General features: G+C 71.1%; 53 protein-coding genes and 1 tRNA gene (2 of these 54 only partly in view). 27 read left to right on the forward strand and 27 right to left on the reverse strand.

What is annotated here, in order from left to right; genetic code table 11:
• Positions 1-935, reverse strand: partial view of a helix-turn-helix domain-containing protein gene (locus tag OG753_RS12890; protein WP_405788503.1) — the 5' portion only. Its footprint begins 400 nt before the window's first position; only the first 935 of its 1335 coding nucleotides appear in the window; it begins with the start codon at positions 933-935; its stop codon lies beyond the left edge, outside the window.
• A gap of 216 nt (positions 936-1151) precedes the next feature.
• Between OG753_RS12890 and OG753_RS12895 the strand changes: the two genes are divergently transcribed.
• Both OG753_RS12895 and OG753_RS12900 read left to right on the forward strand, forming a co-directional pair.
• Positions 1152-1769: a hypothetical protein gene (locus tag OG753_RS12895; RefSeq protein ID WP_405788504.1), complete on the forward strand. Its 618-nt coding sequence runs from the start codon at positions 1152-1154 to the stop codon at positions 1767-1769.
• A 42-nt stretch (positions 1770-1811) separates the two neighbouring features.
• On the forward strand, positions 1812-2072 hold the full coding sequence (locus OG753_RS12900; protein WP_327261941.1) for a DUF6343 family protein: 261 nt from the start codon (positions 1812-1814) through the stop codon (positions 2070-2072).
• A 1-nt stretch (position 2073) separates the two neighbouring features.
• Here the strand turns inward: OG753_RS12900 and OG753_RS12905 are convergent, their stop codons facing one another.
• From OG753_RS12905 to rpsA, 4 genes are all read right to left on the reverse strand, one after another.
• Positions 2074-2529 (reverse strand): tetratricopeptide repeat protein, encoded by a 456-nt coding sequence (locus tag OG753_RS12905; RefSeq protein WP_327261942.1) that lies wholly within the window; start codon positions 2527-2529, stop codon positions 2074-2076.
• A gap of 83 nt (positions 2530-2612) precedes the next feature.
• Positions 2613-3221 (reverse strand): dephospho-CoA kinase, encoded by a 609-nt coding sequence (coaE, locus tag OG753_RS12910; RefSeq protein ID WP_327261943.1) that lies wholly within the window; start codon positions 3219-3221, stop codon positions 2613-2615.
• 31 nt (positions 3222-3252) lie between these two features.
• On the reverse strand, positions 3253-4191 hold the full coding sequence (locus OG753_RS12915; RefSeq protein ID WP_327261944.1) for a PAC2 family protein: 939 nt from the start codon (positions 4189-4191) through the stop codon (positions 3253-3255).
• A gap of 209 nt (positions 4192-4400) precedes the next feature.
• The gene (rpsA, locus tag OG753_RS12920) at positions 4401-5912 is read right to left on the reverse strand and encodes a 30S ribosomal protein S1 (protein WP_030720534.1); all 1512 of its coding nucleotides are present in this window, start codon (positions 5910-5912) and stop codon (positions 4401-4403) included.
• A 350-nt stretch (positions 5913-6262) separates the two neighbouring features.
• Here rpsA and OG753_RS12925 point away from each other — a divergent pair, with 350 nt between their 5' ends.
• Together OG753_RS12925 and hrpB are read left to right on the forward strand one after the other, a co-directional pair.
• Positions 6263-7111, forward strand: a complete 849-nt coding sequence (locus OG753_RS12925; RefSeq protein ID WP_327261946.1) for a class I SAM-dependent methyltransferase — start codon at positions 6263-6265, stop codon at positions 7109-7111.
• Between the two features lies 1 nt (position 7112).
• Entirely contained in the window at positions 7113-9719 is a 2607-nt protein-coding gene (hrpB, locus tag OG753_RS12930) for an ATP-dependent helicase HrpB (protein ID WP_405788505.1), read from the forward strand.
• Here hrpB and OG753_RS12935 read toward each other — a convergent pair.
• The 3 genes from OG753_RS12935 to OG753_RS12945 form a co-directional block, all read right to left on the reverse strand.
• The gene (locus tag OG753_RS12935; RefSeq protein ID WP_327261948.1) at positions 9709-10701 is read right to left on the reverse strand and encodes a DUF3068 domain-containing protein; all 993 of its coding nucleotides are present in this window, start codon (positions 10699-10701) and stop codon (positions 9709-9711) included. The genes hrpB and OG753_RS12935 overlap by 11 nt on opposite strands.
• Before the next feature lie 14 nt (positions 10702-10715).
• A complete protein-coding gene (locus OG753_RS12940) occupies positions 10716-10856 on the reverse strand; it encodes an SPW_0924 family protein (protein WP_150256957.1) in 141 nt (46 codons plus the stop codon).
• 266 nt (positions 10857-11122) lie between these two features.
• On the reverse strand, positions 11123-12406 hold the full coding sequence (locus OG753_RS12945) for a lytic transglycosylase domain-containing protein (protein WP_405788507.1): 1284 nt from the start codon (positions 12404-12406) through the stop codon (positions 11123-11125).
• Between the two features lie 183 nt (positions 12407-12589).
• Between OG753_RS12945 and OG753_RS12950 the strand changes: the two genes are divergently transcribed.
• A complete protein-coding gene (locus OG753_RS12950; RefSeq protein ID WP_327261950.1) occupies positions 12590-13456 on the forward strand; it encodes a DUF4184 family protein in 867 nt (288 codons plus the stop codon).
• A gap of 33 nt (positions 13457-13489) precedes the next feature.
• Here the strand turns inward: OG753_RS12950 and polA are convergent, their stop codons facing one another.
• Positions 13490-16144, reverse strand: coding sequence for a DNA polymerase I (polA, locus tag OG753_RS12955; RefSeq protein WP_405792635.1), 2655 nt, complete (start codon positions 16142-16144; stop codon positions 13490-13492).
• A gap of 266 nt (positions 16145-16410) precedes the next feature.
• Here polA and OG753_RS12960 point away from each other — a divergent pair, with 266 nt between their 5' ends.
• The 8 genes from OG753_RS12960 to OG753_RS12995 all read left to right on the forward strand — a co-directional run bounded on the left by OG753_RS12960 (position 16411) and on the right by OG753_RS12995 (position 26251).
• Positions 16411-18681 carry an FdhF/YdeP family oxidoreductase gene (locus tag OG753_RS12960; protein ID WP_405788509.1) on the forward strand — a complete coding sequence of 757 codons (2271 nt, stop codon included), beginning with the start codon at positions 16411-16413 and terminating at the stop codon, positions 18679-18681.
• A 54-nt stretch (positions 18682-18735) separates the two neighbouring features.
• A complete protein-coding gene (locus OG753_RS12965; RefSeq protein WP_327261953.1) occupies positions 18736-19242 on the forward strand; it encodes a hotdog fold thioesterase in 507 nt (168 codons plus the stop codon).
• A 270-nt stretch (positions 19243-19512) separates the two neighbouring features.
• Positions 19513-19914 (forward strand): hypothetical protein, encoded by a 402-nt coding sequence (locus OG753_RS12970; RefSeq protein WP_405788511.1) that lies wholly within the window; start codon positions 19513-19515, stop codon positions 19912-19914.
• Positions 19915-20457: 543 nt separating this feature from the next.
• Positions 20458-21690 (forward strand): branched-chain amino acid ABC transporter substrate-binding protein, encoded by a 1233-nt coding sequence (locus OG753_RS12975; RefSeq protein ID WP_327261955.1) that lies wholly within the window; start codon positions 20458-20460, stop codon positions 21688-21690.
• 109 nt (positions 21691-21799) lie between these two features.
• Positions 21800-22732: a branched-chain amino acid ABC transporter permease gene (locus OG753_RS12980; RefSeq protein WP_327261956.1), complete on the forward strand. Its 933-nt coding sequence runs from the start codon at positions 21800-21802 to the stop codon at positions 22730-22732.
• A gap of 5 nt (positions 22733-22737) precedes the next feature.
• On the forward strand, positions 22738-24459 hold the full coding sequence (locus OG753_RS12985; protein ID WP_405792637.1) for a branched-chain amino acid ABC transporter permease: 1722 nt from the start codon (positions 22738-22740) through the stop codon (positions 24457-24459).
• A gap of 5 nt (positions 24460-24464) precedes the next feature.
• A complete protein-coding gene (locus tag OG753_RS12990) occupies positions 24465-25538 on the forward strand; it encodes an ABC transporter ATP-binding protein (protein WP_405792639.1) in 1074 nt (357 codons plus the stop codon).
• A complete protein-coding gene (locus OG753_RS12995) occupies positions 25535-26251 on the forward strand; it encodes an ABC transporter ATP-binding protein (protein WP_383205205.1) in 717 nt (238 codons plus the stop codon). The genes OG753_RS12990 and OG753_RS12995 overlap by 4 nt, the downstream gene beginning before the upstream one ends.
• 69 nt (positions 26252-26320) lie before the next feature.
• Here the strand turns inward: OG753_RS12995 and OG753_RS13000 are convergent, their stop codons facing one another.
• Positions 26321-26974 carry an ANTAR domain-containing response regulator gene (locus OG753_RS13000; protein ID WP_030762326.1) on the reverse strand — a complete coding sequence of 218 codons (654 nt, stop codon included), beginning with the start codon at positions 26972-26974 and terminating at the stop codon, positions 26321-26323.
• A 99-nt stretch (positions 26975-27073) separates the two neighbouring features.
• On the opposite strand from OG753_RS13000, the gene OG753_RS13005 reads away from it, so the two are divergent.
• The 3 genes from OG753_RS13005 (at position 27074) to OG753_RS13015 (ending at position 28483) form a co-directional block, all read left to right on the forward strand.
• Positions 27074-27146, forward strand: a tRNA-Leu gene (locus OG753_RS13005).
• Positions 27147-27300: 154 nt separating this feature from the next.
• On the forward strand, positions 27301-28023 hold the full coding sequence (locus tag OG753_RS13010; protein WP_405792641.1) for a helix-turn-helix domain-containing protein: 723 nt from the start codon (positions 27301-27303) through the stop codon (positions 28021-28023).
• Between the two features lie 40 nt (positions 28024-28063).
• Positions 28064-28483 (forward strand): hypothetical protein, encoded by a 420-nt coding sequence (locus tag OG753_RS13015; RefSeq protein WP_405788514.1) that lies wholly within the window; start codon positions 28064-28066, stop codon positions 28481-28483.
• An 11-nt stretch (positions 28484-28494) separates the two neighbouring features.
• On the opposite strand, the gene OG753_RS13020 is transcribed toward OG753_RS13015, so the two are convergent.
• The 4 genes from OG753_RS13020 to OG753_RS13035 form a co-directional block, all read right to left on the reverse strand.
• A complete protein-coding gene (locus OG753_RS13020) occupies positions 28495-29370 on the reverse strand; it encodes an IS5 family transposase (protein ID WP_405788516.1) in 876 nt (291 codons plus the stop codon).
• Positions 29371-29469: 99 nt separating this feature from the next.
• Positions 29470-30018, reverse strand: a complete 549-nt coding sequence (locus OG753_RS13025) for a DUF1062 domain-containing protein (RefSeq protein ID WP_405788517.1) — start codon at positions 30016-30018, stop codon at positions 29470-29472.
• 354 nt (positions 30019-30372) lie between these two features.
• A complete protein-coding gene (locus tag OG753_RS13030; protein WP_405788519.1) occupies positions 30373-30912 on the reverse strand; it encodes a hypothetical protein in 540 nt (179 codons plus the stop codon).
• 46 nt (positions 30913-30958) lie between these two features.
• Positions 30959-31414, reverse strand: a complete 456-nt coding sequence (locus tag OG753_RS13035) for a MarR family transcriptional regulator (RefSeq protein WP_327261963.1) — start codon at positions 31412-31414, stop codon at positions 30959-30961.
• A gap of 63 nt (positions 31415-31477) precedes the next feature.
• On the opposite strand from OG753_RS13035, the gene OG753_RS13040 reads away from it, so the two are divergent.
• Both OG753_RS13040 and cpt read left to right on the forward strand, forming a co-directional pair.
• A complete protein-coding gene (locus OG753_RS13040) occupies positions 31478-31729 on the forward strand; it encodes an EF-hand domain-containing protein (RefSeq protein ID WP_383203789.1) in 252 nt (83 codons plus the stop codon).
• Positions 31730-31796: 67 nt separating this feature from the next.
• Positions 31797-32318, forward strand: a complete 522-nt coding sequence (gene cpt / locus OG753_RS13045) for a chloramphenicol phosphotransferase CPT (RefSeq protein WP_327266730.1) — start codon at positions 31797-31799, stop codon at positions 32316-32318.
• A 158-nt stretch (positions 32319-32476) separates the two neighbouring features.
• On the opposite strand, the gene pyk is transcribed toward cpt, so the two are convergent.
• Together pyk and OG753_RS13055 are read right to left on the reverse strand one after the other, a co-directional pair.
• Positions 32477-33904 carry a pyruvate kinase gene (gene pyk, locus OG753_RS13050; protein ID WP_405788521.1) on the reverse strand — a complete coding sequence of 476 codons (1428 nt, stop codon included), beginning with the start codon at positions 33902-33904 and terminating at the stop codon, positions 32477-32479.
• 145 nt (positions 33905-34049) lie between these two features.
• Positions 34050-34769 (reverse strand): SIMPL domain-containing protein, encoded by a 720-nt coding sequence (locus OG753_RS13055; protein WP_327261966.1) that lies wholly within the window; start codon positions 34767-34769, stop codon positions 34050-34052.
• Positions 34770-34898: 129 nt separating this feature from the next.
• Between OG753_RS13055 and OG753_RS13060 the strand changes: the two genes are divergently transcribed.
• The gene (locus OG753_RS13060) at positions 34899-36701 is read left to right on the forward strand and encodes a bifunctional metallophosphatase/5'-nucleotidase (RefSeq protein WP_405792644.1); all 1803 of its coding nucleotides are present in this window, start codon (positions 34899-34901) and stop codon (positions 36699-36701) included.
• A gap of 236 nt (positions 36702-36937) precedes the next feature.
• Here the strand turns inward: OG753_RS13060 and OG753_RS13065 are convergent, their stop codons facing one another.
• The 5 genes from OG753_RS13065 to OG753_RS13085 form a co-directional block, all read right to left on the reverse strand.
• Positions 36938-38095 carry an ALF repeat-containing protein gene (locus tag OG753_RS13065; RefSeq protein ID WP_405788523.1) on the reverse strand — a complete coding sequence of 386 codons (1158 nt, stop codon included), beginning with the start codon at positions 38093-38095 and terminating at the stop codon, positions 36938-36940.
• Positions 38096-38247: 152 nt separating this feature from the next.
• Positions 38248-39657 (reverse strand): lysine N(6)-hydroxylase/L-ornithine N(5)-oxygenase family protein, encoded by a 1410-nt coding sequence (locus OG753_RS13070; protein WP_405788524.1) that lies wholly within the window; start codon positions 39655-39657, stop codon positions 38248-38250.
• Positions 39654-41054: a pyridoxal phosphate-dependent decarboxylase family protein gene (locus OG753_RS13075; RefSeq protein WP_405788526.1), complete on the reverse strand. Its 1401-nt coding sequence runs from the start codon at positions 41052-41054 to the stop codon at positions 39654-39656. The genes OG753_RS13070 and OG753_RS13075 overlap by 4 nt, the downstream gene beginning before the upstream one ends.
• Before the next feature lie 512 nt (positions 41055-41566).
• Positions 41567-44107 (reverse strand): aminopeptidase N, encoded by a 2541-nt coding sequence (pepN, locus tag OG753_RS13080; protein WP_405788528.1) that lies wholly within the window; start codon positions 44105-44107, stop codon positions 41567-41569.
• A 32-nt stretch (positions 44108-44139) separates the two neighbouring features.
• A complete protein-coding gene (locus tag OG753_RS13085; protein ID WP_327261971.1) occupies positions 44140-44514 on the reverse strand; it encodes a chorismate mutase in 375 nt (124 codons plus the stop codon).
• A gap of 133 nt (positions 44515-44647) precedes the next feature.
• Between OG753_RS13085 and OG753_RS13090 the strand changes: the two genes are divergently transcribed.
• Positions 44648-45079: a hypothetical protein gene (locus OG753_RS13090; RefSeq protein WP_327261972.1), complete on the forward strand. Its 432-nt coding sequence runs from the start codon at positions 44648-44650 to the stop codon at positions 45077-45079.
• Positions 45076-45465, forward strand: coding sequence for a transcriptional regulator (locus tag OG753_RS13095; RefSeq protein ID WP_327261973.1), 390 nt, complete (start codon positions 45076-45078; stop codon positions 45463-45465). Before OG753_RS13090 ends, OG753_RS13095 begins: the two co-directional genes overlap by 4 nt.
• A gap of 256 nt (positions 45466-45721) precedes the next feature.
• Here the strand turns inward: OG753_RS13095 and OG753_RS13100 are convergent, their stop codons facing one another.
• From OG753_RS13100 to OG753_RS13110, 3 genes are all read right to left on the reverse strand, one after another.
• Positions 45722-46870 (reverse strand): sensor histidine kinase, encoded by a 1149-nt coding sequence (locus OG753_RS13100; RefSeq protein ID WP_405788531.1) that lies wholly within the window; start codon positions 46868-46870, stop codon positions 45722-45724.
• A 250-nt stretch (positions 46871-47120) separates the two neighbouring features.
• The gene (locus OG753_RS13105; RefSeq protein ID WP_327261975.1) at positions 47121-47777 is read right to left on the reverse strand and encodes a response regulator transcription factor; all 657 of its coding nucleotides are present in this window, start codon (positions 47775-47777) and stop codon (positions 47121-47123) included.
• 142 nt (positions 47778-47919) lie between these two features.
• Complete coding sequence (locus tag OG753_RS13110) at positions 47920-48672, reverse strand: serine protease (RefSeq protein ID WP_405792646.1); 753 nt, start codon at positions 48670-48672, stop codon at positions 47920-47922.
• 172 nt (positions 48673-48844) lie between these two features.
• Between OG753_RS13110 and OG753_RS13115 the strand changes: the two genes are divergently transcribed.
• Positions 48845-49768: a hypothetical protein gene (locus OG753_RS13115; RefSeq protein WP_327261977.1), complete on the forward strand. Its 924-nt coding sequence runs from the start codon at positions 48845-48847 to the stop codon at positions 49766-49768.
• Positions 49769-49880: 112 nt separating this feature from the next.
• A complete protein-coding gene (locus OG753_RS13120) occupies positions 49881-50555 on the forward strand; it encodes an HAD family acid phosphatase (RefSeq protein WP_327261978.1) in 675 nt (224 codons plus the stop codon).
• Positions 50556-51024: 469 nt separating this feature from the next.
• On the opposite strand, the gene OG753_RS13125 is transcribed toward OG753_RS13120, so the two are convergent.
• The 3 genes from OG753_RS13125 to OG753_RS13135 all read right to left on the reverse strand — a co-directional run bounded on the left by OG753_RS13125 (position 51025) and on the right by OG753_RS13135 (position 53294).
• A complete protein-coding gene (locus OG753_RS13125) occupies positions 51025-51468 on the reverse strand; it encodes a VOC family protein (RefSeq protein WP_327261979.1) in 444 nt (147 codons plus the stop codon).
• A gap of 148 nt (positions 51469-51616) precedes the next feature.
• Complete coding sequence (locus tag OG753_RS13130; protein WP_327261980.1) at positions 51617-52528, reverse strand: SDR family oxidoreductase; 912 nt, start codon at positions 52526-52528, stop codon at positions 51617-51619.
• 1 nt (position 52529) lies between these two features.
• Positions 52530-53294, reverse strand: coding sequence for an SDR family oxidoreductase (locus tag OG753_RS13135; protein WP_327261981.1), 765 nt, complete (start codon positions 53292-53294; stop codon positions 52530-52532).
• 56 nt (positions 53295-53350) lie between these two features.
• Between OG753_RS13135 and OG753_RS13140 the strand changes: the two genes are divergently transcribed.
• The 4 genes in view from OG753_RS13140 to OG753_RS13155 are tightly spaced (at most 16 nt apart) and all read left to right on the forward strand, a layout consistent with a single transcriptional unit that may run on beyond the window.
• The gene (locus OG753_RS13140; RefSeq protein ID WP_327261982.1) at positions 53351-54100 is read left to right on the forward strand and encodes an enoyl-CoA hydratase family protein; all 750 of its coding nucleotides are present in this window, start codon (positions 53351-53353) and stop codon (positions 54098-54100) included.
• Positions 54097-55002 (forward strand): CoA-transferase, encoded by a 906-nt coding sequence (locus tag OG753_RS13145; RefSeq protein WP_327261983.1) that lies wholly within the window; start codon positions 54097-54099, stop codon positions 55000-55002. The genes OG753_RS13140 and OG753_RS13145 overlap by 4 nt, the downstream gene beginning before the upstream one ends.
• Positions 54999-55754, forward strand: coding sequence for a CoA-transferase (locus OG753_RS13150; RefSeq protein ID WP_327261984.1), 756 nt, complete (start codon positions 54999-55001; stop codon positions 55752-55754). Before OG753_RS13145 ends, OG753_RS13150 begins: the two co-directional genes overlap by 4 nt.
• Positions 55755-55770: 16 nt before the next feature.
• A protein-coding gene (locus tag OG753_RS13155; RefSeq protein WP_327266732.1) for a nitronate monooxygenase crosses the window boundary here: on the forward strand, positions 55771-56080 show its 5' end (the start). 782 nt of this gene lie beyond the right edge of the window; 310 of the gene's 1092 nt are visible here — the first part of the coding sequence; it begins with the start codon at positions 55771-55773; its stop codon lies beyond the right edge, outside the window.

The raw sequence follows: 56080 nt of genomic DNA on the forward strand, positions 1-56080 counted from the left end.
TCCAGGACCACGGCGCCCGCGCCCGTGCCGTGCAGGGTGACCTCCACGATCTGCGACCCGGCGTGCACGGCGCGCTGCGCCGACGCCCAGGCGGGCGCGTCCGCCTCCACGGGCGGCGGGGCCACCGATCCGGGACCGCGCTCGGTCAGGTAGGCATGGTCGCATCCGGCGCTCCACACGTGCGTCCGCACGGCGGCCTTGAGGGGCGCGACCGGTGCCCGGCCCGGCGCCGACGCCGGCGGTGGGGCGGAGGACGGGCCGGGCGCCGGGGCCGGTCCGCCGGCCGGTGCCGTCGGTTCCGGTGCGCCGCTCGTCGCCGGGGCCGGGGCCGGGGCGGACGCCGATCCCGGGGGCGTCGTCGGGCCCGCGGTCGCGCTCGCCCCCGCGCCCGGCACCGTTCCGTCACCCGCGTGCGGCGTGCGCGTGCCGGGTCCGGCCGCCGCCAGCAGCGCCACGGCCACCGCCCCGGCCGTCACCCCTGCGGCGGCGACCACGGCGGCCCTCCGCCGGTACCAGGCCCTGCGGACCGCGGGCCCCGGCGCCACCATCACGACGGCCTGCTCCGGCCCGGCCTCCGCGATCGGCTCCGGCTCCGGTGCGGGCTCCGGCTCGGGCTCGGGCTCCGGTGCAGGATCCGGCTCTGCCACCGAACCCGCGCCCGCACCCTCGCGTGCGCCCGCACCCGCGCCCGACCGGCGCCGCGCGTCCGCCAGCAGCCACGCCCGGTGCAGGTCCACCGCCTGCGCCTGCGATGCCCCGCAGGCCCGGGCGAAGCGGTCCACGACCGCGAACTCCGCCGGCAGCGCCTCCCCGCTGCAGTACCGGTGCAGCGTCGACGTACTCGTGTGCAGCCTGCGCGCCAGGGCCCCGTAACTGAGCCCGGCGCGCTCCTTCAGCTCCCGCAGCAGCCGCGCGAAGTTCTCGGCCTCGCTCACGCTCTCCCCCGTTCCGCGTCCCGCGACAGCGTTCCATGCATGAGGTGTTCCCCCAGGTGGCAGCCCCTACGGCCGTTCCAGCGTCCCGGATTCGCCCCAATCCGTGGCCCGCCGCGCCGTCCGGGGAACAGTCTCGTCAGGCACGGACAGCGCTCACCGCGCCGATCTCACTCATCACACTCACAGTCCGCACAGCATTCACGGGGAGAACCGACCATGTTCCGACGGACCGACACCGCCGCCACGCTCGCCACCGCGCTCGTCGCGGCGGCCGCCGCCCTCGTCCTGACCGCCTCCACCTCCGCCGCGGCCGCCACCGCCCCCGGATTCCTGACCGGCGCCGACCTTCCGCCGCACGCCACCTCACCCTGGTACGCGGGCGCGGTCACCAAGGGCCTGCCCGAGTCCGCGCCGTTCTGCCTGGACGGGGTGCTGCCGGCCGCGGGCAGCTGGCACCGCGCCTTCGGCACCGAGTACGACACGGGCGCCGTGCAGGTCTCCGTACGGTCGTCCTCGCCCTCCGCGGCGGCCGGGCTCGTGGCCACCCTGGAGCGCAAGGTCGCCGCGTGCGCGTCCGACTGGCTGCGGACCACCCCGGGCGGCACCGCCTCCTGGCAGGACTACGGCACGCTCCCCGTCGAGGAGGGCGCGCACGTCTACGGGGTCCACACCTCGATGCCCGAGTCCGAGCCCGGGGTGCACCTGTTCGGGATCGGGCGCGACGGCTCCACCGTGACCGTCGTGCAGTGGGGCGAGATGGGCGACCTGTCCCGCGCGCCGGTCGCCGGCTTCAAGAAGACGACCACCCGGGCCGTGAACAAGCTCAATCCGTAGCCGCCGAGCGCGGTGGGACCATGGACGGGAGAGGCGATGTCCATGCGTTCCGGAAATGAGCCGGTGACCGCGCGCAGTCCGCTGCGGCTGCGGTTCTGGCTGGGTGTCTGGGGGCTGGTCTGGGCCGCCGCCGGCACGGCCGTCTTCTCGCTGGTGGGCCGCCCGGGATGGGCGGCCGCCTGCGGGGTGCTCGCGGTGGTCGTGGCCGTGGACCTGTTCATGATCGTGCGCCACCTGCACCAGGGGCCGCACTACCAGCCCGGCCCGGACATCCCTCCGTACGAACCGCCCCGCGGCCGGTGAGTCAGGCGGAGTCGCTGGAGCCGGCCGAGTCGGTAGGGTCGGTAGGGTCGGCAGAGCCGGTGGGGTCGCCCGCGGCCGGACCCTCGAAACGGGCCGCCGCCAGGTACTCGGGCTGCGGGTCGAGGGCCGCGGCCAGCCGGAAGTGCCTGCGCGCCTGCTCCGGCCGGCCCGCGCGCTCGAACGTACGGGCCAGCGCGAAGTGGGCGAAGGCGTTGTCCGGCTCCCGCTCCAGCACCAGCTCGAACTCCAGCTCCGCCGGACGCAGTTGCGCCGCGGCGAAGAAGGCCCGGGCGCGCAGCAGCCGCGCCGCGGTGTTCTCCGGGTGCGCGGCTATGACCGAGTCGAGCAGCTTGACCGCGCCGCGCGGGTCGCGGGCGGCGAGCAGGTGCTCGGCGGCCCGGTAGTCGATGACGTGGGTCTCCGGGCTGGACGGCGTGGGGCGCGTGGTCTCGGACACGGTCGGATCCTTCCCTCTACGGGCGCGTTCAACGCCCCCGCCCCACCCGCTATTCCATGCACACGTCAGGCGCGTGAGGCGTGTCAGGCCGCGCCGGCCGCCGCACGCCCGGCGAGTTCTTCCCACACCTTGCGGACCTGCGGTTCCAGCGCCTCCAGCGGCCCGTCGTTGTCGATCACGAGGGTCGCCACCGCGAGCCGCTGCTCCCGCGTGGCCTGCGCGGCCATCCGCGCCCGCGCCTCGTCCTCGGCCATGCCGCGCAGCGCCGTCAGCCGCGCCAGCTGCGTCTGCGGCGTCGCGTCCACCACGACGACCAGGTCGTAGAGCGGCGCCAGGCCGTTCTCCGCGAGCAGCGGTACGTCGTGCACCACGATCGCGTCGGCCCCCGCGGCGGCCTCCAGCTCCGCCGACCGGGCCCCCACCAGGGGGTGCACGATCGAGTTCAGCGTCTGGAGCTTCGCCGGGTCCGCGAACACGATGGACCCCAGCTTCGGCCGGTCCAGCGTCCCCTCCGCGGTCAGCACCGACTCCCCGAACGCCGCCACGACGGCCGCGAGCCCCGGCGTACCGGGCTCCACGACCTCTCGCGCGATCCGATCGGCGTCGACGACGATCGCCCCGTACCCCGCCAGCAGTCGCGAGACCTCGCTCTTGCCGGCACCGATTCCGCCCGTCAGGCCTACTTTCAGCATGCCCCGCAGCATAGGCGGCCCCGCCCGTACGTCAGTTCTCGCCCTCGCGCTCGGCCAGGAACCTCTCGAACTCGCGGCCGAGCTCGTCCGCCGACGGCAGCTCCGCCGGCTCGGCGATCATGTTGCCCCGGGTCTCGGCCCCGGCGGCCGCGTCGTACTGGTGCTCCAGCCCCTGCACCAGGCTGACCAGCTCCTCGTCGCCCTCCCGGATCTGCCGGTCGATCTCCGTCTGCGTGCGGTGGGCCTCGGTGCGCAGCGCGTGCGCGACGGCCGGCAGCACCAGCCCGGTCGCTGCCGTGATCGCTTCCAGCACCGTCAGCGCGGCGTCCGGGTACGGGGAGCGGGCGACGTAGTGCGGTACGTGGGCGGCGACGCCGAGCACGTCGTGCCCGGCCTGGGCCAGCCGGAACTCCACCAGGGACTCCGCGCTGCCCGGCACCTGGGCCTCGTCGAAGGGGCTGCGGTGACCCGGCATGAGGTCGGTCCGGTTGCCGTGCGGGGTGATGCCCACGGGGCGGGTGTGCGGGACGCCCATCGGGATGCCGTGGAAGTTGACCGAGAGCCGGACGCCGAGGCGCTCGACGATCTGCCGGACGGCGACGGAGAAGCGCTCCCACTCCACGTCCGGCTCCGGGCCGGACAGCAGCAGGAAGGGGGCTCCGGTGGCGTCCTGGACGAGCCGGACCTCCAGCCTGGGCTCCTCGAACTCCGTCCAGTGGTCGCGCTGGAAGGTCAGCAGCGGGCGCCGGGCCCGGTAGTCCACCAGCCGGTCCGCGTCGAACCGGGCGACCACCTGGTGGGGCAGGGTGTCGAGCAGCCGCTCGACGATCTGCTCACCGGCCTCACCCGCGTCGATGTACCCCTCGAAGTGGTACAGCATGACCAGCCCGGCCGAGTCCTGGGCGACCGCCAGGTCGGCCACCGCCAGGCCCTTGGCATCCCATTCGTACAAGCCCTGTGGATCAAGCACCGTCACCACTCCTCCTCGCCTCGTTCCCTGCCAAGAACGTCCAAGGCAGTGCCGCCATTCCCCAGTTGGCCGCATTCACAGGAACGCAACGGAACACGGGGGAACACCGGCCCGGCGAAACGCGGTGAGGCCCGCCCCCCGAAGGGGACGGGCCTCACCGTTCACAGCAGTTCAGCTCTGCTCACACCGGAGTGTGATGCGCGCTGCGATCAGCTCTGGCCGCCGGCCAGCTTCTCGCGGAGCGCGGCCAGGGCCTCGTCCGACGCCAGGGCGCCGGAGGTCTCGTCCGACTCCGAGGAGTACGAACCACCCGAGATGCCCGCACCGGCGTTGCCGCCACCGGCGGCCGGGGCGGCAGCACCCTCGGCAGCAGCGGCCTCGTCGGCCTCGCGGCTCTTGATGACCTGAGCCTGGTGCTGCTCGAAGCGCTGCTGCGCCTCGGCGTACTGGGTCTCCCAGGCCTCGCGCTGCTTGTCGAAGCCCTCGAGCCAGTCGTTGGTCTCGGGGTCGAAGCCCTCGGGGTAGATGTAGTTGCCCTGGTCGTCGTAAGACGCGGCCATGCCGTACAGGGTCGGGTCGAACTCGACCGACGCCGGGTCGGCACCGAAGGACTCGTTGGCCTGCTTCAGCGACAGCGAGATCCGGCGACGCTCAAGGTCGATGTCGATGACCTTGACGAAGATCTCGTCGTTGACCTGGACGACCTGCTCCGGGATCTCCACGTGGCGCTCGGCCAGCTCGGAGATGTGGACCAGACCCTCGATGCCCTCGTCCACGCGGACGAACGCACCGAACGGAACCAGCTTGGTGACCTTACCCGGGACGACCTGGCCGATCTGGTGGGTCCGGGCGAACTGCTGCCACGGGTCCTCCTGCGTCGCCTTCAGCGACAGGGAGACACGCTCGCGGTCCATGTCGACGTCGAGGACCTCGACGGTGACTTCCTGGCCGACCTCGACAACCTCGGACGGGTGGTCGATGTGCTTCCAGGACAGCTCGGAGACGTGCACGAGACCGTCGACGCCGCCCAGGTCCACGAAGGCACCGAAGTTGACGATCGAGGAAACGACGCCGGAGCGGACCTGACCCTTCTGCAGGGTGGTGAGGAACGTCTGGCGAACCTCGGACTGGGTCTGCTCGAGCCAGGCGCGGCGGGACAGGACCACGTTGTTGCGGTTCTTGTCCAGCTCGATGATCTTCGCCTCGAGCTCCTTGCCCACGTAGGGCTGGAGGTCGCGGACGCGACGCATCTCGACGAGAGAGGCCGGCAGGAAGCCGCGGAGGCCGATGTCGAGGATGAGACCACCCTTGACGACCTCGATGACGGTACCGGTGACGATGCCGTCTTCTTCCTTGATCTTCTCGATGGTGCCCCAGGCACGCTCGTACTGAGCGCGCTTCTTCGAGAGGATCAGGCGGCCTTCCTTGTCCTCCTTCTGGAGAACCAGGGCCTCGATCTCGTCGCCGACCTTGACGACCTCGTTCGGGTCGACATCGTGCTTGATCGAGAGCTCGCGGCTCGGGATGACACCTTCGGTCTTGTAACCGATGTCGAGGAGAACCTCGTCCCGGTCAACCTTGACGATGACGCCGTCGACGATGTCGCCATCGTTGAAGTACTTGATCGTCTCGTCGATCGCCGCGAGGAACGCGTCCGCGTCGCCGATGTCGTTGACCGCAACCTGCGGAGTGGTGGCGGTGGTCTCGGTGCTGCTCGTCATGTGGGAAAGGGCTCCGGTTACGGACAGAAAGTCGTAGGTACTGCTACGCCGGGAGCCCTTATCGGCATCTGCCGAAGCCGGACAGCCAAGGAGACCCCCGTTCCGCAGACGCGGAGGGGCCTCGAGAACCGAGGGGACCTCAACAAATACAAGCGCAGCCTGCTAGGTCTGAGGAGCACAGGCTCGCAGCGCAACTTGTAGCATACGGGGGCAGCCGGACAGGGTCAATGCGCGAAGGCGCACACCCCGGGCGGATCACCGCACAACCGGCACAATTAATGGGCGGGAAGCCCTTCCTGGCGCTCCCTGCCACATTCAGAAGACATTCGCAGACTACGACGACGGGCCCCATGAACCAAGAGGACTACGCCTCCAAAGAAGCGTACGAAGCCGATCCGGTATCCGGGGACGACCCCGAGGCCACACGGCGTGACGCGGGGGAAGCGGAGAGCAGCCGGGCGAGCCGCAGCTGGTGGGACCGCAACGCCGACGAGTACCAGAACGACCACGGCGCCTTCCTCGGCGACGACCGCTTCGTCTGGGGACCCGAGGGCCTGGACGAGGCGGAGGCGGCCCTCCTCGGCCCCGTCGCCTCCCTCCGGGGCAAGGACATCCTGGAGATCGGCGCCGGCGCCGCCCAGTGCTCGCGCTGGCTGGCCGCCCAGGGCGCGCGCCCGGTCGCCCTCGACCTCTCCCACCGCCAGCTCCAGCACGCCCTGCGCATCGGCGACGACCTCCCGCTGATCGAGGCGGACGCCGGAAAGCTGCCCTTCCGCGCCGGCTCCTTCGACCTGGCCTGCTCCGCCTACGGCGCCGTCCCCTTCGTCGCCGATCCCGTCAACGTCATGCGCGAGGTGCACCGCGTACTGCGCCCCGGCGGCCGCTGGGTCTTCTCCGTGACCCACCCGGTCCGCTGGGCCTTCCCCGACGAGCCCGGCCCCGCAGGGCTGTCCGTCGCCGCCTCCTACTTCGACCGGACCCCCTACGTGGAGCAGGACGAGCGGGGCCGCGCCGTATATGTGGAGCACCACCGCACGATCGGCGACCGGGTCCGCGACGTCGTCGCGGGCGGCTTCCGCCTGCTGGACCTGGTCGAGCCCGAGTGGCCGGAGTGGAACAGCCAGGAGTGGGGCGGCTGGTCCCCGCTGCGCGGCAACCTGATCCCGGGCACCGCGATCTTCGTCTGCGAGCGCGACTGACGTGATCCGAACCGCCGCCCTCGACGCCCTGCCCGTGAGGGAGGCCGTGCCCGCGCTCGTCTCGGCGCTGGACGGCCACGGCACCGCCGTGCTGTGCGCCCCGCCCGGCACCGGCAAGACCACGCTGGTGCCGCTGGTGCTGGCCGGGCTGGTGGGCGGGGGGCCGCGGCGCCGGGTGGTCGTCGCCGAGCCCCGGCGGATCGCCGCCCGGGCCGCGGCGCGCCGGATGGCCTGGCTGCTGGGCGAGCAGGTCGGCGGGGCGGTGGGCTTCACCGTGCGCGGGGAGCGGGTGGCCGGCCCGGACACCGTGGTGGAGGTGGTGACCACCGGAGTGCTGCTCCAGCGCCTGCAGCGCGACCAGGAGCTGGCCGGGGTCGACGTGGTGATCCTGGACGAGTGCCACGAGCGTCACCTGGACGCCGACACGGTCGCAGCCTTCCTCCTCGACGTACGCGAGACCCTGCGCCCGGAGCTGCGACTGGTGGCGGCCTCGGCGACGACGGACGCCGCCGGCTGGGCGCGGGTGCTCGGCGGCGCGCCGGTGGTGGAGGCCGCGGGGATCTCGTACCCCGTGGAGACGGTCTGGGCCCCGCCGGCCCGGCCGGTGCGGCCCCCGCACGGGATGCGGGTGGATCCGGCGCAGCTGACGCACGTGGCCTCGGTGGTGCGCCGGGCGCTGGCGGAACGGGGCGGCGACGTGCTGTGCTTCCTGCCCGGTGTCGGTGAGATCGCCCGCGTCGCCGGGCAGCTCGGCGGGGTGGACGCGGAGGTCCTCCAGATCCACGGCCGGGCCCCGGCGGCCGTCCAGGACGCGGCGCTCTCCGTCGCCGGTCACCGCAGGGTGATCCTGTCCACCGCCGTGGCGGAGTCGAGCCTGACCGTCCCCGGGGTGCGCGTGGTGGTGGACTCCGGGCTGGCCCGCGAACCCCGGGTCGATCACGCGCGGGGGCTGGGCGCGCTGGCGACCGTACGGGCGTCCCGCGCGGCCGGGCGCCAGCGGGCGGGCCGGGCCGGGCGCGAGGCTCCGGGCACGGTGTACCGCTGCTGGGCCGAGGCGGAGGACGGCCGCCTGGCCGCGTTCCCCTCGCCGGAGATCCGCATCGCCGACCTGGCGCAGTTCGCCCTGCAGACCGCCTGCTGGGGGGACCCGGACGCAGCCGGACTGGCCCTGCTGGACCCTCCGCCGGCCGGGGCCATGGCCGCGGCGCGGGAGGTGCTGCTGGCCGTCGGCGCGGTGTCCCCGGCCGGCGGGGTGACCCCGCGCGGACAGCGGATGGCCCGGCTCGGGCTGCACCCGCGGCTGGCCCGGGCCCTGCTGGACGGCTCCGCCGCGCTCGGCGCCCGCCGGGCGGCGGAAGTGGTGGCCCTGATCGGAGAGGAGCCGCCGAGGGAGTACGGGGACGACCTGGCGGGCGCCTGGCGGCGAGCCCGGGCGGGCGGCGACGGCTACGCGGCCCGCTGGCGCACGGAGGTCCGCCGCCTGGAACGAGCCGTCGCCGTACGCGACTCTGCGGGGGCTCCGCACCCGGACCCCCGCGCCCCGGACTCCGGCGGGGCCGAAGAATCAGCCTCGCCGGCGTTTGAGGCGCGGGGTCCGGGGCGGAGCCCCGGCAGCGGTGCCGCACCCGACGATGCCGCGGCAGGCTTGGTCGCCGCCCTGGCCTTCCCCGAGCGGGTGGCGAAGGCCAGGGGCGAAGGCGCCGTCCTGATGGCCAACGGCACCGCGGCCGAGCTCGGCGACGGCTCGCAGCTGCGCAGCGCACCCTGGCTGGCCGTGGCCGTCGCCGACCGGCCCCCGCATTCCGCGTCCGCCCGGGTCCGGCTCGGCGCCGTCATCGACGAGGACACCGCCCTCGCCGCAGCCGCCCATCTGCGGACCGAGGGCGAAGAGGTGCGCTGGGAGGACGGCGACCTCGTCGCCCGCGCCGCGGAGCGGCTCGGCGCGATCGAGCTGGCCGTACGCCCCCTGCGCAGCCCCGATCCCGCCCTCGTACGGGCCGCCCTGCTCGACGGGCTGCGCGCCGAGGGCCTCGGTCTGCTGCGCTGGTCCCCGGACGCGCTGGCGCTCCGGGCCCGCCTCGGCTTCCTGCACCGGACGCTCGGCGGCGCCTGGCCGGACGTGGCGCAGGACCGGGCGCTGGTGGAGCGCGCGGACGACTGGCTGGAGCCCGAGCTGTCCCGGGCGCGTCGCCGCGGCGACCTCGGGCGGATCGATGCCGGGCAGGCCCTGAACCGGCTGCTGCCTTGGGCCACCGGGGAGGCCGTGCGGCTCGACGAGCTGGCTCCGGAGCGCCTGGAGGTGCCCAGCGGGTCGCGGATCCGGCTGGACTACTCCGCCGAGCACGGCCAGCCGGTGCTCGCGGTGAAGCTGCAGGAGCTGTTCGGGCTGGCCGAGACCCCGCGGGTGGCGGGCGTACCGGTGCTGGTGCACCTGCTGTCACCGGCCGGCCGGCCCGCGGCCGTCACCGCGGACCTCGCCTCCTTCTGGCAGGGCGGCTACCGGGCCGTCCGCGCGGAGCTGCGCGGACGCTACCCGAAGCACCCCTGGCCGGAGGACCCGGCCACCGCCGAGCCCACCCGCCACACCAACGCCCGGCTCAGGCGCTGACCCCGTCCGTCTGCGCGGCGCCCGCCTCCCGTACGCGGCGGCCGCGGGCCTCCAGCCACAGGGCCGCGCCGAGCAGGACGAGCCCGCCGGCGGCCAGGCCGATCGGTGCGTAGGTGTGCAGGGCGAGGACCTTCGTACGGTTCGCCCTGACGAGGTCGACCGTGTAGTCCGAGTAGTCCTCGCGCATCGTGACGTGCCCGGCGAAGGCGGTGAGCTTGCCGTCGGGGCCGCCGGCCGCGATGCCGCCGCGCATCTCCTGCTGGATGTCCTGCTCCGCGTTGACGGGGGCACCGGTCACCGGGTCGACCCAGAACCTCGCCTTGACCGTGTACCAGAGGGTGGTGCCGGTGGCCGCCTCGATCGTCGACGGGTCGATGCCCTCGATCGGCATCTTCTTGGGCATGGCGACCTTGGTCCACGGGACGGTCTGCTCGAAGTAGTAGACGTCCATGCCCTTGAACGTGCGCGGTCCGACGTAGTGGATCGGCGAGGAGGTACGGGTCTGCGCGTCGAAGTACAGGTAGTCGCGCGGCTCGGTGAAGAAGGGCCACTTGAACTCGATGCCCTCGCGCTTGACGGGGTCCCCGTCGACCATCTCCCCGGTGGCGTGGACCGGGTCCTGGGTGTGCGCGTCGAAGATGTAGCGCTCGGGTATCTGGGAGACCATCTTCCCGTCCGGGCCGATGATGTAGGACAGCGTGTCCCAGACGACGACGTCCTTGCCCGCGCTCGCCTCGATCTCCTTCGACGCCTCGACGTTGCCCTTGAGGGTCTGGACGATGGTGACCTTGTCGACCTTCTTGGGCTGCATGCCGCCGGTGTAGTCGAGGAGCGTCGCGTCCTTCGCCTCCAGGACCATCTCCTGGTACTGGTTCGGCGGGATCTTGGCGAGGCGGGGGTACGCGTACCAGCGCAGCAGCGGTGCGAGGGCTGCGCAGAACACGGCAAGGGCCAGCAGGACAAGGCTCGCTCTGCGTCGCACGGCCGGGCCCTCCTCTACTTTCCGGGCGCGGGGGGCGCGGTGGTGAGCAGGGGCTTGGGTGAGGTCTCGCCTTCGGGCACCCCGAACGCCGTGATGGCGAACACGAGGGCCAGCGCGGCCGCGAGGCCGATGGCGGCGGCGACGAATGCGCGCATGCCGGGGCTCCGAAATCTGATGAGGCGTCAGAGAGGGGGCACCGTAGCAACGCGGAGGCGAGATGAGAACCGTTCAGGCCATGGATCACGACCGGCCGACCGGGGGCCGTCGACCGGGGCCGCCGGCCCGCCTCGCCACCACCGGGGAGAGCCGGACCCTGGAGGCACCGCGCACCTCGGCACCAGGGCAGCACGCCCGAAATCCACGACAGCGTCCTGCGGAGGACAAGAGTGGTGGAGAACCGGGCCACAGAGCTCCATGACCGTCAGGAATGGCCACGGGTTTGCGCCGGGGCGGGGGCGGACGCCGAAGGAGTGGCGGACGTCGGGGCCGGAGTGGGCCTCGGAGTGCGGGACGGGCCCGACGTCGCGGTGGGAGTCGGCGTCGGGCTCGGGGTGGGCGTCCGGGTCGGGTCCGGCGTGGGGGTGGGGCTCGGAGTGGGCGTGGGGGTGGGCGTCGGGCTCGGCGTTGGCTTCGGGTCCGGCGTCGGCGTCGGCGTCGGCGTGGGCGTGGGCGTGGGAGTCGGCTTCGGGTCCGGCGTCGGGGTCGGGGTCGGCGTGGGCGTCGGGACCGGGGTGGGCGTCGGCTTCGGGGTCGGCATGGGGGTCGGAGTCGGAGTCGGTGTGGGCCTCGGCGTGGGCTTCGCGCCCGTGCCCGTGCCCGCGCCTGTGCCCGTACCGCCCTGGTCCGGGATCTCGTGCGTCCCCTTCAGGTAGTACGTGAACCAGGACCGCACCGTCCGCAGGTACTCCGTGGAGCGGTTGTAGGAGAGCACGGCCCGGTCCAGGTCCGCCTCCACCCGCAGGTCCCGGGTGCCCGCGCACAGGTAACGCCCGGCCGCCAGCGCCGCGTCGTGCACGTTGTTCGGGTTGCGCCGGCCGTCGCCGTCCGCGTCCTGGCCCCACGACGCCCACGTGGAGGGGATGAACTGCATCGGCCCGACCGCCCGGTCGTACCGCGAGTCCCCGTCGTAGGCCCCGCCGTCGGTGTCAGGGATGTTCGCGAAGCCGTTGCCGTCGAGCACGGGCCCGAGGATCGGCCGCAGGGTGGTCCCGGCCGCGTCGACCCGGCCGCCGCGCGCCTGCCCGGACTCCACCTTGCCGATCGCCGCGAGGAGTTGCCAGCGCAACCCGCAGCCGGGGTCGCTCTGCCCGACCTTCTTCTCCGCGCCCAGGTACGCCGCGAGCACGCTCGCCGGTATCCCCTGCGCCCCTGCTCCGGCGCCGGCTCCGGTACCGGCCGCCGCCGCGGCCTCCGTCGCCGTCGGCGCCGGTGCCGGTGCCGGTGCCGGCTGCCCCTCGTCCGCCAGTACCACCTCCGGCGGCTGCGGGCTCAGCAGCGGCGGGAGTTCGGTGAAGTAGGCGGAGTCCCCGCCGGCCGTGTCCGCGTCCCGCGGCGGCTGCGCACCGTGCTCCCCGGCTGCGGAGAGCCGGTCGGTGCTCCCGCCCGCCGGGCCCTGGGATCCGGTCACCGCGGCGACCACCAGAGCGCAGACCAGCGCGGCTGTCGTTCCCCTGCGCAGCCTGCGTCCGAATATTCGAGCCGACATGAGCCGGACCCCTCCCCCTCGACGTCCGCGTGACCCTACGTCAGCTCCCTGCACACAGCACGCATGGTGCGCCGGAATTCACCACATCCCCACGTCCCGAGGCAGGTCACGCATACTGTCTGGACCCTTCGGGAGCATTGGCCCGAAGGAGGAACGCCCACGGGAACATGCAGGAGAGGTGCCATGCCGTTCACTCTCAGCCACGCGGCCGCCGTACTTCCGGCCATCCGCCGGACCGGGCGTGCGCGGGGCCCTCTCGTCGCCTCGGCGCTCGTTCTCGGATCGTTCGCCCCCGACACGTTCTACTTCACGGACGCGATCGTCGAAGGCGTCATGAAGTACGGGACGTTCACGCATTCACTGCCGGGGATCTTCACCCTGGACGCCCTGCTGACGGCCGTCCTGGTGGGGTTCTGGCTCCTGCTGCGCGAGCCGCTGATCGCGCTCCTGCCCTCTCGGCAGCGGGGCAGGGTCCATGCCTTCGTGCGGGGTGAGCGGTGGCGCGAGCGTCCCCGGCCGGCGGCGCTCGTGGCCTGGTTCTATGTCTCGGCGGTCGTCGGCTCCCTCACGCACGTGGTGTGGGACAGCTTCACGCACATCGACCGCTGGGGCACGGACGCGCTGCCGGCGCTCGAAGAGCCGCTCGCCTTCGGCCTGCCGCTCTACTCCTTCCTGCAGTACGGCACTTCGGCGATCGCGGCGTGCGCACTGCTCTGGTTCACGCTGACCGCGCTGCGCCGGCTCCCCGCCGGCACCGCCCCCGCGTCCGTGCCGGTGCTCTCCCGCGCGGAGGTCCGGGGCGCGCTCGCCCTGCTCGCGGTGTGCGTGACGGCCGGGATCACGATGCGCGTGGTCCGCTTCTTCACCTTCTTCGACCGGATCCGTACACCGCTCGACATCATCCCGACCGTCTGCTTCGGTGCGGGCGGGGGCCTGGCCGTGGCACTGCTGGTCTACGGGGTCCTCGTACGGCTTCGGCAGCGCCGCGACCGGACCGGGCGCCCCACGGACGCGGACGAGGAAACGCGGACGCCCGTCCCCACCGCCTGAGCGGGGACGGGCGCCGGCTGTGCCGTACGGGGATCAGTGCGCGGCGGACTCCCAGTCCCGGCCGACGCCCACCGACACGTCCAGCGCGGCCCGCAACTCCACGGCGGCGCCCATCTCGCGGCGCACCAGCTCCTCGACCTGATCGCGCTCGCCCGGGGCGATCTCCAGCACGATTTCGTCGTGGACCTGGAGCAGCATCCGCGAGCGCAGGCCGGCCCCGGTGATCGCCTTGTCCACGCGCAGCATCGCGACCTTCACGATGTCGGCGGCGGTGCCCTGGATCGGGGCGTTGAGCGCCATCCGCTCGGCGGCCTCGCGGCGCTGGCGGTTGTCGCTGTTGAGGTCGGGCAGGTACCGGCGGCGGCCGAAGATCGTCGCCGTGTATCCGGTGGCGCGGGCCTCGTCGACGACCCGGCCGAGGTAGTCGCGGACCCCGCCGAACCGCTCGAAGAAGGTCTCCATCAGGCCGCGCGCCTCGGCGGGCTCGATGTTCAGCTGCTGGGCGAGACCGAAGGCGGAGAGCCCGTAGGCGAGTCCGTAGGACATGGCCTTGATCTTGCGGCGCATCTCGGCGTCGACCGCGGACCGCTCCACGCCGAACACCTGGGAGGCGACGGTGGTGTGCAGGTCCTCGCCGGTCGCGAAGGCCTCGATCAGGCCCTCGTCCTCGGAGAGGTGGGCCATGACGCGCAGCTCGATCTGGCTGTAGTCGGCCGTCATGAGGGATTCGAAGCCCTCGCCGACGACGAAGCCGCGGCGGATGGCGCGGCCCTCGTCGGTGCGCACCGGCACGTTCTGCAGGTTGGGGTCGGTGGAGGACAGCCGGCCGGTCGCGGCGACGGTCTGGCTGAAGCTGGTGTGGACCCGGCCGTCGGCGGCGATGGTCTTGACCAGGCCCTCGACGGTGACGCGCAGCTTGGCCTGCTCCCGGTGCCGGAGCATGATCACCGGGAGTTCGTGGTCGGTCTGCGTGGCGAGCCAGGCCAGCGCGTCCGCGTCCGTGGTGTAACCGGTCTTGGTCTTCTTCGTCTTCGGCAGGTCCAGCTCGCCGAAGAAGACCTCCTGGAGCTGCTTGGGCGAGCCGAGGTTGAACTCGTGGCCGACGGTGGCGTGCGCCTCCTTCACGGCCTGCTGCACCGCTCCCGCGAACTGCTGCTCCATGGCCTCCAGGTGGTCCCGGTCGGCGGCGATGCCGGACCGCTCCATCCGGGCGAGGAGCTCGGAGGTCGGCAGCTCCATGTCGTGCAGCAGCTCCGCGGCGCCGACCTCGTCGAGCTTGTCGGTGAAGGCGTCGCCCAGGTCCAGGACCGCGCGGGCCTGCGCCATCAGGGCCTCGGCCTCGGCGGTCTCGTCGGCGCCGAAGGCCAGCTGCCCGTCGGCGGCGGCGGGCGCCAGCTCGCGGTGCAGGTACTCCATGGACAGGGCGTCCAGGGCGAAGGACCGACGGCCCGGCTTGACCAGGTAGGCGGCGAGCGCGGTGTCCATGGCGACACCGGCGAGGGTCCATCCGTGCTCGGGGAAGACCCGCATCAGGCCCTTGGCGTTGTGCACGACCTTGGGCTTCGCCGCATCGGCGGCCCAGGCCGCGAAGGCCCGCTCGTCCGCCTCGTCCAGCTCGGCGGGCGTGAACCAGGCGGCGGCGCCCCCGGCCGCGGCCAGCGCGATCTCGGTGACATCGCCCTGGCCCAGCGCCCAGCTGTCGACGGTCGAGATGCCCAGCGGGCCGCCCGCGTGGCTCTCCAGCCACGGCGCCAGCTCGCCCGTGCCCAGCACCGACGCGTCCAGCTCCACCCCGGCCGCCGGAGCCGGGGCCTCCTCCACCGCAGCGCCCGGGTCCACGGCCAGCAGCCGCTCCCGCAGCGAGGCGTTGCGGATCTCCAGCACGTCCAGCACGCCGAGCATGGCGGTCCGGTCGTACGGGGCGCGGACCAGGTCGGCCGGGGCCTTGGGCAGCTCCACGTCCTTGACCATCTCGGTCAGGACCCGGTTGAGCTTGACGGCCTCCAGGTGGTCCCGGAAGTTCTGCCCGGCCTTGCCCTTGACCTCCTCGGCGCGCTCCACGAGCTCCGCGAACGACCCGAACTGGGTGATCCACTTGGCCGCGGTCTTCTCGCCGACGCCGGGGATGCCCGGCAGGTTGTCGGACGGGTCGCCGCGCAGCGCCGCGAAGTCCGGGTACTGCTGCGGGGTGAGCCCGTACTTCTCCTCGACCTTCTCCGGGGTGAACCGGGTCAGCTCGGAGACGCCCTTGGTGGGGTAGAGCACGGTGGTGCGCTCGGACACGAGCTGGAAGGAGTCGCGGTCACCGGTGACGATCAGCACGTCGAAGCCGGCCGCCTCCGCCTGCGTCGCCAGCGTCGCGATCACGTCGTCGGCCTCGAAGCCGTCGACCGCGAACCGCGGCACGTGCATGGTGTCGAGCAGCTCGCCGATCAGCTCGACCTGCCCCTTGAACTCGTCGGGGGTCTTGGAGCGGTTCGCCTTGTACTCGGGGAACTCCGTCGAGCGCCACGTCTTGCGGGAGACGTCGAACGCCACCGCGAAGTGCGTGGGGGCCTCGTCGCGCAGCGTGTTCGCCAGCATCGACGCGAAGCCGTAGATGGCGTTGGTCGGCTGCCCCGTCGCGGTCGTGAAGTTCTCCGCGGGCAGCGCGAAGAACGCCCGGTAGGCCAGGGAGTGCCCATCCATGAGCATCAGGCGGGGACGGTCCGCTGCGGGCGGCTGGTCGGTCTTCTTCGCTGATGAATCTGCCACGCCCCCGATCCTAGGCGCCCCCACCGACAATTCCGGCCCGTCGCCTCCCCCGGCGCATCCGCCCCACCGGACGCCCCCGGCGCACCCGGCCGGGGCGCGATGAGCACCGGACCGCCCTCCCCGGATTCCGTGGTCCGTGCAAGGATCGAAGGACGCGGCCACACGTGCTGCACATGTACGTACGCTCGAAGGGGAGCGCGATGGCGACCAAGCCGCCCACAGGCGATCCGGTACAGGACGCACCGCAGGTCACACCGCCCAAGCACGCGGCCGCAGGCCTGCCGGCGATCGGGCACACCCTGCGGATCGCCCAGCAGCAGATGGGCGTGGCCCGGACCGCCCGCACGCTCCTCAAGGTCAATCAGAAGGACGGCTTCGACTGCCCGGGCTGCGCCTGGCCCGAGGGCGACAAGCGGCACACCGCCGAATTCTGCGAGAACGGCGCCAAGGCCGTCGCGGAGGAGGCCACCCTGCGCCGGGTCACCCCCGCGTTCTTCGCCGCGCACCCGCTGCCCGATCTGGCCACGCGGTCCGGCTACTGGCTGGGGCAGCAGGGCCGCATCACCGAGCCGATGTACCTCCCCGAGGGCGGCGACCGGTACGAGCCGGTCAGCTGGGAGAAGGCCTTCGCGATCATCGCGGAGGAGTTGACCGCCCTGGGCTCCCCCGACGAGGCCCTCTTCTACACCTCGGGCCGCACCAGCAACGAGGCCGCGTTCCTCTTCCAGCTCTTCGCCCGCGAGTTCGGCACCAACAACCTGCCCGACTGCTCCAACATGTGCCACGAGTCCTCGGGCTCCGCACTGACGGAGACCATCGGCATCGGCAAGGGCAGCGTCTCCCTCGAGGACCTCCACCAGGCCGACCTGATCATCGTCGCCGGGCAGAACCCGGGCACCAACCACCCGCGCATGCTCTCCGCCCTGGAGCAGGCCAAGTCCGCCGGCGCGCGGATCATCTCGGTGAACCCGCTGCCCGAGGCCGGCATGGAGCGGTTCAAGAACCCCCAGACCCCCTTCGGCATGCTCCGGGGCACCGCCCTCAACGACCTCTTCCTGCAGATCCGCATCGGCGGGGACCAGGCCCTCTTCCGTCTCCTCAACAAGCTCGTCATCGAGACCGAGGGCGCCACCGACGAGGCCTTCATCCGCGAGCACACCCACGGCTACGAGGAGCTCGCGGCCGCCGCGAAGGAGGCCGACTGGGACGAGACCCTCACCGCGACCGGCCTCACCCGCCCCGAGATCGAGCGCGCCCTGGCCATGATCCTGGCCTCGGAGCGCACCATCGTCTGCTGGGCCATGGGCCTCACCCAGCACAAGCACGCCGTCGCCACCATCCGCGAGGTCGTCAACCTCCTGCTGCTCCGCGGCAACATCGGCCGCCCCGGCGCCGGCGTCTGCCCCGTCCGCGGTCACTCCAACGTGCAGGGCGACCGCACCATGGGGATCTTCGAGCGGCCCGCGCCCGCCTTCCTCGACGCCCTCGACACGGAATTCGGCATCACCTCACCCCGCGGGCACGGCTACGACGTGGTCCGCTCCATCCAGGCGATGCGCGACGGCGAGGCCAAGGTCCTCTTCGCGATGGGCGGCAACTTCGTCGGCGCCACCCCCGACACCGAGGTCACCGAGGCCGCGATCCGCCGCACCGCCCTGACCGTGCACGTCTCCACCAAGCTCAACCGCTCCCACGCGGTCACCGGCCGGCGGGCCCTGATCCTGCCCACCCTCGGCCGTACCGACAAGGACGTCCAGGCGAGCGGCAAGCAGTTCGTGACCGTCGAGGACTCCATGGGCATGGTCCACTCCTCCCGCGGCAACCTCGCCCCCGCCTCCCCGCACCTGCTCTCCGAGCCCGCGATCGTGGCCCGCATGGCCCGCGCGGTCCTCGGCGCCGCCTCCGCCACCCCCTGGGAGGAGTTCGAGCGCGACTACGCCACGATCCGCGAGCGGATCTCCCGCGTGATCCCCGGCTTCGAGGACTTCAACGCCCGCGTCGCCCGCCCCGGCGGCTTCCGGCTCCCGCACGCCCCGCGCGACGAGCGCCGCTTCCCGACGAAGACCGGCAAGGCCAATTTCACCGCCGCGCCCGTGGAGTACCCGCGCGTCCCGGCGGGACGGCTGCTGCTGCAGACCCTGCGCAGCCACGACCAGTACAACACCACGATCTACGGCCTCGACGACCGCTACCGCGGCATCACCGGCGGCCGCCGCGTGGTCATGGTCAACCCCGCCGACGCGGCCGAGCTGGGCCTGGCCGACGGCTCGTACACGGATCTGGTGAGCGAGTGGAAGGACGGCGTGGAGCGGCGCGCGCCCGGCTTCCGCGTCGTGCACTACCCGACCGCACGCGGCTGCGCGGCCGCGTACTACCCGGAGACCAACGTGCTGGTCCCGCTGGACTCGACCGCGGACACCAGCAATACCCCTGCCAGTAAGTCCGTCGTCGTGCGCTTCGAACCGGCCTGATAGAACGACCTCAGGACAAGACGGTTAACGATCGTTGACGAACGGAGCCTGACCATGGGCGAGCAGCACGCAGTGAAGTTCCCGCAGGAGGTCCTGGAGGAGTACGCGGCCCTCGGCATCGACCTGCCCTCACTGTTCTCGGCGGGGCACCTCGGCGAGCGGATGGACATCCGCATCCTGGAGGCCTCGGCCGACCGTGTCGTCGGCACCATGCCCGTCGAGGGCAACACCCAGCCGTACGGGCTGCTGCACGGCGGGGCCTCCGCCGTGCTGGCCGAGACCCTCGGCTCGGTCGGCGCCATGATGCACGGCGGCATCAACAAGATCGCCGTCGGCGTGGACCTGAACTGCACCCACCACCGGGGCGCCCGCAGCGGCATCGTCACCGGCGTCGCGACCCCCGTGCACCGCGGCCGATCGACGACCACCTTCGAGATCGTCATCACCGACGAGCAGGACAGGCGGATCTGCACCGCCCGCCTGACCTGCCTGCTGCGTGACGCCGGCCCGGCCGCCGTGGGCGCCACCGCCGGCGCCGGCGAGGCCCCGGCGGGGGCCTGACCCCGGCTCCCGGCCCGAGCTCCAGACCGCGGCTCCAGACCTCAGCTCCAGACCGCGGCTCCAGACCGCGACTTTCGGCCGCAGCACCACCCGACAGGCCCGGACCCCGCCCCCAGGGCGGCGGATCCGGGCCTGCGCGCGTTCCGGGATCCGGGCCTGCGCGCATGCCCGGACGCCACCGCACCCGCCAACCGCCCGGAATCCGCCAGTCCGCACGCTACGCGGCGACATCTGTTGTTTCACCGATCGTGACCGCCTACCGTCCCACCCATGGGGACCATGCCACGCACGGCCCGGTACGCCGCCCACATCCTCCTCGCGGCGCTCGCCCTGTCCGGATGCTCTCCCTCCGCACCACCCCCCGCGGAGGGCTCCGGGAGCCCCTCCACCACCGCCCCTCCCTCGCCCGTACAGGTGTGCACGACCCTCGTGTCCTACTGGGCGAAGGAGACCCTCATGGGCACCAAATGGTCCGGTCTCGACTGGGAACAGAAGGGCCTATCCAACGGCCAGTACGCGATCCACGAGGACGCCGTGGCCGCAGGACGCACCGAGGAGCGAACTGCCGGACGGGGCAAGGCACTTGAGCTGATCGACCGGTTCGTCGCGCAGCGCTGCGCCGAACAGGGCGGCGCGACCGCCAGTTCGGAGAACTGGCGGTCCCCGACGTGACCGGCATCACCGCATTCCCGAGCCCGCTGTCCGGCTTCCGGGCAGATGCCCCTGCACCACCGAACCGCAGGTGGGGGGCCATGCCGCCTTCGGGACAAGATCCATTCGATTACAAAAGCAACCTCTTGACCGTCACCCTCCGTAATGCCCATGAGGGCCTTAATCCGCCTTTTCCCTTAAGAAAGGCCACTCGGAGGATTCCTTTGAGCACGCGCAGCCACATTCGGCCGAAAATGATCTAAGACAGGTGCATGGAGGCCTCAAGCCCCTTAGAAGAACAGGTAATTCTCAGGATGCGGACACCCATCAAGGTAAGAAAACGTCCGATTTGTCCACACTCCCGCCACACATTCTTGGCCTTGGCATAACAAGAGCGTCACATCCTCCTTTCCCTGCTCCCCGTGCTCGCCACCTCGGGCCTAGAGTCACGGCCAGTCACCGCGCCGCAGGGCGCGAATCAGCACGGCCGTGGACCTCCCAGTGCGGCCCGGCGACCTAACGGCACCTCTCCACGAGAGAGCCGCGCCAGGGAAAGGAAGAATCGTGCGACACCGTTCTTTGCTCGTCCTCACCACCGTGATCACCACGGGAGCACTGACCCTCACCGCTTGCGGATCGCGCGACGGAGACTCCAAGGACAACGGCGGCGGCAAGAAGACCGTCGTCGTCATCGGCGTGGACGCCCCGCTCACCGGCTCGCTCTCCGCGCTCGGTCAGGGCATCAAGAACTCCGTCGACCTCGCGGCCAAGACGGCCAACAAGAACAACGAGGTCCCGGGCATCGAGTTCAAGGTCGAGGCCCTCGACGACCAGGCGGTCCCCGCCTCCGGTCAGGCCAACGCCACCAAGCTCGTCGGCAACAAGGACGTCCTCGGCGTCGTCGGCCCGCTGAACTCCGGCGTCGCCCAGCAGATGCAGGGCGTCTTCAACTCCGCCAACCTGGCGCAGGTCTCCCCCGCCAACACCAACCCCGCGCTCAGCCAGGGCGACAACTGGGGCAAGGGCGAGTTCAAGCGCGGCTTCAAGACCTACTTCCGCACCGCCGCCACCGACGTGGTCCAGGGCAAGTTCGCCGCCCAGTACCTCTTCAAGGACGCCGGCAAGAAGAAGGTCTTCATCGTCGACGACAAGCAGACCTACGGCGCCGGCCTCGCGGCGATCTTCGCCGACGAGTTCAAGAAGCTCGGCGGCGAGGTCGCCGGCACCGACCACGTCACCGTGAAGGAGACCGACTTCTCCTCCACCGCCGACAAGGTCAAGACCTCCGGCGCCGACTCCGTCTACTTCGGCGGCCAGTACCCCGAGGGCGGCCTGCTCGCCGACCAGATCAAGAAGACCGGCGCCAACGTCCCCCTCATGGGCGGCGACGGCATCCAGGACCCCGCCTTCATCAGCGCCTCCGGTGAGGCCAACGAGGGCGACCTGGCCACCTCCATCGGCTACCCGGTCGAGAAGCTGGACACGGCCAAGAAGTTCATCGAGGACTACAAGACCGAGGGCTACAAGGACCCGTACGCCGCCTACGGTGGCTACTCCTACGACGCCGGCTGGGCCGTCATCCAGGCCGTCAAGGCCGTCGCCGCCGCCAACAGCGGCAAGCTGCCCACCGACGCCCGCGCCAAGGTCGTCGAGGCGCTCGGCAAGGTCTCCTTCGAGGGCGTGACCGGCAAGGTCGCCTTCGACGAGTACGGCGACACCACCAACAAGCAGCTCACGGTCTACAAGGTCGAGGGCGGCAAGTGGGTCGACGTCAAGAGCGACACCTTCAACCAGTAAGCCCGTAGTCCCCAGCACCACCCGTAACACCTGAAACATCCGCCGCGCGAGGGCGCAAACAGCGCCCTCGCGCGGAGTCTTATCCGACACGCTCATCGGAGGCCCTGCGGTGCACGAACTGCCGCAACAGCTGGCCAACGGCCTGGCCCTCGGTGCTCTCTATGGTCTCATCGCCATCGGGTACACCATGGTCTACGGCATCGTCCAGCTCATCAACTTCGCCCACGGCGAGATCTTCATGATCGGCGGCTTCGGCGCGCTCACCGCCTACGCCATCCTCCCGACCGGCACCTCCCTGCTGATCGCGATACCCGTCATGATCGTCGGCGGCGCCATCTGCTCCGTCGCCGTGGCATGCGCAGCCGAACGCTTCGCCTACCGCCCCCTGCGCAGCGCCCCCCGGCTCGCACCCCTCATCACCGCAATCGGCCTCTCGATCGCGCTCCAGCAGCTCGTCTGGCAGTTCTACCCGGACGCCAAGAAGGCCGTCAGCTTCCCCGAGTTCAAGGGCGCAGCCTTCAAGATCACCGACAGCCTGGCGATCCAGCGCGCGGACCTCTTCGTCCTCATCCTCGCCCCGCTCTGCATGCTCGCCCTCGGCGTCTTCGTCCAGAAGAGCCGCAGCGGCCGCGCCATGCAGGCCACCGCGCAGGACCCCGACACCGCGAAGCTGATGGGCATCAACACCGACCGCATCATCGTCATGGCCTTCGCCATCGGTGCCGCGTTCGCAGCCGTCGCCGCGGTCGCCTACGGCCTCGACAAGGGCCAGATCAACTTCGAGATGGGCTTCATCCTCGGCCTCAAGGCCTTCACCGCAGCCGTCCTCGGCGGCATCGGCAACATCTACGGAGCCATGGTCGGCGGCGTCGTCCTCGGCCTCGCCGAAGCCCTCTCGATCGCCTACATCGAAGAGATCCCCGGCATGTCGCAGCTCGGCGGTGGAGCCTGGTCCAACGTCTGGGCGTTCGTACTCCTCATCGTCGTCCTCCTCGTGCGGCCACAAGGCCTGCTCGGCGAGCGCGTCGCGGATCGGGCGTGAGAACCATGACCACCAACACCACCCCCCAGACCGCCACGGTGAAGCAGGGCCCCGCGCCCGCCACGCTCCTGTACGCGATCATCGGCGGCAGCCTCCTCACCATCATCAGCGCCTTCCTGGCCTGGACCTGGACCGACGAGTTCCCCGGCGACCTGACCTACTACGGCAGCCCCGCCGACCTCCAGTACGTCACCCTCGCCGGAGCCGCCCTCACCCTCGCCTTCGCGCTCTCCGCGCTCGGCGTCAAGGGCTTCCGCTGGCTCACCCCCGCCGGCTCCCGCAAGGCCATCTTCTTCCTCACCCTCGGCAATCTCCTCGCCACCTGGTTCACGGTCATCTCCATCACCGTCGTCCTCGGCGGCGTCGTGAACCTGGACCCGGGTGCCTACGTGGCCCTCGTCGGCACGATCATCCCGGTCCTCGCCGCGAACAAGCTCCCCGACGACACCCGCAAGGCGGCCCCCGCCAAGCAGCTGCCCTCCTGGGCCGAAATCCTCGTCGTCACCGGCGTCTTCGCCCTCGGCCTCTTCGTCATCACCTTCGGTATCGACACCGATGACAAGGAACCGCAGCTCTTCGTCGCCTACCTGCTCACCGTCGGCCTCGTCGGCCTCGCACTGAACAAGGCCGGCCTCTTCGCCCGCCTCGCAGGCATCACCGCCAAGCACCGCCAGGTCACCCTCATCGGAACCGCGGCCGCAGCGATCGCCTTCCCGTTCATCCAGCAGAGCGGCGACACCTACACGCTCATCGCGGTCAACATCCTGATCTTCGCGACCGTCGCCCTCGGCCTCAACGTCGTCGTCGGCCTCGCCGGCCTCCTCGACCTCGGCTACGTCGCCTTCCTCGGCGTCGGCGCCTACGCCGCGGCCCTGGTCTCCGGAAGCACCGCATCCGCCTTCGGTATCCACCTCCCCTTCTGGGCAGCGGTCATCGTCGGCGCCCTCGCCTCGCTCATCTTCGGCGTGGTCATCGGAGCCCCGACCCTGCGCCTGCGCGGCGACTACCTCGCCATCGTCACCCTCGGCTTCGGAGAAATCTTCCGCATCGCCATGGGCAACCTCGACGGCACCTCCGGCCCGGACATCACCAACGGCCCCAACGGCATCCCCAACATCCCCCACCTCGAAATCTTCGGGTGGAACTTCGGGGAGTCCCACGTCGTCGGCGGCATCACCCTCGGCGCCTACGCCAACTACTACTTCCTGATGCTGCTCGTCATGGCACTGGTCGTCGTGGTCTTCGCCCGAGCCGGCAGCAGCCGCATCGGCCGCGCCTGGGTCGCCATCCGCGAGGACGAGACCGCCGCCGAAGCCATGGGCATCAACGGCTTCAAGGTCAAGCTCATCGCCTTCGCCCTCGGCGCCACCCTCGCCGGCCTCGCCGGCACCGTCCAGGCACACGTCAACAGCACCGTGGTCCCCGAGAACTACGTCTTCGCCGGGCCCGTCCCGCCGAACTCCGCGTTCCTCCTCGCCGCAGTCATCCTCGGCGGCATGGGCACCATCCGCGGCCCCATCCTCGGCGCCGCACTCCTCTTCCTCATCCCGGCGAAGCTGGCCTTCCTCCAGGACTACCAGCTCCTCGCCTTCGGCATCGCCCTCATCCTGCTCATGCGCTTCCGCCCCGAAGGCCTCATCGCCAACAAGCGCGCGCAGCTCGAGTACCACGACGACACCGCTGACCAGGCCCCCACGGACCTGGCCACCGCCAAGGCGGGGGCGTGAACACCATGACGACCACCACGGACACCACCACCAAGACCACGGTTCTCGAAGCCAAGGGCGTCACCATGCGCTTCGGCGGCCTCACCGCCGTCAAGAGCGTCGACCTCCAGGTCAACGCCGGCGAGATCGTCGGACTCATCGGCCCCAACGGCGCCGGCAAGACCACCTTCTTCAACTGCCTCACCGGGCTGTACGTCCCCACCGAGGGCTCCGTCAGCTACAAGGGCACGGTCCTGCCTCCCAAGCCCCACAAGGTCACCGAGGCCGGCATCGCCCGCACCTTCCAGAACATCCGGCTCTTCCACAACATGACCGTGCTGGAGAACGTCCTCGTCGGACGCCACACCCGCACCAAGGAAGGCCTCTGGTCCGCCCTGCTCCGCGGCCCCGGCTTCAAGAAGGCCGAAGCCGCCAGCGAAGCGCGCGCCATGGAACTCCTCGAGTTCATCGGGCTGGAGAACAAGGCCCAGCACCTGGCCAAGAACCTCCCCTACGGCGAACAGCGCAAGCTGGAAATCGCCCGCGCCCTCGCCAGCGACCCCGGCCTCATCCTCCTGGACGAGCCCACCGCCGGCATGAACCCGCAGGAAACCCGCGCTGCCGAAGAACTCATCTTCGCCATCCGCGACATGGGCATCGCCGTCCTCGTCATCGAGCACGACATGCGCTTCATCTTCAACCTCTGCGACCGCGTCGCCTGCCTCGTCCAGGGCGAAAAGCTCATCGAGGGCACCGCGTCCGAGGTCCAGGGCGACGAGCGCGTCATCGCCGCCTACCTCGGCGAGCCCTTCGAGGGCGACCCGGGCGCCGCCGAGGTCGCCGCGGTCGAGGCCGCGGAAGCCGCAGCCGAAGAGGCCGCCGCAGCCGACGCCGAGACGGAGGCCGAGGCGGAAGCCGAAGCCACCGCCGAGACCGAAGCCGAAGCCGAAGCCGAGCCCGACTCCGACACGGCCACCGAGACCGACGCCGCGACCGAAGCAGAGGCGGACGCCGACGGCGCCACCGACGCCCCGGCCGACACCGACGCCGACTCGGACAGCACCACCAGCACCACCAGCACGGAAGGAGAGGCCAAGTGACCGCACTGCTCAAGGTCGAAGACCTCAAGGTCGCCTACGGCAAGATCGAAGCCGTCAAGGGAATCTCCTTCGAGGTCAACGAAGGCGAAATCGTCTGCCTCGTCGGCACCAACGGCGCCGGCAAGACGACCACCCTCCGCACCCTCTCCGGGCTCATCAAGCCCAAGAGCGGCACCATCACCTTCGACGGCCAGCCCCTGGCCGCCGTACCGGCACACAAGATCGTCTCCCTGGGCCTCGCCCACTCCCCCGAGGGACGCCACATCTTCCCCCGGCTGACGATCGCCGAAAACCTCCAGCTCGGCGCCTTCCTGCGCACCGACAAGGAGGGCATCGAGCAGGACGTCCAGCGCGCCTACGAGATGTTCCCCATCCTGGGTGAGCGTCGCAAGCAGGCCGCCGGCACCCTCTCGGGCGGCGAGCAGCAGATGCTCGCCATGGGCCGCGCGCTCATGTCCCGCCCCAAGCTCCTGATGCTCGACGAGCCCTCCATGGGCCTGTCCCCGCTGATGATGCAGAAGATCATGGCGACCATCAAGGAACTCAAGGCCACGGGCATGACCATCCTGCTCGTCGAGCAGAACGCCCAGGCGGCGCTCTCGCTCTCCGACAGCGCGCACGTGATGGAGATCGGCAAGATCGTCCTCTCCGGCACCGGCCGCGACCTCCTCCACAACGAGGACGTCCGCAAGGCCTACCTCGGCGAAGACTGATCCGACGAACGTGTGAGGCCCGCCTCCCCTCGGGGGGAGGCGGGCCTCACGCATGTCCGGGGGCGGCCGCTACTTGCCGCTCTCCTTCTTCTTCGCCTCGGCGTCCTCGATGACGACCTCGGCGACCTGCTGCATGGACATCCGACGGTCCATGGACGACTTCTGGATCCACCGGAAGGCGGCCGGCTCCGTCAGCCCGTACTGCGTCTGCAGAATGCTCTTCGCGCGGTCCACCAGCTTGCGCGTCTCCAGCCGCTGGGAGAGGTCTTCGACCTCCTTCTCCAGCGCCCGCAGCTCCGCGAAGCGGGAGACGGCCATCTCGATGGCGGGCACCACGTCGCTCTTGCTGAACGGCTTCACGAGGTACGCCATCGCGCCGGCGTCCCGGGCCCGCTCGACGAGGTCGCGCTGCGAGAAGGCGGTGAGCATGAGCACGGGCGCGATGGACTCCTCCGCGATCTTCTCGGCGGCGGAGATCCCGTCCAGGACGGGCATCTTCACGTCCAGGATCACCAGATCGGGACGGTGCTCGCGCGCGAGCTCGACGGCCGTCTGCCCGTCGCCGGCCTCGCCGACGACGGAGTAGCCCTCTTCCTCGAGCATCTCCTTGAGATCGAGACGGATGAGCGCCTCGTCCTCGGCGATGACGACCCGGGTCGTCAGCGGCGGAACGTGCGACTGGTCGGCGTCGGGCGTGGGCGTCGACTCGTGCTCGGCGGTCACGGATGCTCCTCGGTGCAAGGCGGTTAAGCTCCCACGAGCCTACCTAGCTCCTGTATGTTTGTGGCACGGAGGGTCTTAGGTATCCTTCGTTTCGAAGGGGCCCCGGTAGCCCAGCGGTAGAGGCGATGGATTCAAAACCCATTCAGCGTCGGTTCGAATCCGACCCGGGGTACTTCTCCTTCATTTTCAAGGTCGCCAAGCGAATTTCTCGATCTTCACTCGTCACAGTGAACGAACCTTCGAATTACGACCAACCGGGCGAATAGCGACGAGGCTGCTGCCTCGTGGAGCACAATCCCGCGATACGCGAAGAAGCAGTCCTGCTGTTGCGCCGAGGCGTGACCAATCGAGTGGTGGCCGAGAGTCTCGGCGTGCCCCGCGGAACTGTCGGCTGGTGGCGACACCAGGACCGGAAGATCCGCGGCGAGACCTACGAGCCGCCCACCGACTGCCCGAGATGCACCGGGCTCGACGTCGACCGGCCCGCCTACGCCTATCTCCTCGGCCTCTACCTCGGCGACGGCCACATCATCTCGAAGTACAAGCAGCATCACCTGTCCATCTTCTGCGACGCCACCTGGGTGGGCCTCATCGACGCCGCCGAGGAAGCGATGCACCTTGTGATGCGGATCCCCAGCGTGAGTCGTCGACAGCGACAGGGGTGCGTTGAGGTGCAGTCCCACTCGACCCATTGGACCTGCCTGTTTCCGCAGCACGGGCCCGGCAAGAAGCACGAGCGGCGGATCGTGCTCGAGGGCTGGCAGCAGGAGATCGTGGATGCGCATCCGTGGGAGTTCCTGCGGGGGCTGATCCACTCCGACGGGTGTCGGGTCACCAACTGGACCGTGCGCAACGGCAAGCGGTACGAGTACCCGCGGTACTTCTTCACCAACAAGTCCGACGACATCCGTCGGCTCTGCACGGACACGCTCACCGCGGTCGGGGTCCAGTGGACCGTTCTGGCTCGGGGCAGTGATCCGTTCAATGTGTCCGTCGCCCGCAAGTCGTCCGTCGCGTTGATGGACGCCCACATCGGGCCGAAGTACTAGGCCGTGTATCGGAAGTGAACCGTGTGCATAGGGTGTCGGCATGTCACTGGGTCACATAGTCCTCTCGTCGGGTCGTTCGATCCGGCTCACCGAGCTACGGATGTCTTCGACCTACGGCGGGATGCTGGAGGGCTACCCGTGCAAGCGCATCAACGACCGGAAGGTCAGCTGGCTCCAGCGGCAGGCCGAGCACGCATTTCCCTCCAGGCCGGTCCATCTTGTTCCGCCCTCGCGCGAGTACCCGGACGAGACCGCCGGCGCTTTCGGTCCCGTTGAGGTGCTGCCTTCAGTGGCCTGCATCGGTGTCTTCGACTCCACGGCGCTCGACCCGACAATGGACGGTTCCTCCCTCGTCGTCGCCTGGTTCCAGCCAGCACCGGAGGTACCGGCGGGCGAGGATGCTGATCACGCGCTTCACGGCATTCACTGGGAGGAGCTGGCCCAGGACTACGAGCTGTAGCAGCGTGCTGGTCACAGCCACTCGTTGATGGCCGCGACGAGGACAGTGGCTTCAAAGCGGACCGCGAGCTTGTCGTAGCGGGTGGCCACGGCCCGGTGGCGCTTGAGGCGGTTGATTCCGCACTCGACCGCGTGACGCTTGCGGTAGTCGACCGGATCGAATTGCGGCGGTCGGCCACCGCGGGAGCCTCGCTTATGACGGTTGCGGACCTGGTCGACCTTGTCCGGGATGGTGCAGCGGATCCCCCGGCGGCGCAGGTAAGCGCGGTTGTTGCGGGAAGCGTACGCCGTGTCGGCCCGCACGCGATCGGGGCGGACGCGCGGCCGCCCCGGCCCGAGGCGGGGCACGCGGACTTTCTCCAGCACCGGTTCGAACTGCGGTGAGTCGCCGCGCTGCCCTGCGGTCACCACGATCGACATGGGTTTCTGACCCTGCTCGACGGCCAGGTGCAGCTTGGTGGTGAACCCGCCGCGTGAGCGTCCCAGCCCGTGATCGACCGGCTCGGTGAAGACGCCGCCCGGCGGTTTCTTCTGCAGGTCACCCTGTCTGCGGGCCCCGGCCGCGTGCTGGTGGGCGCGGCACACCGTGGAGTCGACGCTCAGGTCCCACACGATCGCACCCTTCGCGTCGGCCAGGGACTGGAGCCGGGTGAAAACCCGGTGCCAGGTGCCGTCCCGTTGCCACCGGCGGAACAGGTCGTAGACCCGTCCCCACGGCCCGTACTCGACAGGCACGTCCCGCCATGGCACACCGGTACGGACACGGAACCGTATGCCGTCGATCAGCTGCCGCCGGGGCCAGACGGGCGGCCGCCCCGCCTTCGTCCCCTTCGGCAACAACTGCTCCAGCACCGCCCACTGCTCGTCCGTGAGATCTCCCCGCCCCATGAACCGTGATCATCCATCGGTCAAGATCCACTTTCGATACACGCCCTAGGGGCCTGTCCGGTGGATCCTGCCGGACAGGCCCCCGGTCCCGAGGTGGGCTCAGCGCTTGAGCGTGAAGGTGAAGTCGCCGGAGAGCTTGCCGCTCAGCCGGACTGCCGAAACGAGTTTGCCCTCCGTTATCAGCCTCTCGACCTCGGCCCGCGAAAGACCGAACGCTTCAGCGATCAGTCGCACGGGACGGACGGGGATCCGCGCCGCGAAGCGGACCGAGACGTCGATCACCTCCCGGTCCAGGTGATCCGATGCGCCGGTGTCGAGGCGCCAGGCGTTGTTCCAGTCGACGGCTATGCGATTGCGGCGCCGTACCACTGGATCCTGGAGCAACTCAGCGGCCAGGTCGGGGTCGTTGTCATGCATCCGGTCCAGCAGCTCAGGTCGTACGGAGCGCACGTTCACCCGCTCCAGGACCGTGAGCTTCGCCGTGTCCCCGCAAGCGGTGCAGAGCACGAGGAGCCAGGCGTCGAGGAGCTTGTGGTTCGCGTTGACGCGGAATTTGCCGTTCGCCCGGAAGCGGTCGGATGCGCACGCGGGGCAACGGCGGAGAACGGTCGGCAGGCAGGTGGGCATGACCACCCAGTCATTGAGCACAGAAGTACACCGGTTTCAGTGAGAAGTCCGCAGCAAAAAGCAGCGCGGCGCACAGGCGCGACGCGCGACAGATCAGCACTCGGGAGGTCTCACAGGGTGTACAACGGCACGTCCTTGCCCAGACGACTTGACTCGGCAGCACGGTAATGGCGCGCAGCGGCGCTGCTCCACTGGTTTTCGAGCGCCTCACCACGAGGTACTGCCCGGTGGATCATGGACGGAGCCAGAGCCAGAGCCAGAGCCAGAGCCGGAGCCGGATCGCCGCGACGGTGACGGTGCCGTGGTGGGTCGGCCCCGGAGTGAAGAGCGGGCCGAGCGGGCGGCGTCCGGGGCGGTCTGAACAGCGCCCTGGGTTCAGAGGTGGGTGGTGGTTCCGGTGGCCGGGTCGTAGGTGATCAGGGGTGGCAGCTGGTGGTGGCCGGTGACGGTCTCGGCGGTGAGGACGGCGGGGCGGGCGCAGGCCGTGCCCAGTTCGGTCAGGAAGCGCAGGACGTCGGCGACGTGGTCCGCGTCCTCGATGCTGTCGGGCCAGAGGGAGAATTCGATCCCGTCGACCGGCAGATGGGCCGAGAGCCGGGTGCGGCCGTACCGGACAGCGAGGGTTGCCGTGTAGCCGTCCTCGATGGTGGCGAACGGGTCCTCGGTGTCGTCCGGGCCGATGTCGTGCGCCTCGGGGCCGTCGTACCAGGTGAGCTGGTCGGCGGTGGCGCGGAGGTGGCGTAGGACCTGGTTCCAGTCGGTGTCGTCGGTGTCCGTGACGGTGATGTCGCGGAGGCTTCCGTCGACGTAGAACACGTCGCACATCCACGGGTCGGGCAGCCGGCAGATGCCCTGACGGTGTTCGCACTCGTGCCCGGGTCCGGCGTCCGGTGCGTGCGGCGGCTGCGTGGTCATCCGGTCGGTCCCCCGTGCGTGTCCGTCGTGAGGGGCCAGTATGGCGTTACGGCAGGTCGCCGTTGCCGCCGAGGTTGGCGACGAGGCGGCGGAGGGTGTCGATCGTGGCCGCGTAGGTGGCGTCGTCTATGCCCTGGCGCATCCGGGTGTGGACTGCGGCGTTGCGGTCGTGGGCTCGGATGCGGCCGGCTTCGCCGGTGTCGGTGAGGGTCAGGTGGTCGTCGGTCTCGGTGAGCCAGCCGCGGGCGGTGAGGTCGTCGTAGACGGTCTCGAAGTCGGTGTCCTGGTCGTCGAAGGGTGCCAGCTTTTCGGTGAGGGCCTTGCGGGTCCATTGGCCCTGGGCCCGGGCTATGTGGTTCAGGGTCCACCAGTGGGGCTGGGTGAGGTGTTCTTCGGCGAGGGCGGTGCGGAGGCCGCCGATGACCAGGTGGGCTGCTTCGCGGGTCCAGTAGCCGATCGGCTGGGCGGCGAGCTGTTCCTGGGAGTACTCCTTGGTCGTCATGGTGCGACCGTAGGACCTCAGGTTAGGTTGAGGTCAAGTGACTCTTCGGCAGGGGATTTCGTGATGAGTGAGAAGGCCCGGAAGTTGTTCGTCGCGCTCGATCTGAACGATGACGGTGAGCTGACGCGGGCGGAGGTGATTTCGGCTCTGCGGTCGAAGGGGCCGACGTTGGCGGCGCGGGGGGATCTGCCGTTCTGGGGTGTGGGGGATGCGGATGCGTCGTCGGCGCTGTTCGATGAGGCGGATGCGAACGGGGATGCGGTGTTGAGTTTCGAGGAGTTCGCCGTGGTGGTGGATCGGCGGTTCGGCTGGTAGTCGGGGGTGGCGAAAGTCGTTCCGGGGTGCGGGGGTGGGGTCCTACCGTGGCGTGGTGACGATTCGGATGATCATTCTCAATGGCGGTTCCAGCTCGGGTAAGTCGGGGATCGTGCGGTGTCTGCAGTCTGTGCTGCCGGATCCGTGGCTGGCGTTCGGGTGTGACGGGTTCGTGGATGCGTTGCCTGCGGGGATGCTGGCGTCGGACGAGGGGATCGTGTTCGGCGCGGATGGCGGGGTGAGCGTCGGGGTGGAGTTCCGGGTGCTGGAGGCGGCGTGGATGGAGGGGGTGGTGGCGATGGCCCGTGCGGGGGCGAGGGTCATCATCGATGACGTGTTTCTGGGTGGGGCGGCGTCGCAGGAGCGGTGGCGGCGGGCTCTGGGCGGGCTGGGTGTGCTGTGGGTGGGCGTCCGGTGCGAGGGTGCGGTGGCTGCGGGGCGTGAGGTGGCGCGGGGGGACCGGACGGTGGGGATGGCCGTGGCGCAGGCGGGTGTGGTGCATGAGGGGGTGCGCTACGACGTGGAGGTGGATACGACGCGTGCGGAGTCGATGGTGTGTGCGCGGGTCATCGCGGCGCACGTCGGCTGATGGTGGTCGCGCCGGCCGGTCCGGGGTGTGGGGTTTTGGCGGGGGTGGGTGCGTCTGCCCCAGGCCGGTGGGGCCTGGGGGCGGGACGTGTGCGTTCGGGGGGTGTCCTGGCGATGGGGCCGGGTCCGGCGGGATCGGCCGGACGCTCCCGACAGGGCCTAGCGGACCGGGTCGCCGATGTGGTGGATGCGGACGAGGTTGGTGGAGCCGGTGACGCCGGGGGGTGAGCCGGCGGTGATGACGACGGTGTCGCCGGGTACGCAGCGGCCGATGCGCAGGAGTTCTTCTTCGACTTGGGCGACCATGGCGTCGGTGGAGTCGACGTGGGGGCCGAGGAAGGTTTCTACGCCCCAGGTGAGGTTGAGTTGGGAGCGGGTGGCCTGGTCGGGGGTGAAGGCCAGGAGGGGGATGGGTGAGCGGTAGCGGGAGAGTCGGCGGACGGTGTCGCCGCTCTGGGTGAAGGCTACGAGGAATTTGGCGTCGAGGAAGTCGCCCATTTCGGCGGCGGCTCGAGCGACGGCTCCGCCTTGGGTGCGGGGCTTGTTGCGGTCGGTGAGGGGTGGGAGGCCCTTGGCGAGGATGTCTTCTTCGGCGGCTTCGACGATGCGGGACATGGTGCGGACGGTTTCGACGGGGTATTTGCCGACGCTGGTTTCGCCGGAGAGCATGACGGCGTCGGTGCCGTCGATGATGGCGTTGGCGACGTCGCTGGCTTCGGCGCGGGTGGGGCGGGAGTTGTCGATCATCGAGTCGAGCATCTGGGTGGCGACGATGACGGGTTTGGCGTTGCGCTTGGCGAGTTTGACGGCGCGCTTTTGGACGATGGGGACTTGTTCCAGGGGCATTTCGACGCCGAGGTCGCCGCGGGCGACCATGATGCCGTCGAAGGCGGCGACGATGTCGTCGATGTTTTCGACGGCTTGCGGCTTTTCGATCTTGGCGATGACGGGGAGGCGTCGGCCTTCTTCGTCCATGATGCGGTGGACGTCCTGGATGTCGTTGCCGCTGCGGACGAAGGAGAGGGCGATGACGTCGGCGCCGGTGCGCAGGGCCCAGCGGAGGTCTTCGATGTCTTTTTCGGAGAGTGCGGGGACGGAGACGGCTACTCCGGGGAGGTTGAGGCCTTTGTGGTCGGAGACCATGCCGCCTTCGATGACGCGGGTGTGGACGCGGGGGCCGTCGACTGCGGTGACTTCGAGGGTGACGCGGCCGTCGTCGACGAGGATGCGTTCGCCGGTGGTGACGTCGGCGGCGAGTCCCTTGTAGGTGGTGCCGCAGGTGTGGCGGTCGCCTTCGTGGTCTTCGACGGTGATGGTGAATTCGTCACCGCGTTCAAGGAGTACGGGTCCTTCGCGGAAGCGGCCGAGGCGGATCTTCGGGCCTTGAAGGTCGGCGAGGACGCCGACGCTGCGGCCGGTCTCGTCGGAGGCCTTGCGTACGCGCTGGTAGCGCTCCTCGTGTTCGGCGTAGGTGCCGTGGCTGAGGTTGAGGCGGGCGATGTCCATTCCGGCTTCGACCAGGGCTTTGATCTGGTCGTATGAGTCGGTTGCGGGGCCCAGGGTACATACGATTTTCGCTCGGCGCATGAGGCGAGCGTATTCCCCTACCTGTGGGTAGGTAATCGCTTCCGGGTGTCCACTCAACAACCTTTGAGCAAAAGCTTGTTGACAACTGTTGAATGTGCATGGGGGTGCTCTGATGAGCACCCCCGGGGCCGCTTTTTGTGGTTTTTCAGAGTTGCGGAGGGGTCATGGTGAAGCGGGCGTTCACCTGTGCGTAGACCGTCTGGCGCTGGGGTTCGAGGTCGAGGGGCGGGGGGCCTGCGTCCTCGGCGGCACTGAAGGCCATGGTGCGCATGCCTGCGCCGGGGGAGGCGGCGAAGGGGGCGGCGTTCTCGGCGCCGAGGTCGGCGAGTTCGACGAGAGCGGCGAGGCCGGCGCCGAGTGCTTCGGCGTATTCGCGGGCGCGCTGGACGGCTTCGAGTACGGCCTGCCGGCGTGCCTGTCCGTGGGCGGGCGAGGTGGGGCGCAGGGCCCACCAGGGGCCGTCGACCTGGGTGAGTTCGAGGTCGGCGAGGCGGGTGGTGAGTTCGCCGAGGGTGGTGAAGTCGTTCAGTTCGGCGGTGATGTGGACGCGGCCGTGGTAGGCGCGGATGCGTTCGGCGCGGCCGTGGCGGGTGAGTTCGGGGGTGATGGAGAAGGCGCCGGTTTCGAGTTTTTCGACGGGGTCGCCGTAGCTCTTGATGAGGTCGAGGACGGTGTTGTTGCGGCGGGTGAGGTCTTCGAGTGCGGTGCGGCGGTCGGTGCCGCGGGCGCTGACGGTGATGCCGATGCGGGCGATTTCGGGGTCGACTTCGATGCGGGCTTCGCCGCGGACCGCTACGCGGGGTACTTCGGGGGTTCCGTAGGGCTGGTGGGATGCGTGCGGGGTGTGCGCTGCGTCCTGGGTCATGGTTTCCACTGTCGCACTGTCGCTCGTACGGGCGTGGTCATCGGATCGAAACCTGTCGGGGGTGTTGCGTCTTGTTGCTGGTGGGCCAGAATCTACGCGCGTTGTTCACGCCTCAAAAGGGGAGATGGCATGGCGTTCGACCGTAGGACTTTTCTGGGAACCACGGCTGCGACGGGTGCGGCTGTGGCGTTGGCGGGGGCCACGAGCACCCCGGCCGCCGCGGCCCCGCAGGATGCGCAGGAGTCCGGGCCCCGGACGTACTCGTTCACGGTGATGGGTACGACCGATCTGCACGGAAATGTCTTCAACTGGGACTACTTCACGGATGCGGAGTTCGACGACAAGGCGCACAACGACGTCGGTCTGGCGAAGATCTCCACGCTGGTGGATCAGGTGCGGGCGGAGAAGGGGCGCCGCAACACGCTGCTGATCGACGCGGGTGACACGATCCAGGGCACGCAATTGTCGTACTACTACGCGAAGGTGGATCCGATCACCGCGCGGCGCGGTCCGGTGCACCCGATGGCGCAGGCGATGAACGCGATCGGTTATGACGCGGCGGCGCTGGGGAACCACGAGTTCAACTACGGGATACCGGTGCTGCGGAAGTTCGAGGAGCAGTGCGATTTCCCGCTGCTGGGGGCGAACGCGCTGGATGCGAAGACGCTGCGGCCGGCGTTCGCGCCGTACAGCATGCACAAGCTGCGCACGCCCTGCGGGCGGGACGTGAAGGTGGCGGTGCTGGGGCTGACGAACCCGGGTATCGCGCTCTGGGACAAGGCGAACGTGCAGGGGAAGATGACGTTCCCGGGGCTGGAGGAGCAGGCGGCGAAGTACGTGCCGAAGCTGCGGTCGATGGGCGCCGATGTGGTGATCGTGTCGGCGCATTCCGGTTCGAGCGGTACGTCCTCGTACGGGGACCAGCTGCCGTACGTCGAGAACGCGGCGGCGCTGGTGGCGGAGCAGGTGCCGGGGATCGACGCGATCCTGGTCGGGCACGCGCACACGGAGATCCCGGAGTACCGGGTGAAGAACAGGGCGACCGGCAAGGACGTGGTGCTGTCGGAGCCGCTGAAGTGGGGGCAGCGGCTGACGCTGTTCGACTTCGAGCTGACGTGGGCGAAGGGCCGCTGGTCGGTGGCGAAGGTCGCGGCGAAGGTGCTGAACTCGAACGCGGTCGCGGAGGACAAGAAGATCACGCGGCTGCTGTCGGACGAGCACCGCAAGGTGGTGGCGTACGTGAACCAGGTGATCGGTACGTCGACGCAGGCGATGTCGTCGGCGGAGGGGCCGGTCAAGGATGTCGCGATCATCGATCTGATCAACCACGTGCAGGCGGAGACGGTGAAGGGGGCGCTGGCCGGTTCGGAGTGGGCGGCGCTGCCGGTGCTGTCGCAGGCGTCGTGCTTCTCGCGGACGGCGGCGATTCCGGCGGGTCAGGTGACGATCCGGGACGCGGCGGGTCTGTATCCGTTCGAGAACACGATGGAGGCGCGGCTGCTGACGGGCGCGCAGTTGAAGGACTATCTGGAGTATTCGGCGCGGTACTTCGTGCGGACGGCGCCGGGTGATGCGGTGGATCCGGCGAAGCTGACGAACTCCGAGGGTGTGCCGGACTACAACTACGACGCGGTGTACGGGCTGGCGTACGACATCGACATCGCGCAGCCGGTGGGTTCGCGGATCACGGGGCTGTCGTTCCAGGGGAAGCCGGTGGATCCGGCGGCGCAGTTCGTGTTCGCGGTGAACAACTACCGGGCGTCCGGTGGCGGGAACTTCCCGCACGTGCCGCAGGCGAAGCAGCTGTGGGCGAACTCGGACGAGATCCGCAACACGATCATCCAGTGGGTGAAGGCGAAGGGGACGATCGACCCGGCGCAGTTCGCGTCGGTGGACTGGCGGCTGACGCGGGCCGGGGTTTCGGTGTTCTAGGTCCTGTCGTCGAAGGAGCGCCGGTGGGGCCCGTGGTGTCCGGCGCCGTGCATCGCAAGGCGGAGGGGCGCCCGAGTACTGGACGTACTTGGGCGCCCCGACAACGCGGCGAGGTGCGGTGCCGGGCGCCGCGGGCCAGGCGGGACTTCGACGACAGGGCCTTAGGCCGTCTGGGCGGGACGGGGTGGCCGGCCGTGGTGTGCTGCGGCCGGCCACCCTTGAGGGTGCGGGTTCGGTCAGCGTCCGGCGCCGGCGCGGCGCATGCGGGCCGCGAGGAGCATTCCGGCGCCGGCGATGAGCGTGGAGCCCGCGCCGCCTGCGATCAGGGTGGTGTGGTCGCCCGTGCCGGTGGTGGCGAGGGGGGCACCGCCCTGGCCCTGGGGGGTGACGGTGGTGTTGCCGGAGCCGGCGTCGGTGGTCGTGCCGCCGGTGCCGGAGCCGTTGCCCTTGCCCTTGTCGCCGTCCTGGCCGTCGTGGCCGTCCCGGCCGGGGGCGGGCTTCTCCTTGTCCTTGGCCGCCTGGTCCTTGGCGCGGGCCTCGTGCTGGCCCGTCTTGAGGAACTCGGTCCGGTCGGCGGGGGTGCCGGCGAGCGCGGCGCGGCCGGCCTTGACGAGTTCCGGACCGCCACCGTCGATGATCCTGGCGATGGCGACGCGGTTGTCCTGGTCGCGCAGCTCGTACTGGGTCACTTCCAGGAAGTGGCGCAGCTCGGCGGGGGTGGGCGTTCCGTTCATCAGCTTGCTGATGGCGTCGCTGAGGATCGGGCCGTCCCAGCCCTCGTCGATGCGGGCCAGTTCGACCAGGTCGTCGGAGGCCTGGGCGAGGTACCGGCCGGTCTTCAGGAACTCCGCGCGGTCGGCGGGGGTGCCCTGCAGGGCCTTCTTGCCGGCTTCCTTGACTGCGGTGCCGCCGGTGCCGATCAGCCGGGAGATCTCGACCTTGTTGTCGTCGTCGCGCAGTTCGTGCTGGGTGACGTCGTAGAAGTGGCGCAGCTCTTCGATGGTGTCCCCGTTGCTGAGGATCTTGTTGATGCCTCCCTTCAGGCCGGGTCCGGCGCCCGGGAGGAGGCGCAGGATCGCGATGCGGTAGTCGTCCATGCGGATCTTGTGCTGGTCGACTTCGATGAACTTGCGCATGGCCTGTGGGCCGTCGGCGATGGCCTTGCGGCCGGCTTCCTTCATGAACTCGCTGGCCATCGGGTGGGCGATGATCGCGAGGATGGTCTTGCGGTCCTCTTCGGCCTGGTCGGGCACGGTCTGGTCCGGCGTGGTCGGTGCCGGCTGGTTGCCGGGTGCCGGGGCGTCGGGGCCGGCGGCGAACGCCGGTGACGCGATGAGGACGGCCGGAGCAAGGGCAGCGGTGGTGACCGCTGCGGCGATCCGGGAAAACTTCACAGACAAAACCCCCTGGAAACGTTTCTTCGACAGAAGGGACGTTCGATCTGTCCGGATAGTTGTACCGGTAATGTTCCCGCCCCTCGTGGCGGCCTGGTGGCGGCACCGAGGCGTGCGGGGGCGGGGTCTCGGTCACCGGGCGGCGGGGCCTTTCAGGGGTGGTCGACGAGGGGGCGGAGTTCGCCGACGGGCCGGGGGCGGGTGTGCTCGCGCTGTTCGAGGCCGAAGGTGGTGAAGGCGGTGCGTTCCGGCTGGGGGTAGGGCTCTTTGCCGGTGAGGGTGTTGAGGATGGCGGCGCTGCGCCAGGCCGCGAGGCCGAGGTCGGGGGCTCCGACGCCGTGGGTGTGGCGTTCGCCGTTCTGGACGAAGACGCTGCCGGTGACGGTGGGGTCGAGGATCATCCGGTAGCGGTCGTCGATGCGGGGGCGTCCGGAGGAGTCCTTGCGCAGGTACGGGTCGAGGCCTGCGAGGAGGCTGCCGAGGGGGCGTTCCCGGTAGCCGGTGGCGAGGACGACGGCGTCGGTGGTGAGCCGGGAGCGGGTGCCCTGCTCGAGGTGTTCGAGGTGGAGTTCGACTTTGGTGGTGGCGACGCGGCCGGCGGTGCGGACGGTGACTCCGGGAGTGAGGACGGCGTCGGGCCAGCCTCCGTCGAGGGTGCGGCGGTAGAGCTCTGCGTGGATGGCGGCGATGGTGCCGGCGTCGATGCCCTTGTGGAGTTGCCATTGTTCGGGGACGAGCCGGTCGCGTACGGGTTCGGGGAGGGAGTGGAAGTAGCGGGTGTAGTCGGGGGTGAAGTGCTCGAGGCCGAGCTTGGAGTACTCCATGGGGGCGAAGGAGGGGGTGCGGGCGAGCCAGGTGAGGCGTTCGCGGCCGGTGGGGCGGGCGCGGAGGAGGTCGAGGAAGACTTCGGCGCCTGACTGGCCCGATCCGATGACGGTGACGTGTTCGGCGCCGAGGATGCGCCGGCGATTGTCGAGGTAGTCGGCGGAGTGGATGACGGGGACGGTGGGGGCGTCGGCGAGGGGGCGCAGGGGTTCGGGGACGTAGGGGGCGGTGCCGATGCCCAGGGCGAGGTTGTGGGTGTAGGTGCGGCCGAGGGCTTCGACTTCGCCGGTGGCGTCGAGTTGGGTGAAGTCGACTTCGAAGAGGTCGCGTTCGGGGTTCCAGCGGACGGCGTCGACCTGGTGCCCGAAGTGGAGTCCGGGGAGGCGGCCGGCGACCCATCGGCAGTAGGCGTCGTATTCGGCGCGGTGGATGTGGAACTGCTCGGCGAAGTAGAAGGGGAAGAGCCGTTCCTTGTGCTTGAGGTAGCTGAGGAAGCTCCAGGGGCTGGCCGGGTCGGCGAGGGTGACGAGGTCGGCGAGGAAGGGGACCTGGAGGGTGGCTCCTTCGATGAGGAGGCCGGGGTGCCAGCGGAAGTCGCGGCGCTGGTCGTAGAAGGCGGTGGCGAGTTCGCCGGCTCCTTGTTGCGGGAGGCCGTGGGCGAGGGCTGCGAGGGACAGGTTGAAGGGGCCGATCCCGATTCCGACGAGGTCGTGGGGGGCTTCGAGCTGGGCGGTCATCGGTGGGTGCTGCCTTCCAGGAGGGCGATGAGGGTGTCCAGGTCCCCCGCTGTGGTGTGCGGGTTGAGCAGGGTGGCCTTGAGCCACAGGCGGCCGTCGGCGTGGGTGCGGCCGAGGACGGCGCGGCCTTGGTGCAGGAGGGTGCGGCGCAGGGTGGCGAGTTGGTCGTCGTCGGCGTGGGTGGGCCGGAAGAGGACGGTGGTGAGGGTGGGGGGTGCGTGGAGTTCGAAGCCGGGGTGGGCGTCGAGGAGCCGGGCGAGGTGGTGTGCGGTGTCGACGGTGCGGTCGATGAGTGCGGCGAGGCCGTCGCGGCCGAGGGCGCGGAGGGTGGTGGCGATCTTGAGGGCGTCGGGGCGGCGGGTGGTGCGCAGGGAGCGGCCGAGGAGGTCGGGGAGGCCCGCTTCGGTGTCGTCGGTGGCGTTGAGGTAGTCGGCCTGGTGGGCGAGGGGGGCGAGGAGGCCGGTGTCGGGGACGACGAGGAGGCCGGCGGCGACGGGCTGCCAGCCGAGTTTGTGCAGGTCGACGGCGAGGGAGTGGGCGCGGCCGAGTCCGGCGAGTTTGTCGCGGTGGCGGGGACTGAGGGCGAGGAGGCCGCCGTATGCGGCGTCGATGTGGAGGTCGGCGCCGTAGCGGTCGCAGAGGTCGGCGATGCGGTGGATCGGGTCGATGAGGCCTGCGTCGGTGGTGCCGGCGGTGGCGGTGACCAGGGTGGGGCCGGGGGTGGTGGCGAGGGCTTCGGCGAGGCGGGCGGGGTCGAGGACGCCGGTGGGGGTGGGGAGTTCGGTGGCCGGGGGGAGGCCGAGGAGCCAGGCGGCGCGCGGGACGGAGTGGTGGGCGTTGGCTCCGTGGAGGACGGTCAGGGCGGGGCCGTGGCGTTCGCGGGCGAGGAGCAGGGCGAGTTGGTTGGCTTCGGTGCCGCCGGTGGTGACGAGCGCGTCGGGGTGGGGGGTGTCGTAGAACTCGGCGGCGAGGGTGCGGGTGAGGAGGGCCTCCACGGCGGAGGCGGCGGGGGCCTGGTCCCAGGAGTCGAGGGAAGGGTTCAGCACGCTGGCGGCGAGGTCGGCGGCTGCCGCGACGGCGAGCGGGGGGCAGTGCAGGTGGGCTGCGCAGAGGGGGTCGGCGGGGTCCGCGGCGCCGGCGGCGAGCGTGTGGACGAGGGTGCGGAGGGCTTCGTGGTCGCCGGTGCCGTGGGCGGGGAGTACGCCGGCGTCGCCGAGGGCGGCGTGGACGCGGGCGGTGACGGCGTCGGGGCCGCCGGCGGGGAGGGGGCCGCGGCGGGCTTCGGCGCCGGTGGTGAGGGCGTCGAGAACGGTGTCGAGGAGGGGGCGCAGGGCGGTGGGGCCGTTCGCGCCTCCGGCGAGCGGGGGTGTTGCGCGTTTGCCGGGCGGCGCGGTCATCGGGTCCTCCGGGGGCTGGCCGGGTGCGGTGGGAGGCACCTGGCAGCCAGTACAACGATCAGACCCGAATGGGGTAACCGCCGGGGTTTGTCCGAATCGGTGGTGGCGTGTGGGGGGGCTTGGCGGGGGCGGGGCCCTGCCGGGGCGGGGCGGGGGCCGGGCCGGGAGGGGGGTCGGGAGGGGGCCGGGGTGGGGGGTCCGGGGCCGGGGTGGGGGGTCCGGGGCCGGGTGGGGGGTCCGGGGCCGGGGTGGGGGGTCCGGGGCCGGTGCCGGGGCGGGGTGTCGTCCGGGACTGCATGATTTATGGCGCCCTGGCGGCGGTTTTGCCTCGTACGGGCTGCTACCGCGCCAACAAATCACGTTTTACGTCCCGGACAACACCCCGCCCCGTCCCCGTCCCCGGCCCCCGGTCGCGGTTCCCCGTCCCCGGCCCCCGGTCGCGGTTCCCCGTCCCCGGCCCCCGGTCGCGGTTTCCCGTCGTCGGCTCCGGCTTTCGGCTTCGGCTCAGAGCACTACTGGCCTCGGACCTTCAGTGCGCGGGCGAGGTCGTCCAGCTGGTCGACCAGTTTGCGGCGCAGGAGGGGGAGGATGTCCGGGTCGCCGAGGCAGGTGCGGCCGGCCTGGAGGTTGGCCTCGTCGATGGCGTGGACCGGGAAGGCGTAGCGGCCCGCGGCTTCGCCGATGGCGGGGCCGCGGCGGGCGCCGAGGGCGACCGCGTCGGGGTAGTAGCGAGTCACGTACTCGGTGGTGAGGTCGCTCTGTTCGGGCTGCCAGAAGCCCTGGGCGGTGGCGCTGAAGAGGTAGTTGGACAGGCTGTCGTCATGGAAGAGGCGGTCCCAGGCGGCGGCCTTGGCCTCGGGGGTGGGGAGGGCGGCACGGCAGCGGGCGGCGCCTTCCTGGCCGGTGGCGCTGGTGTCGGCCTCGAGGGCGGCGTCGATGTCGGCCTCGTCGACGGCGCCGAGGACGGCGAGGCGGCCGAGGATGCGCCAGCGCAGCTCGGGGTCGAGGGCGGGGCCTCCGGGGACGGTGTCGTCGGTGAGCCAGGCGGCGATGGTGTCGGGCTGGGTGGCGCTGTCGACGAGGGTGCGTACGGCGGTCAGCCGCATGCCGGGTTCGGAGCCGTCCTCGGTGCGCCGCAGGAGGTCGCGGGCGATGGTGGTGAGGGTGGCGAGGGCTGCGGTGCGCTCGTCGGGGGCGACGAAGCGTACGGCGATCTGGGTGCGGGCGAAGGTGAGGACGCCCTGGACGATGGCGAGGTCGTCCTCCTCGGGCAGGTGCGCCGCGGCGGTCGTCAGGTAGTCGTGCGGGTCGAGTTCGCCGTCGCGGACCATGTCGCGCAGGGCGTTCCAGACGACGGCGCGGGTGAGGGCGTCGGGGATGCCGGCCAGGCCGCGCAGGGCCGTTTCGAGGGAGTGCTCGTCGAGCCGGACCTTGGCGTAGGTCAGGTCGACGTCGTTGAGGACGAGGAGGGCGGGGCGGGCCCCGGTGACGGAGATGATCTCGTCGGAAGGGACGTCGAGGTCGAGGAGTTCGCGCAGTTCCAGGAAGCGGCCGTCGACGGGGTCGCGGTCGTAGACGCCGACGGCGATGTGGTGGGGGCGGCTGCCGCTGCGGTCGACGGTGAGGGTCCAGCCGGGGGCGCTGTCGGGGCCGCCCTCGGATTCCTCGATGCGGGGGGTGAGGGTGTCGATTCCGGTGGTGCGCAGCCAGATGCCGGCCCAGGCGCGGACGTCGCGTTCGGTGTGGGCGGCGAGGGAGTCGATGAAGTCGTCGAGGGAGGCGTTGGCGAACTTGTGGCGGGTGAAGTGGGTGTTGATGCCGGCCAGGAAGTCCTTCTCGCCGAGCCAGGCGACGAGCTGGCGCAGGGCGGAGGCGCCCTTGGCGTAGGAGATGCCGTCGAAGTTGAGGAGGGCCGAGGCGGTGTCGGGGACGTCTTCGGGGGCGGGGGCGACGGGGTGGGTGGAGGGGCGCTGGTCGGCGTCGTAGCCCCAGGGCTTGCGGGTGACGCCGAAGTCGGTCCAGGTGTCGGTGAAGCGGGTGGCTTCGGTGAGGGTCTGGTAGCCCATGTATTCGGCGAAGGATTCGTTGAGCCAGATGTCGTCGAACCAGGCGAGGGTGACGAGGTCGCCGAACCACATGTGGGCCATCTCGTGGGCGATGACCATGGCCCGGGACTGGCGTTCGGTGTCGGTGACGGCGGAGCGGAAGATGAACTCGTCGCGGAAGGTGACGAGTCCGGGGTTCTCCATGGCGCCGGCGTTGAACTCGGGTACGAAGGCCTGGTCGTAGGAGTCGAAGGGGTAGGGCTCGGTGAACTTCTCCTGGTACCGGTCGAAGCAGTCCTTGGTGATGGAAAGGATTTCCTGGGCGTCGACGTCCATGTGGGGTGCGAGGGACTGGCGGCAGTGGATGCCGAAGGGCAGTCCGGCGTGCTGGGTGCGGACGCTGTGCCAGGGGCCGGCGGCGACGGCGGCGAGGTAGGTGGAGATGAGGGGGGTGGGGGCGGACTGCCAGACGCCGGCGCCGCTGCCGTCGGGGGCGTCGCCGGTGCGGGTGGTGATGCCGTTGGCGAGGACGGTCCAGTGTGCGGGGGCGGTGACGGTGAATTCGAAGACGGCCTTGAGGTCGGGCTGGTCGAAGGCCGGGAAGACCCGCTGGACGTCGTCCAGGAACATCTGGCTGTAGACGTACGTGTGTCCGTCCGCGGGGTCGGTGAAGCGGTGCAGGCCCTCGCCGGTGCGGGAGTAGCGCATGAGGGTGTCGAGGTGCAGCTCGTGGTGGCCTTCGGTGAGGCCGGTGAGCGGGAGGCGGTTGTCCTCGAGGGTCGCCGGGTCGAGGGGGTTGCCGTCGAGGGTGGCGGAGCGCAGCTCGACGGGCTTCAGCTCGACGAAGGTGTCTGCGGCGGTCCGGGCGGTGAACCGGATGACGGTGGTGGAGCCGAAGGTTTCGTCGTCGTCGCCGGTGAGGTCGAGGGTCACGGCGTAGTGCTGGACGTCGAGGAGCTGGGCTCGGAGCTGCGCTTCGTTGCGCGTCAGTGCGGACATGGGGCCCATGCTGCCCCAGTGGGCGGCCGGACCCCGGTGTTCTACTCTTCGCCCGCAGCGATCGTCTCGTGGTGGCGGATGACCTCGGCGATGATGAAGTTGAGGAGCTTCTCGGCGAAGGCGGGGTCGAGTTTGGCGTTCTCGGCGAGCTGGCGCAGCCGGGCGATCTGGCTGGCCTCGCGGCCCGGGTCGGCGGGGGGCAGCTGGTGCCTGGCCTTGAGGTGGCCGACCTGCTGGGTGCACTTGAAGCGTTCGGCGAGCATGTGGACGACGGCCGCGTCGATGTTGTCGATGCTGTCGCGCAGTCGGGCGAGTTCGGCGGTGACGCTCTGGTCGATGCCCTCGTCGCCCTTGGCCGCGTCGTCGGCCGCACCCGCGCCCGTGCCGGTGCCGTTGTCGAGGTCGCTGATGTTCATGGTTCCCGAGAATACGTGGCGGCGGCCGCTGGTTCGTCGGGCAGTCGGCCTGTGAGACGGCGACCTTTACTTGCCAAAGTGGAAAGTGCTCGCCATAGTGGAAATCGACTGGAACGATCATCCGTGTGCGAGCTTGGGGGGACCTGTGGAGGAGACGGCGAAAGCGGTCGGGGCGCTGGGGCGGGCGGCCGGTGCGGAGAAGGCGGCGCGGCGGCGCAGCGGCTGGTACGCGCGCTACCTGTGGGCGTACGCGGCCGGGCAGCTGGTGCTCGTACCGGTGGCCGTGCTGTGGCACGGGCCGGTGTCCGGGGTGGTGTTCGCGGTGACCAACGCGCTGCTGGTGACCGGGCTGAGCGTGTACGCGGCGCGGCAGCGCGTGGTGCGGCGGGGGTTCGGTGTGAAGCACGGGGTGGTGATGGCGTCATGGGCGGTGGTGTTCGCCCTGACGATCACGGTCGGGGTCGCTGCCTTCGGGCACGGCGTGCCGTTCGCGGTGGCGGGCGCGCTGGCGTGTGCGCTGCCGCTGGCCGTCGGGGCCTGGACCGAGACGCGGGGCGCGGCATGACGGACGGGACGGACGGGACGGACGAGGGGGCTCCGGCCGCCGGGGCGGACAGCGGGGCGCAGGCGAAGCGCGGCGGTCATCCGCGGCACGATCTGGCGCCGCTGCTGAACGCGCCGGTACGGCTGTCGGTGGTGGCGGCGCTGGCGCCGCTGGACAAGGCCGAGTTCGGTTTCGTACGGGACCTGGTGGAGGTTTCGGACTCGGTGCTGTCCAAGCAGGTCGCGGCGCTGGAGGAGGCGGGCTGGGTGGCCGTCCGCAAGGGCCGGGTCGGACGCCGTCCGCGCACCTGGATCTCGCTGACCGCCGAGGGCCGGGCCGTCTACGAGCGGCACCTGGCCGCACTGCGGGCCATCGCGCTGGGGCAGCCCGGCAGTACGTCCGGCTAGGTCGTCTCTTTTGGATCTTGTCGGTCGGCCCGCGTCGTCCGGTGCCGTGCATCGCAAGGCGGAGGAGCGCCGTTGTACTGGACGTACTGCGGTGCTCCGACAACGCGGCGAGGTGCGGTGCCGGGCGACGCGGGCCTGGGGGCACCTCCCAGCGGTAGCTGGGGGAGCAAGATCCGAAAGAGACGACCTGGGCCGTGTCCTGCGGATCCTGTCGGCCGAGCCCGCGTTGTCCGGTGCCCGGCGTGATCGGCAGGACCTAGAGGGGCAGGGTCGCGGTGACGAGCCAGCCGCCCTCGGGGGTGGGGCCTGCGGTGAGGAAGCCGCCGAGGGCCTCGGCGCGCTCGGCCATGCCCGCCAGGCCGTAGCCGCCGCCCCGGGCGTTCTCGGAGAGTCCGGCCGGACGGCCGCCGTCGTCGGCGACGCGGACCTCCAGGCCGGCCGGGACGGTGCGCAGGGTGACCCGGACGGCGGTGGCCGTCGCCGCGTGCTTGCCGATGTTGGTGAGGGCTTCGAGGACGATGCGGTGGGCGGTGGCCGCGACATGGGCGGGGAGCCGGCCCTCCAGCCCTTTCTCGATGCCGAGGGTGACGGGCGGCCCGGTCACCGTGAAGCGTTCGGTGAGCTCGCGGATGTCGGCGAGGCCGGCGACCGGGTGGGTGGCGGCCGTGGTGTCCTCGTCCTCGCGGAGGATCTTGACGAGGCGGCGCATCGAGCCGAGGGCCTCGTCCCCGGCGTTCTCGATCCGGCCGAGGATCTCGGCCGCGCGTTCGGCGGAGACGTTGGTGAAGCGGGCGGCGCGCGCCTCGACGACGATGCCGGTGACGTGGTGGGCGACGAGGTCGTGGAGTTCGCGGGCGAGCTCCAGGCGTTCGGCGGTGCGGACGGCGCGCAGGTCGCGCACGCGCTGGGTGGCCTGCAGCCGCAGCACGAGCGAGTACGCGGCGACGACGACGGCGAGCACGGAGAAGAGCAGGGTGAACCGGCCCGGCGCGGCGTCCCGGGCCGGTACGGCCATGCAGCCGAGGGCGAGGACGGGGCCGAGGACGGCGGCGGTGCGGGCGGGGGCGCGGAGCAGGACCTGGGAGAGCAGGACGAGGAGGGCGAGGGCCTCCCCGCCGCCCCAGACGACGCGGGGGTGGTGGCTGAGCATCAGGAGGAGGGTGACGGTCCAGGTGACGGCGGCGGCGAACCGGGCGCGGGTGAGCAGGGGGACGGCGGGCCAGGGCGCGGCGCTGAGGCAGACGAGGATGCCGGACACCCAGACGGCGGCGTGCGGGAGGCTGGGCTGGCGGGCCAGGACGACGCCCTCGAAGGAGACGAGGGCGAGGAGGACGAGGGAGAGGGAGAGGCGCAGCCAGGTGGCGGCGTGCGGGTGGCTGCGTGCCCAGCCGGACAGGGGGCTCATCGGGTGGCCCTGGGCCGCTTCGGGGCCCGGCGTGGGCGTTGGCCTGCGGCGGCGGTACGGGGGCGGGTGCGGGAACGGCTGCGCGGGCGCGGGCCGGCTGCGCCGTGGCCTCCCGGGACTCCGCCCCGGAGCCCGCGCCTCAAACGCCGGCGGGGCTGGATGTGGCCGGGCTCCGAAAGGCCACGGGGCTGGATGTGCCCGGGACCGGAAAGGCCGCGGAGCTGGATGTGGCCGCGGGGCTGGACCGGGGTCACGCCGAGGTGGCGGCCAGGCCGCTTTCCCAGGCCCAGGCGGCGATCTCGACGCGGTTGCGGGCGTCGAGCTTGGCCTGGACGTTGGCCAGGTGGGTCTTGACCGTGGAGAGGGAGACGAAGAGCTCTGCTGCGATCTCCGCGTTCGTCAGCCCGCGCGCGAGGCAGCGTACGACGTCGCGTTCCCGCTCGGTCAGGGGTTCCGCGGGGCGTCCGGCCCGGGTGGCCGGGGTGCGCGGGGCCATTTCGCGCAGCAGCCGCACCGTGATGGCGGGTGAGACGAGGGAGTCGCCGACGGCCGCCGCCCGTACCGCTTCAACCAGCATGGCCGGGCTGGCGTCCTTCAGGAGGAAGCCGGATGCTCCGCCGTGGAGCGCCGCGTGGACGTACTCGTCGAGGTCGAAGGTGGTGACGATGACGATGTGCGGGCCGCCCTCTTCGCCGGACAGCCGGCGGGTGACTTCGAGGCCGTCGAGTTTCGGCATGCGGATGTCGAGGAGGAGGACGTCCGGCCGGTGTTCGGCGACGGCCGCGAGGGCCGCTTCGCCGTCGACGACGTCGGCGACCACTTCAATGTCCGGCTGGCTTTCGAGGATCATCCGGAAGCCGGTTCTGACCATCTCCTGGTCGTCCGCGATGACCACTCTGATCGCCATGCGCCACCTGCCCCACTGTCGAACGCTGCCGTCACCGGTTCACTCCCATGGGACGGGTGGGCGGGGCGGCCCGCAACCGCACGGCGGGGCGCCCCGTCCTTCCGGCCGGACCGGGCCCGGCCGGAAGGACGGTCAGGAGGGGCTACATGCCTGCCGCGGCGCTCTTGATCGCGGCGGCGAAGGTCGAGACCTCGGTGTACACGCCGGGGTAGTTGGGCCGGGCGCAGCCCTCGCCCCAGCTGACTATGCCGACCTGGATCCAGGCGTTGTTGTTGTCGCGGCGGAACATGGGGCCGCCGGAGTCGCCCTGACAGGTGTCGACGCCGCCCTGGGGCAGGCCGGCGCAGATCTCCTCGCTCGGGACGAGGGAGCTGCCGTACGCGGCCTTGCAGGTGGCGTCGGAGACGAAGGGGACGGTGGCCTTCATCAGGTACCGCTGCTGGCCGCCGCCCTCGCGAGTGGCTCCCCAGCCGGCGACGGTGAAGGTTCCGCTGTCGTAGGCCTTGGTCTCGGCGATCTTGAGGGTGGGCAGGTTGATGGGCTTGGCGAGCTTGATGAGGGCCCAGTCCTTGCCGGTGCCGTTGTAGCCGGGGGCCTGGAGGACCTTGGTGGACTTGACCTTGATGGCGCTGGAGCTGTTGAGGTCGACGACTCCGGCGGTGGCGGTGATGGAGGTGTTGTTGCCGGAGCCGTTCACGCAGTGGGCGGCGGTGAGGACGATCTGCTGGGTGTAGAGGGCGCCGCCGCAGCCCATGGAGAGGCGCACCATGAAGGGGAACTCGCCCTGGGCGGCGCGGGTGCCGCCTACGACCGGTGCCGTGCCGGCGGTGGCGGTGCCGGGCTGGAGGCTGACGGCGGCGAGGGCGACCGCTCCGACGGCGAGGGTGCGCTTCATGAACTGCACAAGGGTGGTCACAGTCAACACACTGCCTTTCGTGGGGGGTTGGGCTGTGCGTGCCATCGGGTGAATGACGGGTCCATGACACAACAGGCGTGTGGTGGACATCAAGAATGCAATTTCGGCCAACTCCCGCCCCTGCGGCAGGGATTGCTGTAAGGAGGGCCCGATGACGGAGAACGGGGGGCCGCGCGGCCCCATCGCGCACGGATTTCCGCATCTGGCGACCGTGCGCGCCTCGATCACCGCGCTCCACCGCCGGCTGTCGGCCGACGGGATCCGCGCCTACGACACGAGCCTGACCCCCGCCGACGCCGCCTTCGACGCCGACGACGACCTCCACCTGGGCGCGCAGCGGGTGGCCGCCGCGACGGTGCGCGCGCTGCAGCTGCCCGACGCGCGCATGGTGGTCTCCTTCCGGCCGATGGAGCAGGCGGCGACCGTGGAACTGGCCGCAGGTCCCGAGTACTTCGTCGAGGTCAACGACCGCTTCCGCACCCACCGCCGGGACCTGGCGGCGGCCCTGTCGCACGAGGTCGCGCACGTCCTGCTGCACCGTCTGGACCTGCGGTTCCCCGGCACCGAGGAGAACGAGATCCTCACCGACACGGCCGCCGCGTACCTCGGGGCGGGCTGGCTGCTCCTGGACGCCTACCGTGAGGACGCGCTGACCCACCAGAGGTTCGGCTACCTCACCCCGGAGGAGTTCGGCTACGTCCTGGCCAAGCGTGCCGCACTGTTCGGCGAGGACCCCTCCCCCTGGTTCACCAGCCCTCAGGCGTACGAGGCGTACGTGCGCGGGCGCGCGCTGGCCGGGCGCGAGCACCGCCGGGCCCCGCTGGCGGCGGCCGGGCCGCTGGCGCGGCGGCGGTACGCGAAGGCGCGGCGCGCGGGGGCCGGTGCGGGCGAGGCGGGCGACACGGGTGACACGGGTGGCGGATCCGCGTACCGCTTCGAACGGGGCGGCTCCGGCGCCGGGTTGCTGGTGAGCTTCCCGTGCCCGGTGTGCGCCCAGCGGCTGAGGGTTCCGGTGCGCGGGCGGCTGCGGGCCCGGTGCGGTCTGTGCCGCACCGTCCTCGACTGCCTCACGTAGATCCATTCATCACGCGGCCACGAAAAGTTTCCTACCGGCCAGTAGACAGGGGGTCGGTTCTCGCCAACTCTGGTCACGTACATGCCAACTCGTGACCGAGGGAGCGCCCCCCATGCGCAGTACCCGCACCCCCCGCACCCGCATGCCCCGTACCGCCGCCGCAGTGGCCGCGGCCGCCGCCGTCCTGACGCTGGTTCCGGCCACCATCGCCCAGGCCGCGCCCGTTCCGGCGCCCGCCTCCGCGTCCCCGGCCGCCTCCGCGCCCGGCGGCAACGCGGCGATCCTCGGCATCGACTACGCCACCTGGCAGCGGGACGTCGCCGCCGTCGTCGACGCGGCCCGGCCCGCCATCGAGGCGCGCATCGCCGCCTCACCGGCCGGCGAGAAGCCCGCCCTCGTCCTCGACATCGACAACACCTCGCTGGAGACGGACTTCCACTGGTTCTGGACGTTCCCGACCCCCGCGATCTCCAAGGTCCGCGCGCTGACCCAGTACGCGCACGCGCGCGGTGTCGCGATCTTCTTCGTGACCGCCCGCCCCGGGATCATCCACTCCCTGACCGAGCACAACCTCAGGGCCGTGGGTTACCCGATCTCGGGGCTCTACGTCCGTGACCTGCCCGACCTGTTCGAGGAGGTCAGCGCCTACAAGACGGGCAAGCGGGCGGAGATCGAGGCACGCGGCTACACGATCATCGCGAACATCGGCAACAGCCCGACCGACCTCGTCGGCGGTCACGCGGAGCGCACCGTCAAGCTGCCGGACTACAACGGCAAGCTGTCCTGACCCGAGCACGGTGTCAACGGGGCGGCGGATCGTGCGAGTCCGCCGCCCCGCCGCCCCGGCCGAGTCCGGCAGCGACGGCGTTGACCGCTCCGGCATTCCGCGCTCCGGGCGGGCTGCGTCAGCGCTGCCCCAGGACCCGCAACCGGCGGTCTCGGAACAGGAAATGGACAACTTGATGGGCCGGCTGCGGTTCAGCGAGTGGATGTAGCGGGTAGTCATAGGACATCGCACCGATGAAGACTCGGGCCCGACCCCTCGCCAGGGGGCCGGGCCCGCTTCCGTGCCACGCCGTTTCAGCCCTCGTAGGGTGATCCGCAGCGGGTCGTCGCCGAGCCGTCGTGCCTGGCAGGCCAGGATGTACCCCTCGGCGAGGTCCGTCTCGTCCAGGACCTCGTTGCCGGGGACGGCCCCCCGGGGCTCGGCGCCCGGGCCCCGGGGGTTTGCGGCGGCCGTCAGCGCCCGGGCGCGGTCACTGCCCCGGAGCGGCCTCGCCCGGCAGGTTCAGCTGCCAGGAGACGCCGAAGCGGTCGTTGACCCAGCCGAAACGGGTGCTGAAGCCGTACGAGCCGAGCGGCATCAGCTCGCTGCCCTGCTCGGAGAGGGCTCCGTAGAGGCGTTCGATCTCGGCTTCGCTCTCGCACTGGACGTAGAGCGACACCGCGGGCGTGAAGCCGAATGCGTGCTTGGCCGGGCTGTCGATGCACATGAACGTCTGCCCGGCCAGGGAGAAGGCCGCGTGCCGTACGGTCCCCTCCTCCCCGGCTCCCGCCGCGGCCTCGTCGGCGCCGTAGTGGCTGATGCCCAGCACCTCGGCGTCCTCGAACAGCGAGAGGTAGAAGGTCATCGCCTCCTCCGCACGCCCCTCGAACATCAGGAACGTGGTGATCTTCTGCGGGCTCGGCGTGATGGTCATCGCTGGTCCTGTCCCTTCGCTCTCCGGTCCTCCCGGACCAGAAACCCTAGGGGGTCCCCTGTCGATCGGGCCGGACGCGGGACGGGACGCGGGCCCGGATCCGGGACGGCCCGCGCCCGCACCGCCCGGCCCGCACCGCCCGGCCCGGTCACCGCGCGCCGTAGACCGGGAGCGGAGCCTGCGCCGACGCGAGGAGTTTCAGCGCGGCCTCCCCCGCCTCCGCCGGGGTCCACCGTGCGCCCCGGTCCGCCGTGGGACCCGGCCGCCAGCCCTCCATCACCGTGATCCGGCCGCCCTCCGCCTCGAAGACCCGGCCCGTGACGCCCGCCGAGGCGTCCGCTCCCAGCCACACCACCAGCGGGGACACGTTCTCCGGGGCCATCGCGTCGAAGCCGCCCGCCTCCGGGGCGGCCATCGTCTCGGCGAAGGTCTGCTCCGTCATCCTGGTCCGCGCCGCCGGGGCGATCGCGTTGACCTGCACCCCGTAGCGGCCCATCTCCTCCGCGGCGACCATCGTCAGGCCGAGGATGCCCGCCTTGGCCGCGCTGTAGTTGCCCTGGCCGACCGAGCCCAGCAGCCCGGCCCCGGAGGAGGTGTTGACCACCCGGGCCGCCACGGGCCGGCCCGCCTTCGCCTCCGCCCGCCACCACGCGGCCGCCGACCGCAGCGGCAGGAAGTGCCCCTTCAGGTGCACCCGCATGACCGCGTCCCAGTCGTCCTCGTCCAGGTTGACCAGCATCCGGTCCCGCAGGAAGCCCGCGTTGTTGACCAGTGTGTCGAGCCGCCCGAAGGTGTCCACGGCCGCCGCGACCAGCGAGGCGGCACCCTGTGACGTGGCGATGTCCCCGCCGTGGGCCACCGCCTCCCCTCCGAGCGCCCCGATCTCGGCCACCACCTGCGCCGCCGGGCTGTCGGGGCCCGGCCGACCGTCCAGCCCGACCCCCAGGTCGTTCACGACGACCCTCGCCCCCTCCGCCGCGAACGCCAGCGCATGCGCGCGCCCCAGCCCCCGGCCCGCGCCCGTCACGATCACGACCCGGCCCTCGCACAGTCCCGCCATCTCAGCTCTCCTTGTTGACAGTTGCCGCATCCAGGAAGGCGGGGCGCTCCCCGCCCCCGTGCACCAGCAGGCTCGCCCCGCTCACGTACGCCGCCCGGCCGGAGGCCAGGAACACGGCCGCCTCCCCCACGTCCGAGGGGTCGGCCAGCCGCCCCAGCGGGACGGTGGCGCCGACCGACGCGATGCCTGCCTCGTCCCCGTAGTGCAGGTGCGCCAGTTCGGTCCGCACCATGCCCAGGACCAGCGAGTTGACCCGTACTTCGGGGGCCCATTCGACGGCCATGGACCGGGCCAGGTTCTCCAGTCCCGCCTTGGCCGCGCCGTACGCCGCCGTCCCCGGTGAGGGCCGGGTGCCGCTGACGCTGCCGATCATCACCACCGAGCCCCGGGCCTCCCGCAGCCAGGGGTACGCCGCCAGCGAGGCCGTCATCGGTGCGAGGAGGTTGAGCTCGACGACCCGTGCGTGGCGCTGCGCCTCGCCCTCTCCCAGCAGCCGGTACGGGGTTCCGCCCGCGTTGTTGACCAGACAGTCGAGCCGCCCGTACCGGCCCGCGACCGCGCCGAAGAACTCGTGCACGGCGGCGGGTTCACGCAGGTCGACCGGGATGAAGGCGGCCTTGCGGCCGTCCGCCGACACCGGTTCCTCCGGGGGCCGCCGGGCGCAGACGACCACGTCCGCGCCGGCCGCGAGGAACGACCGGGCGATTCCGGCGCCGACGCCCCGGGTTCCTCCGGTGACGACGACAACCCTCCCGTCGAGCTCCATAGGCTGCTACCTTCCTCACCTAACAAATGTTTGGTGGAAAGGTAGCTGATCCGCTCATGGGTGTCTCCACCTCAAGCCCGGACAAGGGCATCGCACTGGTCACAGTCGACTTCCCGCCCGTCAACGCGCTCCCGGTACAGGGCTGGTACGACCTCGCCGACGCCCTGCGCGCCGCCGGCCGCGATCCGGAGGTCCGGTGCGTGGTGCTCGCCGCCGAGGGCCGCGGCTTCAATGCCGGCGTCGACATCAAGGAGATGCAGCGCGACACCGGACACGCGGCCCTCGTCGGCGCCAACCGGGGCTGCTACGAGGCCTTCGCCGCCGTGTACGAGTGCGAGGTGCCGGTCGTCGCGGCCGTGAACGGCTTCTGCCTGGGCGGCGGCATCGGACTCGTCGGCAACGCCGACGCGATCGTCGCCTCCGACGACGCGACCTTCGGCCTGCCCGAGCTGGACCGGGGCGCGCTCGGCGCCGCCACCCACCTGGCCCGGCTGGTCCCGCAGCACCTGATGCGCGCGCTGTACTACACCTCGCGCACCGCGACCGCCGCCGAACTGCACGCCCACGGCTCGGTGTGGAGGGTGGTCCCACGGGCGGAGCTGCGCGCGGCCGCCCTGGAACTGGCCGCCGAGATAGCGAAGAAGGACGGCTACCTGATCCGGCTCGCGAAGGCGGCCATCAACGGGATCGACCCCGTGGACGTGCGCCGCAGCTACCGCTTCGAGCAGGGCTTCACCTTCGAGGCCAACCTCAGCGGGGTGGCCGACCGGGTCCGCGACACCTTCGGGAAGGGAGAGCACGCATGACCGCCAGGACGGAAGGCTCCGCCAGGACGGACTCGGCCGACAGGGCCGACAGGGCCGACAAGGTACTGACCCCCGAAGAAGTGGTCGGGCAGCTCCGCAGCGGGATGACCATCGGCATCGGCGGCTGGGGGTCCCGGCGCAAGCCCATGGCCCTGGTGCGAGCACTGCTCCGGTCGGAGATCACCGATCTCACCGTGATCTCCTACGGCGGCCCCGACGTCGGCCTGCTGGCCGCCGCCGGCCGGATCCGCCGGCTGGTCGCCCCCTTCGCCACCCTCGACTCCATCCCGCTGGAGCCACACTTCCGGGCCGCCCGCGAGCGCGCCGCCTTCACCCTCACCGAGCTCGACGAGGCCATGTTCATGTGGGGCCTGCACGCCGCCGCCAACCGGCTGCCCTTCCTCCCCGTCCGCGCCGGCCTGGGCTCCGACGTGATGCGGGTCAACCCGGAGCTGCGTACCGTCACCTCGCCCTACGACGACGGCGAGGAGCTCGTCGCCGTCCCCGCCCTGCGCATGGACGCCGCCCTGGTCCACCTGAACCGCGCCGACCGCCTCGGCAACGCCCAGTACCTGGGCCCGGACCCGTACTTCGACGACCTCTTCTGCGAGGCCGCCGACGCCGCCTACGTCTCCTGCGAGCAGCTCGTCGAGACCGCCGAGCTCGCCAAGGCGGGGCCGCCGCAGTCCCTCCTCGTCAGCCGCCACTCCGTGACCGGGGTCGTGGAGTGCCCGAACGGCGCGCACTTCACCTCCTGCGCCCCCGACTACGACCGCGACGAGGCCTTCCAGAAGCTGTACGCGGCCACCCCCTGGACCGAGTTCTCGGCGCGCTTCCTGTCCGGGGCGAGCGAGCACGACTACCAGTCGGCCGTCCGGACCTGGCACGAGGAGCAGCAGTGACGACCACCGGGACCACCACCGCCCCCCGCACCGTCTCCCGCGCCGAGTACTGCGTGATCGCGTGCGCCGAGGCCTGGCGCGACAACGGCGAGGTGCTCGCCAGTCCGATGGGCCTGATCCCCTCCTTCGGGGCCCGCCTCGCGAAGCGGACCTTCTCCCCCGACCTGCTGCTGACCGACGGCGAGGCCATGCTCGTCGGGCTGGACGGCTCGGCCGAGGGCTGGCTCCCGTACCGGCGTCATCTGACGATGGTGACCGGCGGCCGACGGCACGTGATGATGGGCGCCAGCCAGATCGACCGGTTCGGCAACCAGAACATCTCCTGCATCGGTGACTGGGAGCGGCCGGCCCGCCAGCTCCTCGGGGTGCGCGGCGCGCCCGTCAACACCCTGAACAACCCGGTGAGTTACTGGGTGCCCAAGCACTCCACCCGGGTGTTCGTCGAGCGCGTGGACATGGTCAGCGGTGTCGGCTACGACCGCGCGGAGGCGGCCGGGGTGACGCGCTTCCACCGGCTGCCCCGGGTGGTGAGCGATCTCGGCGTCTTCGACTTCGGCGGGCCCGGCCACGCGATGCGCCTGGCCTCCCTCCACCCGGGGGTCACCGTCGAGGACGTCCGTGCGGCCACCGGCTTCGAGCTGGTGATCGCGGGCGAGGTCCCGTGCACACGGGAGCCGTCCGCCGAGGAGCTGCGGCTGATCCGCGAGGTGATCGACCCCAAGGGGCTGCGCGACCGGGAAGTGCGGGTCTGAGGCGATGGCGACGACGATACGGACGGCCTTCACCGAGCTGGTCGGGGTCGAGCACCCCCTGGTGCAGACGGGCATGGGCTGGGTCGCCGGGCCCCGTCTGGTGTCGGGCGCGGCCAACGCGGGGGCGCTGGGCATCCTGGCCTCGGCCACGATGACCGTGGACCAGCTGCGTTCGGCGGTCCGCGAGGTCAAGTCCCGCACGCCGGACGGCACTCCCTTCGGGGTCAATCTGCGGGCGGACGCCGGGGACGCGGCCGAGCGCGTGCGACTGATCATCGACGAGGGAGTGCGGGTCGCCTCGTTCGCGCTCGCGCCGTCCGAGGAGC

Source organism: Streptomyces sp. NBC_00029 (assembly GCF_045160505.1).
GTDB lineage: Bacteria > Actinomycetota > Actinomycetes > Streptomycetales > Streptomycetaceae > Streptomyces.

What these genes read in the sequence shown, in the direction of transcription:
- OG753_RS12895 (WP_405788504.1), top strand. Translation starts at nt 1,152, where the DNA reads ATGTTCCGACGGACCGACACCGCCGCCACGCTCGCCACCGCGCTCGTC.
- OG753_RS12900 (WP_327261941.1), top strand. Translation starts at nt 1,812, where the DNA reads ATGCGTTCCGGAAATGAGCCGGTGACCGCGCGCAGTCCGCTGCGGCTG.
- coaE (WP_327261943.1), bottom strand. Translation starts at nt 3,221, where the DNA reads ATGCTGAAAGTAGGCCTGACGGGCGGAATCGGTGCCGGCAAGAGCGAG.
- rpsA (WP_030720534.1), bottom strand. Translation starts at nt 5,912, where the DNA reads ATGACGAGCAGCACCGAGACCACCGCCACCACTCCGCAGGTTGCGGTC.
- OG753_RS12925 (WP_327261946.1), top strand. Translation starts at nt 6,263, where the DNA reads ATGAACCAAGAGGACTACGCCTCCAAAGAAGCGTACGAAGCCGATCCG.
- OG753_RS12940 (WP_150256957.1), bottom strand. Translation starts at nt 10,856, where the DNA reads ATGCGCGCATTCGTCGCCGCCGCCATCGGCCTCGCGGCCGCGCTGGCC.
- OG753_RS12945 (WP_405788507.1), bottom strand. Translation starts at nt 12,406, where the DNA reads ATGTCGGCTCGAATATTCGGACGCAGGCTGCGCAGGGGAACGACAGCC.
- OG753_RS12950 (WP_327261950.1), top strand. Translation starts at nt 12,590, where the DNA reads ATGCCGTTCACTCTCAGCCACGCGGCCGCCGTACTTCCGGCCATCCGC.
- polA (WP_405792635.1), bottom strand. Translation starts at nt 16,144, where the DNA reads ATGGATGGGCACTCCCTGGCCTACCGGGCGTTCTTCGCGCTGCCCGCG.
- OG753_RS12960 (WP_405788509.1), top strand. Translation starts at nt 16,411, where the DNA reads ATGGCGACCAAGCCGCCCACAGGCGATCCGGTACAGGACGCACCGCAG.
- OG753_RS12965 (WP_327261953.1), top strand. Translation starts at nt 18,736, where the DNA reads ATGGGCGAGCAGCACGCAGTGAAGTTCCCGCAGGAGGTCCTGGAGGAG.
- OG753_RS12970 (WP_405788511.1), top strand. Translation starts at nt 19,513, where the DNA reads ATGGGGACCATGCCACGCACGGCCCGGTACGCCGCCCACATCCTCCTC.
- OG753_RS12985 (WP_405792637.1), top strand. Translation starts at nt 22,738, where the DNA reads ATGACCACCAACACCACCCCCCAGACCGCCACGGTGAAGCAGGGCCCC.
- OG753_RS12990 (WP_405792639.1), top strand. Translation starts at nt 24,465, where the DNA reads ATGACGACCACCACGGACACCACCACCAAGACCACGGTTCTCGAAGCC.
- OG753_RS13015 (WP_405788514.1), top strand. Translation starts at nt 28,064, where the DNA reads ATGTCACTGGGTCACATAGTCCTCTCGTCGGGTCGTTCGATCCGGCTC.
- OG753_RS13020 (WP_405788516.1), bottom strand. Translation starts at nt 29,370, where the DNA reads ATGGGGCGGGGAGATCTCACGGACGAGCAGTGGGCGGTGCTGGAGCAG.
- OG753_RS13030 (WP_405788519.1), bottom strand. Translation starts at nt 30,912, where the DNA reads ATGACCACGCAGCCGCCGCACGCACCGGACGCCGGACCCGGGCACGAG.
- OG753_RS13035 (WP_327261963.1), bottom strand. Translation starts at nt 31,414, where the DNA reads ATGACGACCAAGGAGTACTCCCAGGAACAGCTCGCCGCCCAGCCGATC.
- OG753_RS13040 (WP_383203789.1), top strand. Translation starts at nt 31,478, where the DNA reads ATGAGTGAGAAGGCCCGGAAGTTGTTCGTCGCGCTCGATCTGAACGAT.
- cpt (WP_327266730.1), top strand. Translation starts at nt 31,797, where the DNA reads ATGATCATTCTCAATGGCGGTTCCAGCTCGGGTAAGTCGGGGATCGTG.
- pyk (WP_405788521.1), bottom strand. Translation starts at nt 33,904, where the DNA reads ATGCGCCGAGCGAAAATCGTATGTACCCTGGGCCCCGCAACCGACTCA.
- OG753_RS13055 (WP_327261966.1), bottom strand. Translation starts at nt 34,769, where the DNA reads ATGACCCAGGACGCAGCGCACACCCCGCACGCATCCCACCAGCCCTAC.
- OG753_RS13060 (WP_405792644.1), top strand. Translation starts at nt 34,899, where the DNA reads ATGGCGTTCGACCGTAGGACTTTTCTGGGAACCACGGCTGCGACGGGT.
- OG753_RS13070 (WP_405788524.1), bottom strand. Translation starts at nt 39,657, where the DNA reads ATGACCGCCCAGCTCGAAGCCCCCCACGACCTCGTCGGAATCGGGATC.
- OG753_RS13075 (WP_405788526.1), bottom strand. Translation starts at nt 41,054, where the DNA reads ATGACCGCGCCGCCCGGCAAACGCGCAACACCCCCGCTCGCCGGAGGC.
- pepN (WP_405788528.1), bottom strand. Translation starts at nt 44,107, where the DNA reads ATGGGCCCCATGTCCGCACTGACGCGCAACGAAGCGCAGCTCCGAGCC.
- OG753_RS13085 (WP_327261971.1), bottom strand. Translation starts at nt 44,514, where the DNA reads ATGAACATCAGCGACCTCGACAACGGCACCGGCACGGGCGCGGGTGCG.
- OG753_RS13095 (WP_327261973.1), top strand. Translation starts at nt 45,076, where the DNA reads ATGACGGACGGGACGGACGGGACGGACGAGGGGGCTCCGGCCGCCGGG.
- OG753_RS13100 (WP_405788531.1), bottom strand. Translation starts at nt 46,870, where the DNA reads ATGAGCCCCCTGTCCGGCTGGGCACGCAGCCACCCGCACGCCGCCACC.
- OG753_RS13105 (WP_327261975.1), bottom strand. Translation starts at nt 47,777, where the DNA reads ATGGCGATCAGAGTGGTCATCGCGGACGACCAGGAGATGGTCAGAACC.
- OG753_RS13110 (WP_405792646.1), bottom strand. Translation starts at nt 48,672, where the DNA reads ATGAAGCGCACCCTCGCCGTCGGAGCGGTCGCCCTCGCCGCCGTCAGC.
- OG753_RS13115 (WP_327261977.1), top strand. Translation starts at nt 48,845, where the DNA reads ATGACGGAGAACGGGGGGCCGCGCGGCCCCATCGCGCACGGATTTCCG.
- OG753_RS13120 (WP_327261978.1), top strand. Translation starts at nt 49,881, where the DNA reads ATGCGCAGTACCCGCACCCCCCGCACCCGCATGCCCCGTACCGCCGCC.
- OG753_RS13125 (WP_327261979.1), bottom strand. Translation starts at nt 51,468, where the DNA reads ATGACCATCACGCCGAGCCCGCAGAAGATCACCACGTTCCTGATGTTC.
- OG753_RS13130 (WP_327261980.1), bottom strand. Translation starts at nt 52,528, where the DNA reads ATGGCGGGACTGTGCGAGGGCCGGGTCGTGATCGTGACGGGCGCGGGC.
- OG753_RS13135 (WP_327261981.1), bottom strand. Translation starts at nt 53,294, where the DNA reads ATGGAGCTCGACGGGAGGGTTGTCGTCGTCACCGGAGGAACCCGGGGC.
- OG753_RS13140 (WP_327261982.1), top strand. Translation starts at nt 53,351, where the DNA reads ATGGGTGTCTCCACCTCAAGCCCGGACAAGGGCATCGCACTGGTCACA.
- OG753_RS13145 (WP_327261983.1), top strand. Translation starts at nt 54,097, where the DNA reads ATGACCGCCAGGACGGAAGGCTCCGCCAGGACGGACTCGGCCGACAGG.